The organism is Streptomyces fuscichromogenes, from assembly GCF_014645815.1.
Classification (GTDB): domain Bacteria; phylum Actinomycetota; class Actinomycetes; order Streptomycetales; family Streptomycetaceae; genus Streptomyces; species Streptomyces fuscichromogenes.
In genome coordinates this window covers 79,927-137,597 of the sequence record NZ_BMML01000026.1, presented here as the reverse complement: position 1 = coordinate 137,597, position 57,671 = coordinate 79,927, and the positions used below count along the sequence as shown (strand labels likewise).

Here is a 57,671-nt window from a genome sequence, read left to right as displayed (position 1 = left end):
GAGCTGGCGGCGGCGTTCGGTCCGGGCGTGTTCCGGTTCGAGCAGGCGGCGGTGGACCGGCAGGGCGTGCCGCCGATCGTGGCGCACATGCTGGTGGCGGCGGGGCTGCCGCTGGACATGGGGCCGTTCTTCTGGGCGCAGGCGCAGCCGGGCCGGCCGGTGCCGACGCTGGCGGAGCTGGCGCAGGAGCGCGGGTTGCAGCCGGCGCCGGACGCGGCGTCGTACCTCGTCATGGGGACCGACTTCGGCAAGGCGGTCTGTGTGCAGTACGGCACCGCGAACATCGTGGCCGTGCCGGTGGAGGCGGGGCCGGGCGGGGCGTCCGTGCCGCCGCAGTTCGTGAACACCGGGCTGCCGGAGTTCGCGCGCTGCCTGGCGCTGCTGGGCCGGATGTGGCGGCTCCGGTTCGGCCTGAACCAGGAGCAGGCGGGCCGCTGGACCGTCGACTTCCAGGCCCAGCTGGCCTCCCTGGACCCGGCGGCGCTGGGTTCGCCGGAGAGCTGGTGGTCGGTGCTGCTGGAACAGATGTGGGACGGCCTGCTCTAGCGACGCGGGGCGGGACGGCCGTACGGGGGCCGGTCGGGTCGGACGACCTGACCGGCCCCCACGCGCGCGTGCCCGGCTGTCGTACCCCGCGGGCATGATGGGCGGATGGACTTCGAGCCGTACCGGGGCGAGTTGGTGGCGTACTGCTATCGGATGCTGGGCTCGTTCCACGAGGCCGAGGACCTGGTGCAGGAGACCATGCTGCGGGCCTGGAAGGCGCGTGAGCGCTACGACCCCGCGCGGGCGTCGGTGCGGACCTGGCTGTACCGGATCGCGACGAACGCGTGCCTGACGGCGCTCCAGGGGCGGGCGCGGCGGCCGTTGCCGTCCGGGCTCGGGGCGCCCGGTGCCGATCCGGAGGCGCCGCTCACGCCGGCCCTCGACGTGCCGTGGCTGGAGCCGTTCCCGGACGCGCGCCACGACATGGAGGCGCGCGCGGATCTGCGGCTCGCGCTGGTGGCGGCGTGGCAGGTGCTGCCCGCGCGGCAGCGGGCCGTGCTGGTGCTGCGCGAGGTGCTGGAGTTCAGCGCCGCCGAGGTCGCCGACCAGCTGGAGACCTCGGTGGCGGCCGTGAACAGCGCGCTCCAGCGGGCGCGTGCCGCACTCGCGCGCGTGGCCGCCGTGGACGAGGTGAGCGAGCCGGACGACCCCGAGGTGCGGGAGACGGTGGGCCGGTACGTGCGGGCGTTCGAGGCGGCCGATGTGCCCGCGCTGGTACGGCTGCTCACCGACGACGCGACCCTGGAGATGCCGCCGGTTCCGCTGTGGTACCGGGGCCGGGGCGACTACGGCCTGTTCATGGACCGGGTGTTCCGGCTGCGCGGCACCGGCTGGCGTACCCGCTCGGGCACCGCGGGCGGGCAGCCCGCGCTCGTCGCGTACGCCCCGGAGCCCGGCGGCGGGCACCGGCTGCACAGTGTGCAGGTCCTGACGGTCTGCGGTGGCCGGGTCGCGCGCAACGTGGTGTTCACCGACCCGCGCGTGCTGACGGCGTTCGCGCCGGCCGAGGCGCCCGCGCCGCGCGCCTGCTGAGACGGCCGGGAGGAGAAGGTCCGCCGACGGCGATGAGTCCGCCCGGTGCCGCCGGTATGTACCGGTGACCATCGAGCGAAGGGACCACCGTCATGAGCGTTGTCGTCATCCAGTTCACCACCCTGGACGGGATCGTGTCCGACCCGGACGGCTCCGGGGGCACGCCGTACGGCGGCTGGATCTTCCGGTTCGGCCGGGAGGAGATCGCTGGGGACAGGTTCGGGCTGGGCCGCACCCTGGACGAGGGGGTCGTCCTGCTGGGACGGGCCACCTGGGAGGCCTTCTCGCACGTGTGGCCGGGGCGTGACGACCCCTTCTCCGCACGCCTGAACGCCGCACCGAAGCTGGTCGCCTCCCGCACCCTGTCCGACGTGTCCGCGTGGGCGAACTCCCGTCTCCTGGACGGCGATCTGCTGGACGCCGTCAGGACCGAGCGGCGGGACGTGGTCGTGATGGGCAGCATCGGGGTGGTGCACACCCTGGCGACGGCCGGCCTGGTCGACGAGTACCGGCTGCTGACCTTCCCCACCGTCCTCGGCGCCGGCCGGCCGCTCTTCCCGGCCGGCGGCCCGCCCGCCGAACTGGAGTGCCTGTCGGCGGAACACACGGGCGCGACGGTGCTGACCCGCTACCGCAGGGCGCGCGGCTGAGCTTTCACGCCCCCTGACGCGCCGGCGCTCCCCTCGTACGGCGTGCGGTGTTTCGAGCGCGATATGCGGAGTGTCGCGTTATGAACACTTACGTCCGATCCATCAAGATGTCCGCGAAATCATCATTTCGTGCGGGTCCGGCGGAGAGGGGTTCCAGGTGAGCAGCGCATCGGTGTCGCCGTACGACTTCGTGACCGTCCGGGGGCGTGGTTACCGCCCCGATCAGGTCGACACGTTCATGGTGGCGCTCTGCGAGGACCGGGACGCGGCGTGGGAGCGTGCCGCGCGGCTCACCGTGCTCGCCAAGGAGATGGAGGCGGAGTCCGAGCAGCTGCGCGCCGAGGTCGAGCAGCTTCCCCCGCAGACGTACGAGGCGCTCGGGGACCGCGCGCACCGGGTGTTCCGGCTGGTGGCGGAGGAGGCGAAGGCGCTGCGCGAGGGCGCCCGGCGCGCGCTGACGGAGGGGGTCGCGGAGGCGGCGGCCCGCGCCGACAGCGCGCGCTGCACGGTGCAGGAACAGGCCGACGCGCTCCGCGCGGACACCGAGGAACGCGCCCGCCAGTGTCTCCTCGCCGCGCGCGCCGAGGCGGACGACATCCGTATCGGCACCCGCCTGGAGGTGAAGGAGCGGCGGGGCGAGGCCCTCTCGGCGTTGCGCGAGGTGCGGCAGCGCACCATCGCGATGCTCGCCGAACAGGCCAAGGAGCACGCCGAACGCTGGGCCGAGGAGGAGCGTGAGGAGGCCGCGCGCGCCGCCGCGGTCGACGCGCACAACGCCGAGCGCATCGCCCGTGCCGAGGCCGCCCTGACGGAGGCGGAGCAGGCCCTGGTCGAGGCCGAGGGATCGGCGCGCCGCTCCGAGGAGGAGGCGCACGCGCGGGCCGGCGAGGTCCTCGCGGAGGCCCGGGTCCGTGAGGAGCACATCGCGCGGGAGACCGAGCGGGTGCTGCGCGAGCACGGCGAGACCTGGGACGACGTGCAGGCGCACATGGACCACATGCGGGACAGCCTCATGTCCCTGACGGGCCGCGCGGCGGCCGAATAGCCCACCACCCACGAGGATCCGCCCCACGAGGATCCGCCCCACGAGAATCCGCCCCACGAGGATCCGCCCCACCGGGATCCGCCCCATCAGGGTCCGCCCCGCCACCGCCTCGTACTGCCGCCGCTGCCCCGCGGCCCGGCGCCGGCCGGACCGGGGCGGACCGGACCGGGGCGGACCGGGGCGGACCGTCAGTCCTTGAGGACCGGGAAGCGTCGCGGGGCCACCGTCAGGAGCACCAGGAACGCCAGTGCCGCCGCGCACGCCGCCCCGAAGTACACCGCGTGGACCGCGTCCGCGACGGCGTGCCGGGTGGCCTCGGCGGCCGTTCCGTCGTCCAGCGCGCGCGTGACGGAGTCGAGGTCGCCCGAGCCGCCCAGCCGCGCCGCCAGCACCCCGTTGGCGACCGCGCCGAACACCGACGCACCGATCGTCTGGCCGCTCTGGCGGCAGAACAGCACCGACGCGGTCGTCGTGCCCCGCTCCTCCCAGCCCACCGTCGACTGCACGCCCACCAGCAGCGGCAGCTGGAACAGGCCCAGCGCGCCGCCCAGCAGGAGCATCAGCAGCGCCGGCTGCCAGGCCGACCCCGGGTAGGGCAGGAAGGGGAACGCGAACAGGACCAGCGCGGCGGCGCCGATGCCGAGCAGCGCGGTGTCGCGGAAGCCGATCCGCCGGTACACGTGCTGACTGAGGGCCGCGGAGACCGGCCAGCTCAGCGTCCACACCGACAGCACGAACCCGGCGGCCACCGGCGCGAGCCCGAGGACCGACTGCGCGTACGTCGGCAGGAACACCGTCGGCGCCACCATCAGCAGGCCGAGCGCGCCGAGCGCGAGGTTGACGGCCGCGATCGTACGGCGCCGCCACACCCACCCCGGGATGATCGGCTCCGCCGCCCGGCGCTCGATCCACACCACGAGTCCCGCCAGCGCGAACCCGGTGGCGAACAGCGCGCACGACGGCGCGGACCACCACGCCCACGCCACCCCGCCCTGCACGAGCGCCGTCAGCAGCACGCCCCCGCACGCGAAGACCGCCAGCGCACCCTCCCAGTCCACCCGCGGGGGCGTGCGCGGCGCGCGCTTCGGCTCGTGCAGGTGACGCACTATCAGCCAGAGCGCCGCCACCCCGATCGGCAGGTTGACGAGGAAGATCCACCGCCAGTCCGCGTACCCGGCCAGCACCCCGCCGAGCCCCGGACCGGCGACCGCCGACACCGCCCACACCGTGGACAGCTTCGCCTGGATCTTCGGCCGCTCCTCCAGCGGGTACAGGTCGGCCGCGACGGTCTGCACGGTGCCCTGCAGCGCCCCGCCGCCGACGCCCTGCACGATCCGGAACGCGATCAGCGCGCCCATGTTCCAGGCCCCCGCGCACAGCAGCGACCCCAGCAGGAACACCGCGGCGCCCGCGACCAGCACCGGCTTGCGGCCGAAGGTGTCGGAGAGCTTGCCGTACACCGGCAGCGTCACGGTGACGGCCAGCAGATAGCCGGAGAAGAGCCAGGAGAAGACCGAGAAACCGCCGAGGTCGCCGACGATCTGGGGTACGGCGGTGGAGACGACGGTGGAGTCGAGTGCCGCCAGCGCCATGGCGAGCATCAGGGCGGCCACCACGGCCCCCCGCCGGCCGGTCCCGGCCTCGCGCCCCGCCGCGCGTACCGCGGGTCTCGTGTTCTCCGTCGCCACGCCGGATCCCCTCCCGATGTGTTCCTCATGTATCTATCTCGCGTGCGACAGCTTCCCACCCGCCCCCGGACGGCGGGAGTGGGCGTCCACCTGGTGGGAGCCCGCGGCCGCCCCGGCGGCCGGGTGGAGACCGACCCCGAGAAGGACTCCACCCGTCGGTGGACATCCCCTAGGGGGTTCTCCGTACTACGGCTCGGGGCGGGTTCGTTCCGCCGGAGGACGAGACGGCACCCGGGCCGTCCTTAACCTGGCTTTACGCCGCCGGGGGTGGTTGACCGAACCGGCGGGGGTGGGGTTTACCCCCCGGAAAGACGGGGCTTCGCACCAGCGCGGGACAACCCCGTGCGAGGACAGACTCATCGTCGTACCAACCGCCCAGCGGCAAGGCGCAGGACCGCGCTGTCGATTCGCTGACCGACTTAGGAGACATACCGTGACATCGGCTGTGACCATTCCCAGGCACGGGGGTACTGGAGGGCGTACGGCCGTTGCCGCGCGGGCGCGGCAGGTCGTCAAGGCGTACGGGGCCGGGGAGACCCGGGTCGTCGCCCTGGACCATGTCGACGTGGACATAGCGCGGGGGCAGTTCACCGCGATCATGGGTCCTTCGGGGTCCGGGAAGTCCACCCTGATGCACTGCCTCGCCGGGCTCGACACCGTGACCAGCGGTCAGATCTACCTGGACGAGACCGAGATCACCGGCCTCAAGGACAAGAAGCTCACCCAGCTGCGCCGGGACCGGATCGGGTTCATCTTCCAGGCGTTCAACCTGCTGCCGACGCTGAACGCGCTGGAGAACATCACGCTCCCCATGGACATCGCCGGGCGGAAGCCCGACAAGGAGTGGCTGGGGCGGGTCGTCGACACCGTGGGCCTCGCGGACCGGCTCAAGCACCGTCCCACCCAGCTCTCGGGCGGCCAGCAGCAGCGGGTGGCCGTGGCGCGCGCCCTCGCAGCCCGCCCCGAGATCATCTTCGGGGACGAGCCGACCGGGAACCTCGACTCCCGCGCGGGCGCCGAGGTCCTCGGCTTCCTGCGCAGCTCGGTGGACGACCTGGGCCAGACGATCGTGATGGTCACGCACGACCCGGTCGCCGCCTCCTACGCGGACCGCGTGCTCTACCTCGCCGACGGCCGGATCGTCGACGAGATGTTCAAGCCGACCGCGGACACCGTCCTGGACCGCATGAAGGACTTCGACGCGCGGGGGCGTACGTCATGACCGTCATGAAGACCTCGATGCGCAACTTCTTCGCGCACAAGGGGCGCATGGCCCTGTCCGCGGTCGCCGTCCTGCTGTCGGTGGCGTTCGTGTGCGGCACGCTGGTGTTCACCGACACCATGAACACGACGTTCGACAAGCTGTTCGCGGCGACCTCCTCCGATGTGACGGTCAGCGCCAGGAGCGCCTCCGACACCGGCCAGACGACCTCCGACAACGGCAGGCCGCCGGTCATGCCGGCCGCCGTGGTCGGCAAGGTCCGCGCCACGACCGGCGTCAAGGCGGCGGAGGGGACGGTCTTCTCGACGTCCGTGACCGTCGTGGACGCCGAGAAGGACAGCCTGTCGCCGTCCAGCGGCGCCCCGACCATCGTCGGCAGCTGGAACTCCAACGACGCCCGCACCATGAAGATCACCTCCGGTGCGGCGCCGAAGAACGCCGGCCAGGTCATGGTGGACGCCGACACCGCCGACAAGCACCACCTGAAGCTGGGTGACGAGATCGCCGTGATCAGCGCGGTCGGCACGCACACCGCGAGGATCTCCGGCATCGCCGACTTCACCGTCACCAACCCCGGTGCCGCGATCTTCTACCTGGACACGGAGACCGCGCAGCGCACGCTCGTCGGGCAGACCGGCGTCTTCACCAACGTCAACGTGACGGCCGCGCCGGGGGTGACCGACGCGCAGCTGAAGAAGAACGTCGTCGGCGAACTCGGCACCGCCTACAAGGTGCAGACCGCCAAGGAGACCGCCGACGCCAACCAGAAGGACGTCGAGAGCCTCCTGGACGTCATGAAGTACGCGATGCTCGGCTTCGCCGGGATCGCCTTCCTGGTCGGCATCTTCCTGATCATCAACACCTTCTCGATGCTGGTCGCCCAGCGCACCCGCGAGATCGGCCTGATGCGGGCCATCGGCTCCAGCCGCCGCCAGGTCAACCGGTCGGTGCTCGTGGAGGCCCTGCTGCTCGGCTTCGTCGGCTCGGTCCTGGGCGTCGGCGCGGGCGTCGGCATCGCGGTCGGCCTGATGAAGCTGATGGGCTCCATGGGCATGCACCTGTCGACCAGCGATCTGACGGTCGCCTGGACCACCCCGGTGCTCGGCCTGATCCTCGGCGTCGTCGTCACCGTCCTCGCCGCCTACCTGCCCGCGCGCCGCGCCGGCAAGGTCTCCCCGATGGCCGCGCTGCGCGACGCGGGCGCCCCCGCCGACGCCAGGGCGGGCCGCATACGCGCCCTGATCGGCCTGGTGCTGACCGGTACCGGCGGCTACGGCCTCTACCTGGCCTCGACCAGCTCGAAGGCCACCCAGGGCTCGGCCTGGCTCGGCCTCGGCATCGTGCTCTCCCTCATCGGGTTCGTCGTCATCGGCCCGCTGCTCGCGGGCGGCGTCGTACGGGTCCTGGGCGCCGTCCTGCTGCGGATGTTCGGCCCGGTCGGACGCATGGCCGAACGCAACGCGCTGCGCAACCCGCGCCGCACCGGTGCCACCGGCGCCGCCCTGATGATCGGGCTCGCGCTGGTCGCCTGCCTCTCGGTGGTCGGCTCCTCCATGGTCGCCTCCGCCTCCGACCAACTTGACAAGACCGTCGGCACGGACTTCATCATCCAGTCCGACAGCGGCCAGCGGATCACCCCGCAGGCGGTCAGGGCGGTCAAGGACGTGCCGGGCCTGGCCCGCGTCACCGAGTACCGCACCACCACGGCCGACTACACCACCCCCGACGGCAGGACCCTCAAGGACACCGACATCACGGCGGCCGACCCGACGTACGCGACCGACCTGCGCACCAAGACCGTCGCGGGCGACCTCCAGGACGCCTACCTGCCGGACTCGATGTCCGTGCACGACAAGTTCGCCAAGGCGCACGACATCCACCTCGGCTCGAAGATCGCCGTCAGGTTCAAGGACGGCCGCACGGCCCACCTGACGGTCCGGGCGATCACCAGCAGCGACGTCGTCATCGACCAGGGCGCCAAGTACATCTCCATCGCCACCCTCGCCAAGTACGTGCCGGCGGCCAGGATGCCCCTCGACCAACTGGTCTTCGCCACCGCCAAGGACGGGCAGCAGGCCGCCGCGTACAAGTCGCTCAAGTCCGCGCTGCACGACTACCCGCAGTACACCGTGCGCGACCAGACCGACTACAAGAAGGCGCTCAAGGACCAGATCGGCCAGCTGCTGAACCTGATCTACGGCCTGCTCGCCCTGGCGATCATCGTCGCGGTCCTCGGGGTCGTGAACACGCTCGCCCTGTCGGTGGTCGAGCGGACCCGCGAGATCGGCCTGATGCGGGCGATCGGCCTCTCCCGCCGCCAGCTGCGCCGGATGATCCGCATGGAGTCCGTGGTGATCGCCCTCTTCGGCGCCCTGCTCGGCCTCGGACTGGGCATGGGCTGGGGCGCCACGGCCCAGCAGCTGCTCGCCCTGCAGGGCCTGAAGGTCCTGGAGATCCCCTGGCCGACGATCATCGGGGTCTTCATCGGCTCGGCCTTCGTGGGCCTGTTCGCCGCCCTGGTCCCGGCGTTCCGCGCGGGCCGCATGAACGTCCTGAAGGCGATCGCCACGGACTGATCCGACCGAAGAGGCCCCGCATGCGGGGGTTACCGAAGAAGCCACCGCATACGGGGGTTGCGGGGGAACGCCCGGCGCCGGGGAGTCCTGGGGGACTCTTCGGCGCCGGGCACGTCTTTGTCCTTCGTTCGTCTTTCGAGTCCGGCTTCTTTGCCCACCGAGTCGGGTGGTGGGTGGGCATAGGCTTCGGGGGTCCAGGGGGCGGAGCCCCCTGGTACGTCGGCGCAACGGGGGTTGTCCACAGCCCCGGCACACGCGCCCCCGTCGTCGTACGCTGGAGACCCCCCGGCCGCAGCCCGCGCCGGGCACTTCGCGTTGCCCGCCCCCCGACGAAAGCCGCCCCTGAATGAGCCTGCACGGTCTGCTCGACGCCGTCGTCAAGGACCCCGCCCTCGCGGAAGCGATCAAGGCGGCCGCGGACGGCAACCGCATGCACGTCGACCTGGTCGGCCCGCCCGCGGCCCGCCCCCTCGCGGTCGCCGCCCTGGCCCGCGAGGCCGGCCGCCCCGTGCTCGCGGTCACCGCCACCGGCCGCGAGGCCGAGGACCTGGCGTCCGCCCTGCGCACCCTGCTGCCCGCCGAGGGCGTCGCGGAGTACCCCTCCTGGGAGACGCTCCCGCACGAGCGGCTCAGCCCCCGCAGCGACACCGTCGGCCGCCGCCTCGCCGTCCTGCGCCGCCTCGCCCACCCCAGCTCCGACGACCCCGAGACGGGCCCCGTCTCCGTCGTCGTCGCGCCCGTACGATCCGTGCTCCAGCCGCAGGTCAAGGGCCTCGGCGACCTGGAGCCGGTGGCGCTGCGCACCGGGCACACCGCCGACCTGAACCACATCGTGGAAGCCCTCGCGGCCGCCGCCTACGCGCGCGTGGAGCTCGTCGAGAAGCGCGGCGAGTTCGCCGTCCGCGGCGGCATCCTGGACGTCTTCCCGCCCACCGAGGAACACCCCCTGCGCGTCGAGTTCTGGGGCGACGACGTCGAGGAGATCCGCTACTTCAAGGTCGCCGACCAGCGCTCCCTGGAGGTCGCCGAGCACGGCCTGTGGGCGCCGCCCTGCCGCGAGCTGCTGCTGACCGAGGACGTCCGCGCACGCGCGCGTGCCCTCGCCGAGGAGCACCCGGAGCTCGGCGAACTGCTCAACAAGATCGCCGAGGGGATCGCCGTCGAGGGCATGGAGTCCCTCGCCCCGGTCCTGGTCGACGACATGGAGCTGCTGCTCGACGTGCTGCCCAAGGGCGCGATGGCCGTCGTCTGCGACCCGGAGCGGGTGCGCACGCGCGCCGCCGACCTGGTGGCGACGAGCCAGGAGTTCCTCCAGGCGTCCTGGGCGGCCACCGCGGGCGGCGGCGAGGCACCCATCGACGTCGGCGCGGCCTCCCTGTGGTCGATCGCGGACGTCCGCGACCGCGCCCGCGAGCTGGACATGATGTGGTGGTCGGTGTCGCCGTTCGCCGCCGACGAGGAGCTGTCCGCCGACACCCTCAAGCTGGGCATGCACGCCCCCGAGACCTACCGCGGCGACACCGCGAAGGCCCTCGCCGACACCAAGGGCTGGCTGGCCGACGGCTGGCGCACGGTGTACGTCACCGAGGGCCACGGCCCCGCCTCCCGCACCGTCGAGGTGCTCGGCGGCGAGGGCATCGCGGCCCGCCTCGACGTCGACCTGGGCGAGCTCGGCCCCTCGGTCGTGCACGTGTCGTGCGGCTCGATCGACTACGGCTTCGTGGACCCGGCGCTCAGGCTCGCCGTCCTCACCGAGACCGACCTGTCCGGCCAGAAGGCGGCCGGCAAGGACGGCGCCCGGATGCCGGCCCGCCGCCGCAAGACCATCGACCCGCTCACCCTGGAGCCGGGCGACTACATCGTCCACGAACAGCACGGCGTCGGCCGCTACATCGAGATGGTGCAGCGCACCGTCCAGGGCGCCACCCGCGAGTACCTGGTGGTGGAGTACGCCCCCGCCAAGCGCGGCCAGCCCGGCGACCGGCTGTACATCCCGACCGACCAGCTGGAGCAGATCACCAAGTACGTCGGCGGCGAGGCGCCCACCCTGCACCGCCTCGGCGGCGCGGACTGGACGAAGACCAAGGCGCGCGCCAAGAAGGCCGTCAAGGAGATCGCCGCCGACCTGATCAAGCTCTACAGCGCGCGGATGGCCGCCCCCGGCCACGCCTTCGCGGGCGACTCGCCCTGGCAGCGCGAGCTGGAGGACGCCTTCCCGTACGCGGAGACCCCCGACCAGCTCACCACCATCGCCGAGGTCAAGGAGGACATGGAGAAGTCCGTCCCCATGGACCGCCTGGTCTGCGGCGACGTCGGCTACGGCAAGACCGAGATCGCGGTCCGCGCGGCCTTCAAGGCCGTCCAGGACGGCAAGCAGGTCGCCGTCCTCGTGCCCACCACCCTGCTGGTGCAGCAGCACTTCGGGACGTTCTCCGAGCGGTACTCGCAGTTCCCGGTGAGCGTGAAGGCGCTCTCCCGCTTCCAGACCGACACCGAGGCGAAGACGACCCTGGAGGGCCTCAGGGAGGGCGCCGTCGACGTCGTCATCGGCACCCACCGCCTCTTCTCCTCGGAGACCAAGTTCAAGGACCTCGGCCTGGTCATCGTCGACGAGGAGCAGCGCTTCGGCGTCGAGCACAAGGAGCAGCTGAAGAAGCTGCGCGCCAACGTCGACGTGCTGACCATGTCGGCCACCCCGATCCCGCGGACCCTGGAGATGGCGGTCACCGGCATCCGCGAGATGTCGACGATCACCACGCCGCCGGAGGAGCGGCACCCGGTGCTCACCTTCGTCGGGCCGTACGAGGAGAAGCAGATCGGCGCCGCCATCCGCCGCGAACTGCTGCGCGAGGGCCAGGTCTTCTACATCCACAACCGGGTGGAGTCCATCGACCGCGCGGCGGCCAGACTCCGCGAGATCGTCCCCGAGGCACGCATCGCGACCGCCCACGGCCAGATGTCGGAGTCGGCCCTCGAACAGGTCGTCGTCGACTTCTGGGAGAAGAAGTTCGACGTCCTCGTCTCGACCACGATCGTCGAGTCCGGCATCGACATCTCCAACGCCAACACGCTGATCGTCGAGCGCGGTGACACCTTCGGCCTCTCCCAGCTGCACCAGCTGCGCGGCCGGGTCGGGCGGGGCCGCGAGCGCGGATACGCGTACTTCCTCTACCCGCCGGAGAAGCCGCTCACCGAGACCGCCCACGAACGGCTCGCCACCATCGCCCAGCACACCGAGATGGGCGCCGGCATGTACGTGGCGATGAAGGACCTGGAGATCCGCGGCGCCGGAAACCTGCTCGGCGGCGAGCAGTCCGGGCACATCGCGGGCGTCGGCTTCGACCTCTACGTCCGCATGGTCGGCGAGGCGGTCGCGGACTACCGGCGGCAGCTGGAGACCGGCGGGATCGAGGAGGAGCCGCCGCTGGAGGTCAAGATCGAGCTGCCCGTCGACGCGCACGTCCCGCACGACTACGCGCCCGGCGAGCGGCTGCGCCTCCAGGCCTACCGCTCCATCGCCTCCGCCAACTCGGAGGACGACATCAGGGCGGTCCGCGAGGAACTCACCGACCGCTACGGCAAGTTGCCCGAGCCGGTGGAGAACCTGCTGCTCGTCGCCGGGCTGCGGATGCTCGCCCGCGCGTGCGGGGTCGGCGAGATCGTCCTCCAGGGCACCAACATCCGGTTCGCGCCGGTGGAGTTGCGGGAGTCGCAGGAGCTGCGCCTCAAGCGCCTGTACCCGGGGACGGTCATCAAGCCGGCCGTCCACCAGGTGCTGGTGCCCCGCCCGAAGACCGCGAAGGTCGGCGGCAAGCCGTTGGTCGGACGGGAACTGCTGGGCTGGGTCGGGGAGTTCCTCGCCTCGATCCTCGGATCCTGACGGCTGACGGCTGACGGCTGACGGCTGACGGCTGACGGCTGACGGCTGACGGGGGGCGCGGGGCGTGCGGATCGGTGAGCTGGCGCGGGCGACCGGATCCACACCGCGCGTCCTGCGCCACTACGAACAGGCCGGCCTGATCACCTCCGCCCGCGCAGCCAACGGCTACCGCGCGTACGACGCCCGTACCGTCGTACGCGTCCGCAACATCCGCCGGCTGCTGGCGGCGGGCCTCACCCTGGACGACGCGCTGGCCTTCCTGCCGTGCCTGGACGGCGAGGTCAGCGCCGACCGTGCCTCGGCTCGGGGCCTGCGGATCGCCCGGGACCGGCCGGCGGTCCTGGACGCTCGGATCGCGGCACAGACGGAGGTACGGGAGCGGCTGGCGGCGGCGCTGCGCGCGGCGGGCGAGCCGCGCCGGACGGACTGACCGGGCACCGTCCCGGGGTCAGGAGACGACCGCCCCGCCGTCCACCGGCAGCACCACGCCGGTCACGAACGACGCCTGCGGCGAGGCGAGCCGGACGATGGCCCAGGCGACCTCCTCGGGGTGGCCGATCCGGCCGAGCGGGGTGTGGTCGAGCTGCCACTTGCGGAGGGCGGCCCGCTGCTCGGGGGTTGTGAGCAGCTGGTGATCGGCGTCGTTTGAACGCGTTCTGGCGCGGATGAGTGAGTGTGCCGGGCGCTGGCGGGCGTGGTCCGGGCGGGGAACGGGAGTTCTTGCGTCGAATGGGTGACCTTCACGGGTGGTGGTCGTTGGGTGGGGTGACGGATTTCGGTGCCGGCTGTCCCTGCCCCTGGGCGAGAAGGGCAGCAGACATGCCCCGGGCGGCTACCGCTCGCGCAAGGAGTGGCATGCCAAGTCCCGGCGTCTGCACGTCCTCGAAGACCGGCTCCAGGCGGCGCGGGCCCACTGGCAGGCCGGCACCGTGCATGTGGTGCGCGGCGGGAAGCGACTGCTGGCCACCCGCCACCATCTTGACGCTGCCGGGCTCACCGAGGAGCAGTGGCGCACGCGGTGGCGGGCCGAACGGCGGTTCCTCCAGGCGGACGGTGAGTCCGGCAAGCGGTACGGCAACGAGACCCTCCGCGTCACTCCCGACGGCGAGGTCTCCCCCAGACTCCCCGCGCCGCTGGCGCATCTGGCGAACGCCCCGCACGGCCGGTACGTCCTGGCGGCCGCTGGTACCTGACCGCCTCCTGGACCCTCCCACCCGTCCGGGCGATCCCGCTGGAGGCCGCCCGCGCGAACGGCATGGCCGGTGTGGACACCAACGCCGACCACCTCGCCGCCTGGCGCCTGGACGAACACGGCAACCCGGTCGGCGCACCGCTCCGCTTCGGCTACGACCTCACCGGCACCGCCGACCACCGTGATGCCCAGGTGAGGCACGCACTGATCCGACTGCTGCACTGGGCCCGGCGTCACCGTCTTGCCATCGCCGTCGAGGACCTCGACTTCACCGCCGAGACCACCCGGGAGAAACACGGCCGCAGGAAGCGGTTCCGCAAGCTGATCTCCGGCCTGCCCGTGGCCAGACTGCGGGCCCGGCTGGTGTCGATGGCGGCCGAACTCGGTATCCCCGTCATCGCCGTCGACCCCGCCTACACCTCCCGGTGGGGCGCCCAGCACTGGCAGCAACCCCTCACCGGCAAGACTCGTAAGACCACTCGCCACGACGCAGCCGCCGTGGCGATCGGAAGGCGCGCCCTGGGACACCCGATCCGGCGACGGACGGCACCGCCCCGCACCCACCGGAGCGATGGGTGCAGGCATCGGACCGTCCAGGCCGGACCAGGCACCCCGGGGCGTGAGGCTGTGCCCGACAGCGGCCTCCGGCCGCGGGCCGCCCCCGCATCCCCGGACCACGGACACGATCCGTGCCGCCCGGACGCGGAGCGAACGCGGTCGACCAGAACGCCCAACACCGTCCGGGGCGTTCGGCTGAGCACGAATCCTGGCAACAGGACTCACCCCCGCTCAGTTTCTAGGAACGGTGTATCCGGAGTGGTCGGCGATCGGCGTCCCGATCGCGCCCGGGGCCACCGCGACCACCCGGATTCCGCGCGGTGCCAGCTCGACGGCCCAGCTGCGGGTGAGCACTTCGAGGGCGGCCTTTCCCGCCGCGTACAGGGAGTTGCCGGTCGGCCAGCCGCGCTGGCCGACCGCCGTCGTCACGTTCACCACGACACCCCGGCTCTCCTCCAGCGACGCGAGCGCGGCCTGGGTGAGCAGCACGGGAGCGACCAGGTTCGTCTCCAGCAGCGGCCGTACGGCTGCGCGGGTGTAGGTGCGCAGGGAGTCGGCGGTGACGACCGCCGCGTTGTGGACGAGCACGTCGAGGCGGCCGTGGCGCTCCCTGGTGGTCCGTACGACGGTGCCGGGCCCGTCCTCGGCGGTGATGTCCGCGGGCAGCGTGGTGATCCCGGGGTGCCCGTCGGCGGTTTCGGAGAGGGGCCCCGGGCGGCGGCCGACGGCGACCACGTGCGCGCCCTCGGCGGCGAACGCGCGCGCCGTGGCACGGCCGATACCGGTGCCGGCACCGGTGACGACGACGGTACGGGGGCCCTGGGGGCGGAGGTTCTCGCTCATGCCGGGATCGTCGGACCCTGACACCGGCGTCAAGGTCAGGCCCTTCGGCCGCGGCAAGGTGTGAGGTGCGGCATCGGGGGCATTCGGTCGCGGCGGGGAGTGAGCGGGCGCGAGGACGTACGGCCCTGGCTTCGCCCCGGCGTCAATCGGCCGCCGACATGGGCGAGTTATGGGTATGCGTACCTTTGTGCCCTATCTGGGCCGAACCGTACGGCAGTTACCTTGGGACCAGCAGAAATCCGCCCGTGCGGAGGCGGACAGGGCAAGAAAGAGGGGGCGCACGTGGCGCGTCTGAGGGACGGGGCGGTCATGGCCGTCGTCGTGATCTTCGCGGTGGCCGGCTGCAAGGACATGCAGGGCAAGGGGAGTTCGGGAGCCCAGGGCGCGGGAGGCGGTGGTGGGGCGGCCCTGACGGCAGCCGAATCGCTGACCGTCAAGGGCCGGGCGCCGAAGACCGGTTACTCCCGGGAGAGGTTCGGCTCCGCCTGGGCGGACACCGACTCCAACTCCTGTGACACCCGGGACGACATACTCAAGCGCGACCTCAAGGAGGTGAAGTTCACCGACGGCGACTGCAAGGTCTCCTACGGCGTGCTGGACCCGGACCCGTACTCGGGCAAGGAGATCACCTACAGGCGTGGCCGCAGCCTGGTCGACATCGACCACCTCGTCGCGCTCTCGGACGCCTGGCAGACGGGCGCCAAGTACTGGGACGCCGGCAAGCGGATAGCCCTGGCCAACGACCCGCTCAACCTCCTCGCGGTCGACGCGAGCGCCAACCGCGGCAAGGGCGACGGCGACACCGCCACCTGGCTGCCGCCCGACAAGTCCTACCGCTGCACCTATGTCGCCGCGCAGGTCGCCGTGAAGAAGAAGTACGGCCTGTGGGTCACCGCCGCCGAGAAGGCCGCCATGAAGAAGGTCCTCACCACCTGTGCGGGCCAGACCCTCCCCTCGGGCGGCAACCCGACCAAGGCGCCGTCCCGCTTCAAGGCACGCTGAAGCGACGCGCCCCTCCCGGGGCGCGGCCCCGCCGGCGCCCGGCCCGAACCGCCGGGCGCATCGGTGTCCCTCACGGGAACGGAGCGGCTTCCTCGCCAGGATCCTCGCCCGCTGCTTCGGCTGCTGCTTCGGCTGCCGCTTGGGCTACTTCTTCAGTGCCGACAGGATCGTCGTCGTCACCTTCCTCGCGGACGCGGCCCCGTCGTCGCTGCCCGCCGTGGACAGCACGGTGACCACGGAGCCGCCGGAACGGGCCGCGATCAGCGTGGTGCCGTTCTCCCAGGAGCCGCTCGTCAGCGTCATCGTGTAGGCCTCGTCGCCGAGTCCGGCCGTGGACGTGCCGGTGAGCTTCACCTTGGCGTGCGCGTCGGTGTCCGTGAACGTGGCGCACTCGGCGGCCACGGTCCGCAGCGCCTTCATCACGTCGGTCGCCGTGGTGCCCTGGAAGGCGTCTGTCTCCTGGTCCACTTCCTCGGTCTTGTTCGCGTAGCCGTTCTGCGCGAACGACACCCCGCCCTTGTAGCCGGAGACCTGGATCCAGGACGTGGTCTCCAGCCGGGTGCAGTCCGGCTTGCCCGCCTTCCGGCCGGCCGGGGAGAGGAACTCGCCGCCGCTGTCCGCGGAACCGTCGGACTCGAGGGTGAGCCCGGACGGGAAGGCCGAGGCGGGCGCCAGCACCTTCTTCAACTGCGTACCCGTGACCAGACCGGAGTTCGGATCCTTCGCCTTGGCCGGCCGGGCGCTCGCGCCGGTACCGGAGTCGGCGGTGGCGCCGGTGGATCCGGAGGAGCAGGCGGTCAGGGCCAGCGGGAGGGCCGCGACGGCCATCAGCATCATGGCACGGGACGGGAGACGCATCAGGAGTCCTTCTCGGGTGAGTTGGAGTGGTGGGTCAATAACAACAGAGCCTGTGAACCGAGTCAACACGGATCGCGCGATGCGCGGTGTGCACGCTCGTGAAGGGGTAGATCTTGTGTACGTCGGTATGCTCGGTGCACAGATGGCCACCGGGATACCTGGGACGAGGGGAGCGAGGCCGCGTGCAGGACAACGCCACGGAGGTGACCGCGGCCGGTATCGCCCGGCTCGCCGGAGTGGGCCGCGCCGCCGTCAGCAACTGGCGCCGCCGGCACGCCGACTTCCCCAGGCCGGTCGGCGGCACCGAGACCAGTCCGTCCTTCGCGCTCGCCGAGGTCGAGTCCTGGCTGCGCAAGCAGGGCAAACTCGCCGAGGTCCCGCTGCGCGAGCGGGTCTGGCAGCAACTCGTCGGACACCCCGAGGGCGCGCTGACGGCGCTGGTGCACGCCGGCTGCGCGCTGCTGCTGATCCACGAACGCCCCACCGTCTGGCTCGACGTGAGCGCCGGCTCGGACGAGCGCCTGGCCGCGATGCTGCCGGGCGCGCTGGAACCGGTGCTGACCGCGCGCCTCGGCGGGCCGGCTGAGCGCACGGTTCACAGCGGCCGGACCGTGGCCGCCACCGAGGCTGTGAACAGGCCCGGCGGCGCAGCGGGTGTGAACACCGCGGCGACCGCCCGCCCTGTGAACACCCCACCGACGACACCCGGCGCGACCGCCACCCCGGCCCCCGCCACCCCGGCCCCCGCCACCCGGGCCTCCGCCTCCCCGGCCCCTGCGCCCCCCGCCCCCGCCGCTTCCACCACCCCGGCCGTCCGCACCCCCACCGGCCCCCAACTCCTCCCGTCCGTCCCGCTCCTGCGCGGCGCCGCCGAGCTGGCCGCCGAGGCCGGGGCCCGGCAGGCCTTCGAGTTCCTGCTGGGCCGGCACCTGGACGCCAACCCCCGGCAGTACACGCTCACCCCGTCCGGCCTCGCCGGTCTCATGGCCGACCTGGCCGGTCCCGCCCGCACCGTGCTGGACCCGGCCTGCGGGACCGGCGCCCTGCTGCGGGCCGTGGACGTCCGCCCCGGACAGGAGCTGTACGCCCAGGACAGCGCCCCCGATCTCGCCGCGCTCACCGGGCTGCGGCTCGCGCTGCACTCCCGGGCCGGGGTGCACGGCGCGGCCGACGACACCCTGCGCGCCGACGCCTACCCGGAGTTGCGCGCCGACGCGGTGCTGTGCCACCCGCCGTTCAACGAGCGCAACTGGGGCCACGACGAGCTGGCGTACGACGCACGCTGGGAGTACGGGTTCCCCGCGCGCACCGAGTCGGAGCTGGCCTGGGTGCAGCACGCCCTGGCCCGGCTCGCCGACGGCGGCACCGCGGTCCTGCTGATGCCGCCGGCCGTCGCGTCCCGCCGTTCCGGGCGCCGGATCCGTGCCGACCTGCTGCGCCGGGGTGCGCTCAGGGCGCTCGTCGCGCTGCCGGTCGGGGCGGCGCCGCCGTACAGCATCCCGCTGCACCTGTGGGTGCTGCGCCGGCCCGACCGGACGCCGGCCACGCCCGAGGTGCTGCTCGTGGACACCGGGAGGTTCGCCGGGGACGGGCGGGGCGGGCCGGACTGGGCGGCGGTACGGGACGCTGTCCTGGACGCCTGGCGTGCCTTCGGGCGTGCCGGAGAGCCGGTGGAACGGCCGGGGCTGGCGCGTTCGGTGCCGGTCATCGAGCTCCTCGACGACGACGTGGACCTCGCGCCCGCCCGCCATCTGCCACCGGCCGCCGTGGCCGACGGCGCGGAACAGCTCACGGAGGTCCGCGAACGGTTCGGTGCCACCCTGCGCCTGACCGTCGACCTCACCCCGCCGCCGGCCGGCCAGGCGCCGCCCGCGCGGTGGCCGCTCACCACCGTCGGCGAACTCGCGCGCGCGGGCGCGCTGGTGCTGCGCACCGGCGGGAACGGCGGCCACGTGCGCGTGCCGGTGCTCACCGACCACGACGTCCTCGCCGCGGCGGCGCCCTCGGGCACGCTTCCCGAGAGCGACGAGGAGGCCGTGCTCACCGAGCCGGGCGACGTCGTCGTACCGGTGCTCGGCGGGGGCTCGGTGGCGCGCGTGGTCGACGGTGCGACGGCGGGCGCCGCCCTGGGGCGCAACCTCGTGCTCCTGCGCCCCGACCGCACGGCCATCGACCCGTGGTTCCTGGCCGGGTTCCTGCGGGGCACCGCCAACAACCGGCAGGCCAGCAGCTATGCCTCCACCGCGACCCGGCTGGACGTGCGCCGGCTCCAGCTGCCCCGGCTTCCCCTGACGGAACAGCGGCGCTACGGCGCGCGATTCCACGCACTGGACGAGTTCGAGCGGGCGCTGCGCCACGCGAACCGGCTCGGGGAGCACCTTGTCCGTGGGATGTACGACGGCCTCACCGACGGAACCGTCACGCCCGACTGATCCCCGGCCGCCCCCCGCCGACCCCCGACCAACCCCCCCGCCGCCCCCCGGCCGACCCCCGGCCGACCCCGGTCGGTCTCCGTTTGGTCCCCTATTGCCCCTTGATCGATCGCCGCCCGGCGCGTGCCCGCGGTCGGTCCGACAACGGTTCGGTACAACCCGGACCGGTTGTCCGTGCCGGGCCATATGCTCGAAGCGACCATCGCACGACCGATGTTGTCCGCGGGCGGACGGCGCCGGGCGGGTCCGTACGCCCATTTCCGGGGAACTTCAGGCAACACAGGAGCGCTCATGCAAGGCCAGGGCCATGCGCAGCCGGTGCAGCGGCCGCCGCACGAGGCGGTACTGGTCCTGTTGCGCGTGGTGTTCGTGGTGCTCGGGGTGTTCAGCGTCGGCTTCCTGGCATGGGCGATGCTGCTGCGGCTGGCCGTGGTGACCCGCAGGTCGGTCGACTTCGGCCTGCTGGTGGCGGTCGCGGCGGCCGACGTCCTCAGCCTCGTGCTGCTGGGCAGCGAACCCGGCGACGAGGTGCACACCGCCGGCGGCTACCTGGGGATCACCCTGCTGTTCGGCACGCTCCTGGCCACCGTCGTCTACTACCTCGTCGCCGACGTACGCCACTTCCAGCAGCGGCGCGAGGCGTACCGGGCGCAGGCGTACGGCTACCCGCCCGCCGCCTCCCCCTACGTCACGGGGACGACGCCCCTGGGCGCGCGGCCTCCGCACACCCCGCCCCCGCACACCGTGCCCCCGATGTCCCGGCCGCCGCTCGCGCAGCCTCCGATACCCGCGCCGCCCCAGCGTCCGGCACCTGCCCGGATCGACCAGGTGCGCGCCGAGCTCGACGAACTCAGCGACTACCTGCGCAAGCACGACGGCCACCACGACGGCCACCACGAGGGCGGACGGTGACCGTGGCGACAGGACGTGTCGTCGCCGGCCGCTACGAGCTGTCCACGCTCATCGGACAGGGCGGCATGGGCCAGGTGTGGACGGCGTACGACCAGCGGCTCGACCGGCGGGTGGCGGTGAAGCTGCTGCGCCCCGACAAGGTGGCCGGCGCGGAGGCGGAGGAGCTGCGCCGCCGGTTCCTGCGGGAGTGCCGGGTGACCGCACAGGTCGACCACCCCGGCCTGGTCACCGTGCACGACGCGGGCAGCGAGGGCGAGGAGCTCTTCCTCGTCATGCAGTACGTGGACGGTGCCGACCTCTCCGACCACCTCGCGGAGCACGACCCGTACCCGTGGCAGTGGGCGGTGGCGGTGGCCGCGCAGCTGTGCGCCGTGCTGAGCGCCGTGCACGCGGTGCCGATCGTCCACCGCGACCTCAAGCCGCGCAACGTGATGGTGAAGCAGGACGGCACGGTCACCGTCCTCGACCTGGGCGTGGCCTCCGTCATGGACACCGACACCACCCGCCTCACCCACACCGGCTCCCCGATCGGCTCGCCCGCCTACATGGCGCCCGAGCAGGCGATGGGCGGCGCGGTCGGCCCGTACACCGACCTGTACGCGCTCGGTGTGCTGCTGCACGAACTGCTCAGCGGGGAGGTGCCGTTCGCGGGTTCCACGGCGCTCGGCGTGCTGCACCGGCACCTGTACGAGCCGCCGGTGCCCGTGCGCCGGATCCGCGCCGAGGTGCCGGAGCCGCTGGAGAGCCTCGTGCTGCGCCTGCTCGCCAAGGACCCGCAGCACCGCCCGGCGTCCGCGCAGGAGGTCTACGAGGACCTGTCGGCGCTCCTGCCCGCGCGTGGGACGCCCTCCGGGGCGCCCCTGGACCCCACCCGCCCCTTCCTGCGCCCGCACGCTCCCTGGCCGGACCGCGCGCGGACGCCCGCGCCCCAGCCGGCCGCCCCGATCGCCGCCGTACCCGACAAACCCGATGTCGCCGCCGCCGTCGACGAGGTGAAGCGGCTGCTCGGTGAGGGGCGCATCACCCAGGCCGTCGACATCCTGGGCGCGATCCTGCCGGTCGCCGCCGACCGGCACGGCGAGCGTTCCACGGTCGTACGCACCCTGCGCAAGCAGTACGCGGCCACGCTGATGGACGACGGGCAGTACCGGCGCGCGCTGCCCGAACTGCGCCGGCTCGCCGAGGAACGCGCCGCCGAGGCGGGCCAGGCCGACCCGCAGGTCCTGCGTTTCCGCTACGAGACCGCCCAGTGCCTGGAACAGCTCGGCGAACCGGCGGCGGCGCTCGCCGAGTACCGTGCGCTGCTGCCGTACTACGAGAACCAGTACGTGGCCGGCGACCCGCAGCTCGCGCACGACGTACGCCGCCGGATCGGGCATCTGCTGCTCGCGCTCGGCGACCGGCCGGCCGCGCACGACACGCTCGCCCGGCTGCTGATGGACGTGGAGCGGCTGCACGGACCCGGCCACCCGATGGCGGCGGAGGTCAGGCGCACGTTGCAGTGGCTGGGGCAGGTGCGCGGCTAGCTTCCGCGCCGTGCATACTGCACCTACTTTTCGCACAACTTGCCGCACAGCAGAGACACAGGGGTGGGGTTCGGGCATGTCCGGTCATCGGCAGTCGAAGAAGCGTAGATACATCACCTGGGGCGTCGCGGGTGCCGCCGTCGTCGCCGGGGCCGGGATCGCCGCGCAGACCTCGATGGCGGCCACCACCTGGCCCGCCCAGAAGACGTTCACCGGCCGGGCGTTCGACACCTGCACCGCGCCCTCCCTGGCCGCGATGAAGGCCTGGAACACCGGCTTCTACGGCGCCGCCGCCGTCTACATCGGCGGCAAGAACCGCGGCTGCAACCAGCCCAACCTCACCGCCTCCTGGGTCACATCCGTCTCGGCGGCCGGCTGGAAGCTCATCCCGCTGTACGTCGGCTCCCAGCCGTCCTGCGGATCCGGCGGCTCCGTGAAGATCAGCGCGGCCACCGCCGCCTCCGTCGGCAAGTCCGAGGCGGACGACGCCGTGTCCAAGGCCGCCGCCCTCGGCATGAAGGCGGGCAGCCCGATCTACCTCGACATGGAGGCGTACGACACGACGAACACGGCGTGCAACAACGCCGTGCTGACGTATGTCCGCGCCTTCGACAAGGAACTGCGCGTGAAGACGTACCGCGCGGGCTACTACGGCTTCACCAGCTCCAGCGCCAAGGCGATCGCGAACGCCACGGACAAGACGGACCTGCCGGGCAACCTCTGGTACGCGCTGTGGGACAAGAAGAACACCACGACCACGGACTGGCCGTTCGGCTCGACCCAGTTCACCGGGCACAGCCGGGCCCACCAGTACATGGTGAACAGCAAGGAGACGCGCGGCGGTATCACGATCACCGTGGACCGCGACGCCTGGGACGCCCCGGTGGCGATCACGGGCTGAGCGGGCTCGGTACGGGGTTCGTACCGCAAACCCTTGCGGAGGGTGGTGCGGCGGTGCCGGATACGCGTGTGAATCGTTGGTCGAATGGGTTGGCCAGAGCTTGCCCACTGCCTACCATCGATCACCGCAAGACTTTGTGCACCGTCGCACAATCTCCTCGGGAGGCATCCTTGCACCGCCGCCGTCGCACCGCGCTCGTCCTGTCCGCCGCGATCGCCGCCGCGGCCCCCTTCCTCACCGCTTGCGGAAGCGACGCGCATCCGGGCGCGGCGGCCGTCGTGGGCGGCCAGCGGATCACCGTCTCGCAGCTGGAGAACCGCGTGAACGAGGTGCGCCGGGCCCAGCGCGCCGCGGTTCCGGACACGACGCAGTACCAGCAGGTCCTCGCCGCCACCAGCAGCCTCACCCGGGACACCCTGTACAACATGGTCCTCGACCGGGTGCTGCACCGGGCCGCCCAGGACGCGGGCGTCACTGTCAACCGCAAAGAGGTCGAGCAGGAGCGCTCCGTCCTCGAACAGCAGGCCGGCGGCTCCCAGGCGCTCCAGACCACCTGGCTGCAGAAGTACGGCATCGCCCCCGACCGCCTCGACGACAACCTCCGCTTCCAGGTGGAGGCCAAGAAGCTCGCCCAGGCACTCGGCACCGACCCCTCGCAGCCCGCCTTCTGGAAGGCCCTCTCCAGCGCCTCCGAGGAACTCCACGTCGACCTCAACCCCCGCTACGGCTCCTGGGACGTCCAGAAGAGCAGCCGCGTGGACGCCAAGACGCCATGGGTACGGGAGGTCACGGCGGCGGGGACGCAGGTGTCGGCGTAGCCCGGCCGAGGGCAGGGCGAGCCGTCGCGAGGCGCCACGAGCCGTCGCGAGCCGCCAGGATTCGTCGCGAGGTGCCGTGAGCGGTCATACGATCACTTGATCGTCCCTGCCCTGTGGACAGACCGCGAAGCCGACGGCGGCGGTGCGTTACGTTCGGAGCGTGAACACCACCAGGCCCGAACCCACCACTCCGTCGTCCGACACCGGCCGCGTCGTCCTGCTCACCACCAGCCACCGGGTCGCCCCGGGCCTGCTGTCCTGGCCCGCCTGGCAGGCGCTGCGGGCGGCGGACCGCGTGCTGTGCGCGGATGGCGCGCATCCGCAGCTGCCGTATCTGCGGGAGGCCGGGACAGCCGTGGACGAGGCCGCCCCCACCGCCCAGGAGCTGGTCGACGCCTGCGCCGGCGGCCGGACGGTGGTGGTCGTGGCGACCGGCGACGGCGAACCCGCCCTCACGGACGGCCTGGCCCGCCTGGCCGGCTCCGGCCGCGTCCGGATGCCCGAGCTGGAACTGCTCCCCGCCTCCTACGACCTGCCCGGCGCCCGTCTCCTCGACCTCGTCCAGGTCATGGACCGGATCCGGCTGGAGTGCCCCTGGTCGTCCCGGCAGACCCACCAGGGCCTCGCGAAGTACGGCATCGAGGAGGCGTACGAACTCGTCGAGGCCATCGAGGACGGCGACCGCGACGAACTGCGCGAGGAACTGGGCGACGTGCTCCTCCAGGTCGTCTTCCACGCGCGGATCGCCCAGGAGGACCCGGACGCCCCCTTCTCGATCGACGACGTGGCGGGAGGCATCGTCACCAAGCTCATCCACCGCCACCCGCATGTCTTCGGCGAGGAGACCGCGTCGACCCCGGAGGAGGTCAAGGAGCACTGGCTGCGCACGAAGGCGGTGGAGAAGCGGCGCGCGTCGGTGACCGACGGGATACCGCTCGCCCAGCCGGGTCTCGCCCTGGCGGCGAAGCTGGCCTCCCGGGTGCGGACGGCGGGGCTGGAGGTACCGCTGCCGCAGGCGCAGGGCATCGGCTACGAACTGCTCGCCCTGGCCGCCCGCGCCGAGGCGGAGGGCGTCGACCCGGAGTCGGCCCTACGGGCGGCGGCGCGGGCCTACCGGGACGCGATCAGGGCAGTGGAAGAGCGACTCTGATCAGAGGGCGGTGAACTGCACGGGGAGCTCGCGCAGCCCGCGCATGATGAGCCCACCCCGCCAGCGCAGGTCGGCGGGGTCTGCTGCGAGCCGGAGGTCGGGGAGGCGGTGCAGCAGCGTCTTCAGGGCTGTACGGCCTTCGAGACGGGCCAACGGCGCGCCGAGACAGTAGTGGATGCCGTGGCCGTATCCGAGGTGCTGGTTGTCTCCGCGGGCGAGGTCGAGTGTGTCGGGTTCCGAGAATCGCGCGGGGTCGCGGTCTGCGGCGGCAAGGACGACGAGTACGGGGTCACCGGTGGCAATACGCTGCCCGCCGATGGTGAGGGATTCGGTGGCGAAGCGCCAGGTGGCCAGCTCTACCGGTCCGTCGTAGCGGAGCAGCTCTTCGACCCCGGTGTCGAGCAGTCCGGTGTCACCGCGCTCGATCGACTTCTGGAGTCGGTCCCGCTGCGCGGGATTGCGCAGAAGCGCGTACATGCCGTTGCCGATGAGATTGATGGTGGTCTCGAAGCCCGCGAACAGAAGTACGAAGCACATCGCGGCGGCTTCGTTCTCGGTGAGGTGTTCGCCCTGGTCGGAGGCGCGGATGAGTCCTGAGATCAGGTCCTCGCCGAGGTCGCTGCGTTTGCGGTGGATGAGTTCGGCGAGGTAGGCGCGGATCTTCTTGACGGAACGAGCGACGCCGCCGCGCGGGCCTCCTCCGTGCCGGATCATCATCCCTGCCCATTCGCGGAACTTGTCCTGATCCTCGGATGGGACGCCGAGCAGGTCGCAGATCGCATAGATGGGCAGGGGGAAGGCGAAGTCGTGGATGAGGTCGGCCTTGCCCTGTGGTGCGAACCGGTCGATGAGATCGTCCGTCAACTCCTGTACGCGTGGCGCGAATTGCGCCACACGGCGGGGGGTGAACGCCTGGGAAACGAGGCGCCGCAGCCGGGTGTGGTCCGGTGGGTCGATATTGAGTAGATGCGTCATGAGGTTAGCGCTGCGCTCACCGGGAATGCCGGTCCTGCTCTTGCCGTGCGCTTCCTCGGCGTGATGGTCGGGGTTCTTCGAAAGCCGCCCGTCGGCGAGAGCCTGACGTGCGTCGGCGTAGCGGGTCACCAACCAGGCCTCCACCCCACTGGGGAGCTTTGTCCAGTGGACCGGGGAGTGCTCGCGCAGCCAGGCGTAGGCGGGGTACGGATCGGCTGCGAACTCCCAGGTGAAGAGTTCGGGGGCGGTGTTCGGGACGTTCACAGGGAAAACCGTAGCGGGAGTCGACCGGCGGGTGCCCTGCCACAGAAGCACCGTTCCTGGGCCTGATATGTGGAGGAAAAGACCCTCACGAGGGAGTTTCATCTATTTCCCGACGCTATGTGCTGCCGCGCGTTAAATTCCCGACAACGCAAGAGGTCCCAGAGCCGGCCAGGGCTCCGGGACCTTGCCAGCCGTGAAGGGGCTGACGTGGTCAACGCTACAGCTGTGTCCGAGTCCGCGGTCAATCGTGGGCCGGAACCGGTTCGTACTGTTCGAGCAGCTTTGATGTTGCGGGTCTCGACGCAGGAGCAGACGCAGGGATACGGACTCGATCTTCAGGAGCGGGCGGGATGCGCCTATGTCAGCGGTCGGCCCGGGTGGGTTCTCTCCCCTGGACTGATCTTCAGGGACGTGGGAGTTTCGGGGGCGATCATCGAGCGCCCTGCCATGCTGCGGTTGGAAGAGGCCGCTCGCCAGGGCCTCATCGATGTGATCGTGGTCCACAAGTTCGACCGCATCGGACGTACTGGTGCTGTGTTCTGGACCTGGATCTGGGCCATGGAAGACCTCGGCGTCAGCTTCGTCTCGGTCACCCAGGACATCGATACCACTACGGATTCCGGTCGACGGCAATTGCAGTTTCATGCCCTGATGGCCGAAGCCGAGCGGAACCTTTTCCGCGAGCGGACTCAGAGCGGGCGCCAGCGAGCTGCTCTCGAAGGGGGTTGGCCAGGGGGACCGCCACCGTGGGGGTACGCCATCGAGAAGACCGGCAGGCATGGGTCAAGGCTTGTCATCGCCGAGGCCGAGGCCCGCGTTGTCCTCAAGGCGGTGAGTCTCATCGTGGACGAGAAGAAGAACGTGTCCGAGACGGCCCGGGAACTCAACGCACACGGCTGTCTCTCACGCAGCGGTCGGCCGTGGACTGCTTCCAATGTTCACCGGCGCCTCAAGAGTTCCGCGCTTTTCGATGGGGAGGTCGTCTTTCGCAACCCGGCCAGAGGAGGGAAGAAAGGCACCAGGCTGGATGAGGAGGGGGTCCCGCTGCGCGGGGACAGCGTGACCATCCCGGTTCCCCGCATCCTTTCCGAAGAGCGGGCGAAAGCCCTCGCGAAGGCCCTCGGGGAGCTGGGCCACTCCTCGCATGCGGCCGCAGAGCACTACCCGCTGACCGGCCGCATCCGCGGCATGTGCGGACATGGCTATGTCGGCAGCTACCACAACTCTCAGGGAGCCCGGTACTACCGGTGCGGTGGCGGCAACAACGGCAGAGCGAAGGAGACGGGTTGCGCTGACCCCTGTCTGACCGCCGACGACGCCGAGGCGGCTGTCCGGAAGGAGGTCGTGAGGATCCTGTCCGGCCCGGAGTGGCCTGCCGGGGTGTCCTGGCACAGGCCGAACGCCTACCCCCGGGGACATGGGTAAGCAGCGTGAGCGAGTGACCGCCTTCGAGAACTCGCTCAGGGAGAGGGAGGCGGCCGTTGCCCGTGCCACAGTCGAACTGGCACGTATCCGTGACCTCGACCAGACGGTGAAGGAAGCGGCCCTGCGGCAGCTCGCGGAGGACGTGCGGGATGCCATGGCGCAGCTCGCCATGGGGAGGGAGGTGCTTGCCGAGCAGGAGAAGGCCCATCGAGCCGCCACGGCTGTCTCGGATCTCGTTCTGATGGCCAGAGCGGGGCTGTTGCAGGGCTTGGCGGCGGACCGGATGAGTGAAGTCATCCACCTTCTGGACATCACGGTGAGGCCGTTGGGAGAGGTGCGGAAGCGATCCGGGGTCTCATGCAAGGTGACCGAGTGGCACGTGCGGACCGGGACACCGGTTCCGGCGGAAGTGACCGAGTCGGTGTGGCCCGCCGTGGAGGAGCTGACGACCACTCACTTTCAACGCCGGCAGTTCGCGCGTGGGACGGTGGACGTCCGGACTCAGGTGAACGGAATTCTCTGCAGACTGCGCACCGGGTGCCTGTGGGCCGAACTGCCCGCGCGGTACGGGCCGTGGGCACTTGCCAAGGACAGGCAGAACACATGGTTCAAGAAGGGCTTCTGGCCAGTCCTCGTGAACCATCTGAACCTTCTCGGGGACAGTGTGCCGATCCGGCGCGAACCGTTCGTCCCGTCCTTCGAGGTCCTCGTGGGCGTCACTGGAGGGCTGAGCAGAACGTGAGAATCACTCAAGTCTGTGATCTTCACGTGATCTGCGCGGCATTAACTTGTGACAAGTGATCGTCTGCCGATACGTTCACCCATCAGCGCGGCGCCCCTGCGGGACCCGCCGCGCCGGTCATCGCTGTCGCTCGAAAGGTTTCCGCATGCTCTCCGGGAACGGTCGTCACCGTCGCCCCCGCCAGGCTCCGGCTCTTCTCGTCGCGGCCGGGGTGACCGGCTCCGCCATCGCCATCCCGCTCCTCGGCGCGGTGAGTGCCCACGCGGCCGACGGCTCCACCTGGGACCAGGTGGCCGAGTGCGAGAGCGGCGGCTCCTGGAGCGCCGACAACGGCACCGGCTACTACGGCGGCCTCCAGATGTCCCTGGACGACTGGAGCAAGTACGGGGGGCTGGACTACGCCGGTACGCCCGACCAGGCGAGCCGTTCGCAGCAGATCGCGGTCGCCGAGAAGATACTCGCCGACCAGGGCACCAAGCCCTGGCGGACCTGCGCGCTGCTCGCCGGGCTGTCGTCCGACGACGCCTCGGTGAACGTCGACACGGGCCTCGGTGACTCGGGCGACTCGTCCGGTTCCGCCGACTCCTCGGACTCGTCCTCCGGGCTGTCGGACTCGTCGTCGTCCTCCTCCGACTCCGACTCCGGATCCGCCTCGGACTCCGGGAGCGATTCCGCGACTCCCTCGCCGAGCGCGACCGACGACTCCAAGACGGACACCCCCAGCAAATCCACCAAGACGGACAAGTCGGAATCGTCCGGCTCCGACTCCGGCTCGGGTGCCTCGAAGGCGAGCGAGAGTCCCGTCGTCCCCAAGGCTGACGACTCGGACAATTCCGGGCAGACCGAAGGTTCTTGGAGCCTCGTCGACACGGGGGCCGTCAGCGGTGGCGGCAAGCACCGCGGTGGCTCGGCGAACGAGAACGAGACGAAGAGTCAGGGCGCCACCGCCTCCGGCCGGCACGCCTCCCCCGACAGCGGCACCTATACCGTCCGCGTCGGCGACACCCTCGCCTCGATCGCCGACTCCCTTGACCTCGACGGCGGATGGCGCGCGCTCTATGCCGCGAACAAGGCGGACATCGGCGCCGACCCGAACGACATCACCGCCGGTCAGACCCTGAAACTCGGTAGCTAAACGGACGAAAGGCGGCGGGAGTTGGCGTACTCGACTGCCCCGCTTGGGAATTAAATGTCCGTTTTGGTGAAAGTGTGGGATGAGTCTCAGAAGCCCTGATCATCTTTGAAATTCACCTGATCGCCTGTTTACGGTCAAGGCCGCTCGTCACCACGAGCCCCGGCCGTCGCAACGCCGAGTCCTGCCAGCGGCCGTCCGGGAACAGTCGTCGCGTCATGCGCCGTAGGCAGGAGCGGGGGACCCAAGGTAAGTGCCGGGACCGGTGGTCGAGACCGCCGATCCGGCTCGGGGTGAAGCCGCGCACCGACACACGGTGCGCGGCCGGGCAACTCAACCGGCCCGAACCCGACAGCTCACCTCGCAGGCGTCGGTGAGGGGATCGATCCATGCTGTTCTCCGGCAAGGGCAAGCACCGTCGTCCGTCCAAGGCCGTCCGCGCCATCGCTGTCGCCGGTGTCACCGGCGTCGCCGTCGCCGCTCCGCTGATGGCGGCCGGCAGCGCTTCCGCCGCCACCGCCTCCGAGTGGGACGCCGTCGCCCAGTGCGAGTCCGGCGGCAACTGGGCCATCAACACCGGCAACGGCTACTACGGCGGTCTCCAGTTCTCCGCCTCCACCTGGGCCGCGTACGGCGGCACGCAGTACGCCGCGCAGGCCAACCAGGCCACCAAGGCGCAGCAGATCACGATCGCCGAGAAGGTCCTCGGCGCGCAGGGCAAGGGCGCCTGGCCGGTCTGCGGCACGGGCCTGTCCGGCGCCGCCTACACCGGCAGCGCCGGCACCTCGTCGAGCGGCACCGGCACCAGCACCCGCTCGACGGACACCCAGGCCGCCTCCCGCTCCGCCGAGCGCCCGGCCGCCAAGAAGACCGTCACCACCCCGACCGGCAAGAAGGTCAAGAAGGGCGACGGCGAGTACAAGGTCGTCAAGGGCGACACCCTCAGCTCGATCGCCGAGAAGCACAAGGTCAAGGGCGGCTGGCAGGCGCTGTTCAAGCTGAACAAGGACATCGTCGACGACGCCGACTTCATCTACCCGGGCCAGCAGCTGCACTTGAAGTAGTACGCCGCGCGGTCGCCGTAAGTACTAAGCGGCGCCCAGCTGAACCACAGCTCCCACACAACCGTGGTCCTCATAGTGGAGACCACGTGAGGGTCACCCCCCGTCCCCCACGGGCCCCCGCTCCGGTGCGTTTTCCCCCGTACGCACCGGGGCGGGGTTTCTCTTTGCGGTGTCGCGGCCCCCTTCTTGACCCGCTCTTCTCCCGTTCTTCATCGGGACCCCCTTTGTTCCGCGCGTGAACAATGAGTACCGTCTGTGTGTCCACGGGCCGGTCGGTCGTGCCGGCCGACGGGCCCGGGACGGTTAGGCTCTAGTCGCAAGGCTGAGCAAGGGCCGACGAGGCCCGCGTGCGCCCCGCACAACCAGCGTCACATCCCAAGAAGGAGATGCTCGTGCCGTCCATCGACGTCGTCGTAGCCCGGGAAATCCTGGACTCCCGAGGCAACCCCACGGTCGAGGTCGAGGTCGGCCTCGACGACGGCAGCACGGGTCGTGCCGCCGTCCCGTCCGGCGCCTCCACCGGTGCCTTCGAGGCCATCGAGCTCCGTGACGGCGACCCCAACCGCTACCTGGGCAAGGGTGTCGAGAAGGCCGTCCTCGCCGTCATCGAGCAGATCGGCCCGGAGCTCGTCGGCTACGACGCCACCGAGCAGCGCCTGATCGACCAGGCCATGTTCGACCTGGACGCCACCGACAACAAGGGCTCGCTCGGCGCCAACGCCATCCTCGGCGTCTCCCTCGCCGTCGCGCACGCCGCCTCCGAGGCGTCCGACCTCCCGCTCTTCCGCTACCTGGGCGGCCCGAACGCGCACCTGCTGCCGGTGCCGATGATGAACATCCTCAACGGCGGTTCGCACGCGGACTCCAACGTCGACATCCAGGAGTTCATGATCGCCCCGATCGGCGCGGAGTCCTTCTCCGAGGCGCTGCGCTGGGGTGCCGAGGTCTACCACACCCTCAAGAAGGTCCTGAAGTCGAAGGGCCTGGCCACCGGCCTCGGCGACGAGGGCGGCTTCGCGCCGAACCTGGAGTCCAACCGCGCCGCCCTCGACCTCATCCTCGAGGCGATCAAGCAGGCCGGTTACGTCCCGGGCGAGCAGATCGCGCTCGCGCTCGACGTCGCCGCGTCCGAGTTCTACAAGGACGGCAAGTACGAGTTCGAGGGCAAGTCCCGCTCGGCCGCCGAGATGACCGAGTACTACGAGGAGCTCGTCGCCGCGTATCCGCTGGTCTCCATCGAGGACCCGCTGTTCGAGGACGACTGGGCCGGCTGGAAGGTCCTCACCGACAAGCTCGGCGACAAGGTGCAGATCGTCGGCGACGACCTGTTCGTCACCAACCCGGAGCGCCTGGCCCGCGGCATCGAGGAGGGCACCGCCAACGCCCTGCTGGTCAAGGTGAACCAGATCGGTTCGCTCACCGAGACCCTGGACGCCGTCGAGCTCGCCCAGCGCAACGGCTTCAAGTGCATGATGTCGCACCGCTCCGGCGAGACCGAGGACGTCACCATCGCCGACCTCGCCGTCGCCACCAACTGCGGCCAGATCAAGACCGGCGCCCCGGCCCGCTCCGAGCGCGTCGCCAAGTACAACCAGCTGCTGCGCATCGAGGAGATCCTCGACGACGCGGCGGTGTACGCCGGCCGCTCCGCGTTCCCGCGTTTCAAGGGCTGACCCTTACGGAGCCAAGCCGCAGCCAGTCGTACGTACGTCCCCGTACCCGGTCCCGTACCGTGTCCGGGGACGTACGCACGTATCAGGGTGACCAGGGTGACCAGGGAGGCGGGGACATGGCCGTGAAGGACCGGGACCGGTTCTCCACCGCGACCAGGCTCAAGCTGCTCGGCGAGCAGACGGCGGCCCGGGTCTACCGCTCCCAGACCCGGCGCCAGGCCCGCCGCTCCCGGCTCACCGGCCGCGCCGCGCTGCTGGCGATCGTGCTCTGCACGATGATCGTCGCGCTCGCCTACCCGATGCGGCAGTACGTCTCCCAGCGCGCCGAGATCTCCGACCTGGAGCGCCAGCAGCAGCAGGCCCTGCAGCGGGTCGGGCAGCTGCGGGACCTCAAGGCGCGGTGGCAGGACGACTCCTACGCCGAGCAGCAGATCCGGCAGCGGCTGCACTACGTGATGCCGGGGGAGACCGGGTACATCGTGATCGACCCCGGTACCGCCAAGCAGGCGCACGCCTACCTCGGGGCGGCCGACCGGCCCTGGTACGCGAACGTCTGGGACGGCGTCGACAAGTCCGACGCGTCCGACCAGTGAACCGACAGAAAGCCACACAGAACACAGTCATGGAAACGGCTCCTCCTTCCACCCCGCGTACCGAGCCCACCGACGCGGACGTCGAGGCCTTCAAGCAGCAGCTCGGGCGGCCGCCGCGCGGACTGCGGGCGATCGCGCACCGGTGCCCGTGCGGGCAGCCGGACGTCGTGGAGACCGCGCCGCGGCTGCCGGACGGGACCCCGTTCCCGACGCTGTACTACCTGACGTGCCCCAAGGCCGCGTCCGCCATCGGCACCCTTGAGGCCAACGGCGTGATGAAGGAGATGACCGCCAGGCTGGAGAGCGATCCGGAACTGGCGGCGGCGTACCGGGCCGCGCACGAGGACTACATCCGGCGCCGGGACGAGATCGAGGAGCTGACGGGCTTTCCGAGCGCGGGCGGGATGCCGGACCGGGTGAAGTGCCTGCATGTGCTGGTGGCCCACTCGCTGGCGGCGGGGCCGGGTGTGAACCCCCTCGGCGACGAGGCGATCGCCATGCTGCCGCAGTGGTGGGCCAAGGGGGCGTGTGTGGTCACCGGCGAGTGACGCACCCCCAGGGGGCTCCGCCCCCTGGCCCCCCGAAACCCTCGCCCACCCACCACCCGACTCGGTCGGTTGAATGGGTACCGACCCGACTCGACCAGGTGAGCGGACATCGATCCGGCTCGGTCGGTCGGGCGGGTGTCGATCCGGCTCGGTCGGTCGGGCGTCGGCCTGGCTCGGGCGGTCGGGCGGACATCGATCCGTCTCGGTCGGTCGCTTGGGCGTCGGCCTGGCTCGGTCGGGCGGGCAGGTGAAGGTGCTGTTCCGGTCCGGTCGAGTTGGTCGGAGCCGTCGGGTCGGTAGATTGCCCGGTTGCCGCCGTCGTCCCGGCTCGGCCGGCCGAGAAGTCACCAACAGACAAGGAACCCACCGCCATGACCCGCGTCGCCGCCATCGATTGCGGTACCAACTCCATCCGGCTGCTCGTCGCCGACGCGGACCCGGAGACCGGGGAACTCGTCGATCTGGACCGGCGGATGGTGATCGTGCGGCTCGGGCAGGGGGTGGACCGCACCGGGCGGCTGGCGCCGGAGGCGCTGCAGCGGACCTTCGCGGCCTGCCGGGAGTACGCGGCGGTCATCAAGGAGTACGGGGCGGAGCGGCTGCGGTTCGTTGCCACCTCCGCGTCCCGTGACGCCGAGAACCGGGACGAGTTCGTGCGCGGGGTGCTAGACATCCTCGGCGTCGAGCCCGAGGTCATCAGCGGTGACCAGGAGGCGGAGTTCTCCTTCACCGGTGCCACCAGGGAGCTGAGCGGCCGTGACGACCTCGCCAAGCCGTTTCTCGTCGTGGACATCGGCGGCGGTTCGACCGAGTTCGTCGTCGGGGACGAGCACGTGCGGGCCGCCCGGTCCGTGGATGTCGGCTGCGTGCGGATGACCGAGCGGCACCTGGTGCACGAGGGACACGTCAGCGACCCGCCCACCGAGGCCGAGACCGCCTCCATGCGGGCCGACATCGAACGCGCCCTCGACCTCGCCGAGGAGACCGTGCCGCTGCGCGAGGCGCACACCCTGGTCGGTCTCGCCGGGTCCGTCACCACCCTCTCCGCCATCCACCAGGACCTGCCGGAGTACGACTCCGCCGCCATCCACCACTCCCGCATCCCCTACGCCCGGGTCCGGGAGATCACCGAGTGGCTGCTGCGCTCGACGCACGCCGAGCGGGCGGCGGTGCCCTCCATGCACCCCGGGCGCGTGGACGTCATCGGGGCCGGTGCCCTCGTGCTCCGGTCGATCATGGAGCGGGTGGGCGCGACCGAGGTCGTGGTGAGCGAGCACGACATCCTCGACGGCATCGCCTGGTCCATCGCCTGAGCCCGTTCAGGACTCCTCGCCCGAGCCTGTTCAGGGCCCCCGCCCGAGCCTGTTCGACGCCCTCTGCTGAGCAGCTCAGGTCCACGGATGAGCGGGTTTTCGGGCAGTGACACGCCGTGCCACGACACCCCGCCGGGAAACTTCGTGAAGTTCTTCACAAGGAATTCGACGCAGGTGAGGGGTCCGGCGCGGGATCTTGGGCCGTTCGGGGGCTCAACGGGCCCGAGCGCATGCTCAGGAGAGCGTCGGGAGGGTGTTCCGGGAGGTGCGCACGAGGGTGACACGGGGGTCCTGGCGGTACCCCCGGAAGCCTGGAGCAGCAGCTCACGCGGCATTGACAACGGGTCGTATCGGAAGCGGGTTCCCGTCGGTGACCATGACCTGCGTCACGTGAGCGGCGGAGTGTAGCACGGGCCCTGTGGAAGCTTGTGAAGGGGCGCACGAGCGGCCCCCCTGGGGCGGGTGGATACTCGATGCCATGAGCACCACGGAGCGTCCCAGGATCCTCGTAGTAGGCGGTGGGTACGTAGGCCTGTACGCAGCTCGGCGCATCCTCAAGAAGATGCGCTACGGCGAGGCGACCGTCACGGTCGTCGACCCCCGGTCGTACATGACCTACCAGCCCTTCCTCCCCGAAGCCGCCGCCGGCAGCATCTCCCCTCGGCATGTCGTCGTCCCGCTGCGACGCGTGCTGCCGAAGGCGGAGGTCCTCACCGGCCGGGTCACCACCATCGACCAGGACCGCAAGGTCGCCACGATCGCGCCGCTCGTCGGCGAGTCGTACGAGCTGCCCTTCGACTACCTGGTGATCGCGCTCGGCGCGGTCTCCCGCACCTTCCCGATCCCCGGCCTCGCCGAGCAGGGCATCGGCATGAAGGGCATCGAGGAGTCCATCGGGCTGCGCAACCACGTCCTGGAGCAGCTCGACAAGGCCGACTCCACGACCGACGAGGAGATCCGCCGCAAGGCGCTCACCTTCGTCTTCGTCGGCGGTGGCTTCGCGGGTGCGGAGACCATCGGCGAGGTCGAGGACATGGCCCGCGACGCGGCCAAGTACTACAAGAACGTGTCCCGTGAGGACATGCGCTTCATCCTCGTCGACGCCGCCGACAAGATCCTTCCCGAGGTCGGCCCCAAGCTCGGCGTGTACGGCAAGGAGCACCTGGAGAGCCGCGGTGTGGAGATCTACCTCTCCACCTCGATGGACTCCTGCGTGGGCGGTCACGTCGTGCTGAAGAACGGCCTGGAGGTCGACTCCGACACGATCGTGTGGACCGCCGGCGTCAAGCCGAACCCGGCGCTGGCCCGCTTCGGTCTCCCGCTCGGCCCGCGCGGCCACGTGGACACCGCCCCGACCCTCCAGGTCCAGGGCACCGACTACATCTGGGCCGCGGGCGACAACGCCCAGGTGCCGGACGTCGCCGCCCGCAAGGCCGGCGTCGAGAACGCCTGGTGCCCGCCGAACGCGCAGCACGCGCTCCGGCAGGCCAAGGTCCTCGGCGACAACGTGGTCTCCGGCATGCGGGGCTTCCCGCAGAAGGAGTACAGCCACGCCAACAAGGGCGCGGTCGCCGGTCTGGGTCTGCACAAGGGCGTCGCGATGATCGTCCTGGGCAAGACGAAGATCAAGGTCAAGGGCCGTCTGGCCTGGTACATGCACCGCGGCTACCACGGTCTGGCCATGCCGACCTGGAACCGCAAGATCCGTATCTTCGCCGACTGGACGCTCGGCATGTTCCTCAAGCGCGAGGTCGTGTCCCTGGGTGCCATGGAGAATCCCCGCGAGGAGTTCTACGAGGCCGCCAAGCCGGCGCCGGTCGCCGCGGCGAAGGCCGACAAGACCGAGGCCAAGGCTTCCTGAACCCGGCCACCGGCCACCGAACCGACCGAGGGACCTCCCGCCATCCGTGGTGCGGGAGGTCCCTCGTCGTTTCCGGACCCGGGCCCGGGTCCGGGGCGGGCCGGGCCGGGGGGGGGCGCGGAAGGGTGTGTGGTCGGTACATCTTTTTTGCCCAGTCGTAACTCCTTTGCGGGACTGCGCTGCTGCCTTCACGGTGTTTACGTGGTAACCGGCATCCGGGATCTACGTCTTGGAGGTGTGCGCCATGGCCGACGCCGCGTCGCGGCTGAGGAGAGTTGCCGAGCAGGTACTGGGAGCCCCGCTCCCGGTCCGCCTGCGGGCCTGGGACGGATCACAGGACGGGCCGCCGGACGCGCCGACGCTCGTCGTGCGCAACCGCCGGGCCCTTCGCCACATGCTGTTCAAGCCGGGGGAACTGGGCATGGCCCGCGCCTGGGTCGCCGGCGACCTGGACATCGAGGGCGACCTCTACAGCGCCCTCGCGGGGCTGTCCGGCCTGATCTGGGAGCGCGGGGAGGGCGGCCGTACGGTCCTCCAGGCCCTGCGCGACCCCGCCGTACGGGCCGCCGTGGGCGAGCTGCTGAAGCTCGCCGGGCCGCCCCTGCCGCCCGCCCCGCCCCGAGAGGAGACCCGCAGACGGCGGCACCTGCACACCCGCCGCACCGACCGGCAGGCCATCAGCCACCACTACGACGTGGGCAACGACTTCTACGAGCTCGTCCTCGGGCCGTCGATGGTCTACTCGTGCGCATACTGGGGGACCATCGACGATGCGGCCACCCTGGAGGGCGCCCAGCGCGACAAGCTCGAACTCGTCTGCGCGAAGCTCGGCCTGACCCCCGGACAGCGGCTTCTCGACGTCGGCTGCGGCTGGGGTTCCCTGGCGATCCACGCGGCCCGGGAGCACGGCGTGAGCGTCGTCGGGGTCACCCTCTCCCAGGAGCAGGCCGCGTACGCCCGTAAACGGGTCGCGGACGAGGGTCTGACGGACCGGGTGGAGATCAGGGTCCAGGACTACCGGGACGTCAGGGACGGGCCGTACGACGCGATCTCGTCGATCGGCATGGCGGAGCACGTGGGCGCCGACCGGTACCTGGAGTACGCGCGGGAGCTGTACGGGCTCCTGAGGCCCGGCGGGCGGCTCCTCAACCACCAGATCGCGCGGCGGCCGCAGCGCGACGAGTCGGCGTACGACCTGGACGAGTTCATCGACGCCTACGTCTTCCCGGACGGCGAGCTCGCCCCGGTCGGCACCACCGTCACGCAGCTGGAGCGGGCCGGGTTCGAGGTGCGGGACGTGGAGTCGATCCGCGAGCACTACGCCCGCACCCTGCGGCAGTGGGTGGCCAACCTGGAGGCCGGATGGCCGCGGGCCGTGCGGCTGACCACCCCCGGCCGGGCCCGCGTCTGGCGGCTGTACATGGCCGCCTCCGCGCTCGGCTTCGAGCACAACCGGATCGGCGTCAACCAGGTGCTGGCCGTCCGGACCCCGGAGACGGGCGCCTCCGGGCTGCCGCTGCGCACCCGCACCTGGAACTGACCGCACCCGAAAGGGGCCCCACAGCGGGCGTGGGGCCCCTTCGCCGTACCTGCCGCCGACTGCCGACTGCCGACTGCCGACTGCCGACTGCCGACTGCCGATCGCCGACTGCCGATCGCTACTCGGACTTGATCGCCGCCAGCACGTTCAGCTTCGCCGCGCGCCGGGCCGGCCACAGGGCCGCCAGGACGCCGACCGTGCCGGCCAGCAGCAGGAAGACCGCCATCCGGGCCCACGGCAGCACCAGCTCGTACGTCGGCATCTTCGCGCCGACCAGCTGACCGGCCGCCCATCCGAAGAACACGCCCAGGCCGATGCCCAGCACCCCGCCGAACAGGGAGATGACCAGGGACTCCAGGCGGACCATCCGCTTGACCGCCTTGCGGTCCAGGCCGATCGCGCGGAGCATGCCGATCTCCTGGGAGCGTTCGAACACCGACATGGCCAGGGTGTTGATGACCCCGAGGACCGCGACGATCACCGCCATCGCGAGCAGCCCGTAGACCATGTTCAGGATCAGCGTGAACGCCTGGGCGATGGAGTTCGACAGGTCCTGCTTGTCCTGGACCTTGATCGCCGGGTTGGAGCCGAGGGCCTTCTCCAGCCGGTCCTTGGTCGCGCTCGACGCGCCGTCCGCCGTCTTGACCATGACCTGCATGTCGGCGGGATCGCTCTGGTGCGGGGTGAGGGCGGCGCTGTCGAGCATGATCCCGCGGATGAGCTGGTTGCCCTCGTAGACCGCGGCGACCGTCAGCCGCTGCGCCTTGCCGTCCTCGTAGTGCACGGTGAAGGCCGAACCGGCCTTCCAGCCGTGCGACTTGGCGGTGTCGTCGTCCACCACGACGTCGGAGCCGGCGACCCTGAAGGTGCCGCTGTCCACCGTGAGGTCGGTCAGCTTCCCGATCGCCGAGCCGTTGACGCCGGTCAGGAACTCGGTCTTGCCGTCGATACGGGAGGGCGAGTTGCTCAGCGGGCTGGAGGCGGTGACACCGTCGGTCGCCGCGACCTTCTTCGCGACGTCGGGGGAGAGCGCGTTGCCGTTGGCCATCGAGACGACGTAGTCCGCCCGGATCGCCGCGCTCGCCATCCTGTCGATGGACTTCTGCAGGCTGCCCGCCATCACCGTCATGCCGGTGATCAGGGTCAGACCGATCATCAGCGCGGACGCGGTGGCCGCGGTACGGCGCGGGTTGCGCACCGAGTTCTGGCGGGCGAGCTTGCCGGCGACGCCGAACCCGCGCAGCAGCGGGGCCGCGGCCGCGATCAGCGGACGGGACAGCAGCGGCGTGAGCACGAAGACGCCGATGATGAGGAGGACGGCGCCCAGGCCCATCGGTGCCTGGCCGTCCGAGCCGCTCATCGTCGTGGCCGCCACGATCACCGTCGCGCCCGCCGCCGAGAACAGGGCGCCGATCGTGTTGCGCAGCACCAGCGACCTGGTGGTCGGGGCGGAGTGCAGGGCGCTCATCGCGGCGACCGGCGGGATCCTCGCGGCCCGGCGGCCGGGCAGCCAGGCGGCCAGCATGGTGATGACGACGCCGACCGCGAGCGCGGCCGCGACCGTGCCGGGGGTGATGACCAGCGGGCCGTCCGGGACGGTCGCGCCGAGCGAGCCCAGCAGCGAGCGCAGTCCGGCGCCGATGCCGATACCGGCGACCAGACCGGTCACCCCGGCCACCGCGCCGACCACGAACGCCTCGATCAGCACCGAGCGGGTGACCTGGCGGCGGGAGGCGCCCACCGCCCGCAGCAGCGCGAGCTCCTTGGTGCGCTGGGCGACCAGCATGGTGAAGGTGTTGGCGATGATGAACGTGCCGACGAACAGCGCGATGCCGGCGAACACCAGCAGGCCCTGGCGCAGGCCGCTCATGCTGCTGGAGATCTGCTCCGCCTGGTCGTCGGCGAGCTTCTGGCCCGTGGTGGTCTCCACGAGCTTCTTCGGCAGGGCCGCGTCCAGCTGGGACTTGAGGGCGGCCTGGCCGGTGCCCGCCTTCGCGGTCACGTCGATCTCGTCGTACGCGCCCTTCTTGCCGAACAGCTGCTGCGCGGTCGCCGTGTCGAACAGGGCGAGGCTGCCGCCGGCCGTGACGTTGCCGTCGTCGGTGGTGAAGATGCCGGCGATGGTCGGTTCGAGGACCGGACCGTCCACCGAGATGCGCACGGTGTCGCCGACCTGGTAGCCGGCCCGCTCGGCGGTCCTGGAGTCGATCAGGACCTCGTTCCTCCCGCTGGGCGCGTGGCCGCTGACGAGCGGGTAGCGGGCGTCCTTGGTGCCCCAGTAGTTGCCGCCCTCGGACTGCCAGCCGCCGCCGATCAGCTTGCCGTCCTTGTCGGCGATGGCGGTGAAGCCGGAGACGACGCCGGTGGCGGAGGCGGCCCCGGGGACCTTCGCGGCCTTGTCGAGCACGGCCTGGGTGAGGTCGGGCACCTTGCCGACCTGATCGCCCTTGGAGTCCTGGTACCTGGCCTGGACGGCGACGTCGACGCCCTCGAAGCCCTTGGCGGAGCTGTTCTGGTAGGCGTCCGAGATGGTGTTGGTGAAGACCAGGGTGCCGGAGACGAACGCGACGCCGAGCATGACGGCGAGCACGGTCATCAGCAGCCGGGCCTTGTGCGCGAGTACGTTGCGCAGGGCGGTGCGGAACATCAGCTGGTACGGCCCTTCGCGTCGAACTGCTTCATGAAGTCGAGGACCGTCTCGGCCGTGGGCCGGTACATCTCGTCGACGATCCGGCCGTCGGCGAGGAAGACGACGCGGTCCGCGTACGAGGCGGCCACCGGGTCGTGGGTGACCATGACGACGGTCTGGCCCAGCTCGCGCACCGAGTTGCGCAGGAAGCCCAGCACCTCGGCGCCGGAGCGGGAGTCGAGGTTGCCGGTCGGCTCGTCGCCGAAGATGATCTCCGGGCGGGAGGCGAGGGCGCGGGCCACGGCGACGCGCTGCTGCTGGCCGCCGGAGAGCTGCGAGGGGCGGTGGCCGAGGCGGTCCCGGAGGCCGACCATCTGGATCACGCTGTCCAGCCACTGCTTGTCCGGCTTCCGCCCCGCGATGTCCATCGGGAGCGTGATGTTCTCCAGGGCGGTCAGCGTCGGCAGCAGGTTGAACGCCTGGAAGATGAAGCCGATCTTGTCCCGGCGCAACTTGGTCAGCTGCTTGTCCTTGAGGGAGCCCAGCTCGGTGTCGCCGATCCGGACGGAACCGGAGGAGAAGGTGTCGAGGCCGGCCACGCAGTGCATCAGCGTGGACTTGCCGGAGCCGGACGGCCCCATGATCGCGGTGAACTCGGCCTGCCGGAACTCGACGGTGACCCGGTCCAGGGCGACCACCTGGGTCTCGCCCTGGCCGTAGATCTTCGAGAGGTCCGTGGCGCGTGCGGCCACGGAGGTGGTCCGCCGGTCGGCGATAGGTGTGGTGGACACGGAAGGGTGCTCCTGTCGGGACGACGGCGTCATGGGGACCGCACCATCGTCTCGGCCGTTCGGGCCCGTGTAGTCAGCCGCAGTTCCGGTTCCGGGGGGCGACTCGGGGCGGACCGCGGGGGCGCGGAGTCATACCTGGGGATGACGGCGGACCCTGAGGCCGACTATCCGGAATCACAGACTCCCGATCGTCGAGAACAGGTGGAGCCCCCTTGTTCGGACGGTGAAATTCCGTCATTCCACGTACGCGCCGACCCACCGCGCGTAACGCTACTGGCAAGTGCGGATGGCTAGTTCCGGGGGCTGATGCTCCCTCAGACCTCAATAAAATAAGACAACATCGGGTCGCCCGTCCGCTGTTCGGGGGACGCCTCCCGATAGGCTCGGAACCTCGTAGCGGAGCCCATGGCCTGCCCGGATGGTGGAATGCAGACACGGCGAGCTTAAACCTCGCTGCCCCTCGCGGGCGTACCGGTTCAAGTCCGGTTCCGGGCACTTCCCGCACCACGGCCGACCCGACGGAGCGGCCGGGTCGGCGCCGTCACATCCTCGGCCCGGCCCGCTCCCGGGGGAATCCGGCCGACCAGGCGACCGGCCGTGGGCCGAGCACGGCCGTCACCACGAAACCGGCCGCCAGGACCACCCAGCCCGGCGGACACATGGCCACCGCCCAGCCCGGCCGACCCGTGGCCACCGCCCAGCCCGGCACCGCGGGGCCCGCCAACGCCTCCCCGATCGCCGCGCCCGCCCGTCCGCCCGGAGCGCGCAGCAGATCTCCGTGACGCAGAGCGCGGCCAGCGCCCTGCGTAAGGCCGGCTCCCTCCGGACTCCGCCCCCGGACGAGTCCTGACGAGTCCTGGGGCTCACCCCTCGTAGACGGTCAGGACCGCGCCGTCGATCTCGATCCGGCGGCCGGCGCGCATGCCGTTGTGGCGCAGGGTGCGCATGCACTCCTCGAAGAGGGCGAGTTCGCCCGGATCCAGGATGGCGGCGGCCAGGTCCAGCAGTTCGGTGACCGACGCGTCGGTGAGCACCTCGGGCAGTTCCCCGGACAGCAGGACGACGGACTCGCCGTCGGGTTTCCGGACCACGGCCGTCGCCGGTCCGCCGTGCACGAACAACACATGTCCCCCTGAGAGCCCGTGGTCGTGCGGCTCTCGCGTCCCGGGCAACGAGAGACTAACCCTGGATCTTGACGCTTTCGTGCGGAGTTGGATTATTTTTCCGACTTGACGGAAGAACGTCCGGGTGCGGTCCGGCGTTGGTCACTTCTCCCCGGTGGGCCCGGCGGGCCCGGCGGGTCTCGCGGGTCTGGCGGGCTTCGCGGGGCCGGAGGAACGGTCCAGCAGGGACTCCACGAGCGCGGTGACATGCCGGCGGTCGTCCGCCGACAGTTTCTGGACACTCGCGATGAGCAGCGCGACGTCGGGGTCGGCGGTGCCGTTCGGTTCCGCGGCCGGCGAGGTGTCGTACACGTGGATCCCGCAGGCCTCGGCGGCGGCGCGGCGGATCGCCTCCAGCGGCAGCTCCAGGCCCTTGGCCAGGCCTTCCAGGGTGGTCGCCTGGGGCATCCGGACCACGCGTTCGGTGGTGGCCAGGTGGTGCACGGTGGAGCGGGGGATGCCACCGCGGCGTGCCACGTCGCCGTAGGACCAGCCCTTGCGGTCGAGGTGCTCACGGATCAACTGTTGCAGCGCGTTGGTCACTGACCGTCACTTCCTGCTCGCCACCTGCGGAGTCCGCCATGTCGCGGCCGATTCTACGGGCGGGTCCGCGATAGGCCGAGAGGGTGATTTGCGGAAGGGGTTGCGCGAGGGGTTCCGCAGGGCCTAGTGTCCAATCTCGTTGGACAGAACGTCCGACCAGATTGGACAGAGTCCGGGGGGAACCTGACTCGGTCCGATCGGAAATGTCTATCCCTGAGGGGGAACAGATCATGATGGACGCCCACGAGCTGGAGAACGAGTCCGCCGAGCTGCTGCCGGGCCGTGAGGCCCTCGGCCGTCTGAAGTTCGGCTTCGGCAAGACGGTCAACGTCACCAAGCACATCGCGAACATCGACGCGTCCAACCAGTCCGCCGCGCTGAACGACCACTCGTCGTGGTCGGTGGCCGACTCCGGCGCCGGTCAGACCATCAGCGTCCACCAGTAGTAACGCCCTGGCGCACGGCGCCGGCGCCGAGATCGACCCCAACCTCATCGCACACGAAACGAAGGGACATCCGTCATGAGCATGGACATGAACGAGCTGGAGAACGAGTCCGCCGAGCTGCTGCCGGGCCGTGAGGCCCTCGGCCGTCTGAAGTTCAGCTTCGGCAAGACGGTCAACGTCACCAAGCACATCGCGAACATCGACGCGTCCAACCAGTCCGCCGCGCTGAACGACCACTCCGCCTGGTCGTCCGCCGAGTCGTCGGCCGCGCAGACCATCAGCGTCACCCAGTAGTACCCCGGGGCGCCGCCGCCGTCGCCCCGGCGGCGGCGCCCCCGGCTGTCGGGGGGAAACACCGGGCGGAACACCATGGGGACTCGGGGGGAGACCACATATGACGGTTCTCGGAGACGGGGCCGCCGCGCTGTACGAAACGGGCCCGGTGCCCGGACCCGGCGGCTGGCCGGTGACCTACGAGCAGGTGGCGACGGGCAACCTGCCGGTGGTCGAACAGCCGTCGCCGGTCCCGAGGCTGAGCGCGGGACTGCGGTTGCACGGCGAGTACCAGGGGTCGGGTTTCACCGAACCCAAGTACATCGCCCGTCGGGGGGACGGGCAGGTCGTGCAGCTGTCCAGGCTGCTGTACCTGGTGGCGTCGTCGGTCGACGGCGTGCGCGACGCCGAGGCCATCGCGCACCGGGTCAGCGCCCGCTTCGGGCGCGAGGTCAGCGGGGAGAACATCCGCTACCTCGTCGAGAAGAAGCTGGAACCGCTGGGTGTCACGGTCCCGGAGGGCCAGGAGGACGACGAGGTCGACGCCCCGCGCTCCGACCTGCTGCTCGCCCTCAAGGGCCACCGGGTCATCTTCAACGAGCGGCGTACGGCGAAGATCGCACGGTCGCTTGCGTGGCTGCACCGGCCGGTCGCGGTCGCGCTGGTGCTCGGCTCGGCCGTCGCCATGGACGTCTGGCTGTTCGGGTTCTTCGGGGCGATCGAGCCCGTCCTGGAGGTGCTCGACCAGCCGGTCCTGATCCTCGTCGTCTTCGTGCTCACCGTGGCCTCCCTCGTCTTCCACGAGTTCGGACACGCCTCCGCGTGCAGATACGGAGGTGCCCGCCCCGGCTGCATCGGGTGCGGGCTCTTCCTCATCTGGCCGTCGATGTACACCGACGTCACCGACGTCTACCGGATCGGGCGGGGCGGCCGGCTCCGCACCGACCTGGGCGGCGTCTACTTCAACGTCGTCTTCATGCTGGCCATGGCCGGTGCCTACTTCGCCACCGGGGCACAGTTCTTCCTGGCCACGGTGTATCTCGGGCACTTCGAGATCATGGAACAGCTGATGCCGGCCGTACGGCTGGACGGCTACTACATCCTCGGCGACCTGGCCGGGGTCCCGGACCTGTACGGCAAGATCAAGCCGATCCTGCTGGGCCTGGTACCGGGGCCGAGGGGGGACCGGGCCCGCGAGGAGGTCGCCGGGCTGAAGAAGTCGGCGCGGGCGATCGTCGCCACCTGGGTGCTCACGATGGTCCCGCTGATCATCGGCGAACTCGGGTACGCGCTGTGGAACCTGCCGCGCATCCTCACCACGATGATCCGCTCGCTGACCGAGCAACTGGTCGGCACCGGCGCCGCGTTCGTGGACGGGAAGATCGTCGAGGGGCTGGTCGGGACGATCGGCTGCGTGATGCTGCTGTGCCCGATGGCCGGTGTCGTCTACCTGTCCGTGAAGATCGGCGGCCGGATCGTCCGGGCCGCCAAGCGCGCCACCGCGGACCGGCCGAGGCTGAGGCTCGTGATCTGCGCCCTCGCCCTCGCCGGACTCACCGGACTCAGCTACGCCTGGATGTCCGGGGTGACCCCGAAGCCGCTGCCCAAGCAGCCGCCGATCGCACCGATCCTGCAGCCGGGGGTGCCGACCGAGGAACCGCCGCCGGCCCGGCAGGCCTCGACCCCGGACCGGCCGACGGACTCCGGTGCGCCCTCGGACACGGTGCCCGGCGGGCCGTCCGGCTCGGCCGGGGCGAGCGCCGTGCCCTCGGCCGGACAGACGTCGCGCGGTGCGTCCGCCTCGGCGTCGCCGTCCGCCTCCGCGTCGGCCAGCCCCGGGCGGGGCGCCACCAGGTCACCGGCGCCCGCCAGCGGGGGACCGGTCACCGAGCCGGTGTCCTCGCCGCCGGAGAGCGTGCCGGCGTCCCCGACGCCCACCCCTTCGGAGAGCGTCCCGGTGTCCCCGACACCCAGCCCGTCCCCGCCGCCGGCCAGCGACTCGGCGACCCCGGCCCCGGCCACGTCCTGACGGGCGGCCGACGGGCGCCCGACGGGCGGCACCACCACTTACCGCAGCAGTACAGGAGCACAGGAGAACTCCATGAGCAGTCATCGGAAAACACGCGTCACCGCAGGTCCGCTCACCCGGCGGGCGGTCCGGATCGGCCTGTTCGCCGCCGGGGTCGCCGGCGCGGCCACCGCCGTGCCCGCGCAGGCGGCCACCTTCGCCCCGCACGCCGCGGTCGTCTCCGACCACGTCTTCAGCCACGCCGACCGCGCGCACCACACCCAGGCCAAGGACTCCTTCACGGTCCGCCAGTTCGGCACGGTGAACGCCACCGCCGTACGCAACCAGGCCAACGCCGTCTCGGCCGGCTGCTCGGCGGACGACCACTGCCGCTCGGTGGCCCTCTCCTTCCAGATCGTCACGGTCGCCGGGAACGAGCGCACCCACCTGAACGCGGTGAACCTCAGCGACGCGGCCAACAAGGAGTGCACGGGCTGTCAGACCCTCGCCGGGGCCTACCAGTTCGTGGTCTCCACGCCGACCGAGCTGCGCTTCGACAGGGCCACCCAGGACAAGCTCGCCGACATCCACCGCCGGCTCGACGCGCTGACCCGCTCCACCCTGCCCGCCGCCGACCTGCGCACGCGGGCCGACGGGCTCGCCGCCGAGGTCACCGCCGTCCTGCACGACGCGGTCGCGAGCGCCCCGAAGGGCGACCCGCAGAAGGACGTCACCCTGCACCGTCACCTGGACGGCTGGCCGGGCCACTGACCCCTTCCGCCGTCCTCTGAACCGGCCGCCGGGCCCGCGACCGTCTCCCGCGGGCCCGGCGGCCTGCCATGTCCCGCCTCCATTGACAGGGGATACGACCGGACGGACACTCGGGGGAACTTGGTGAAGTAAATTTCACCAGGCGAACATACCTCGATCTGAGGCGCCCCCCGCTCGGGATCCCGGGCGCTGACGCCCGTCCACGGAAGGGAACGACCGATGCGCACCACCGTCGGCATCATCGGAGCCGGACCCGCCGGGCTCCTCCTCGCACGGCTGCTGCACAACGCCGGCATCGACTCGGTCGTCCTGGAGAGCCGTGACCGCTCCTACGTCGAGCACCGCCAGCGCGCCGGGATCCTGGAGCAGGGCACGGTGGACGTGCTGCGCGCGGCCGGCGCCGGGGAGCGCATGGACCGCGAGGGACTGCGCCACGACGGCATCGAGCTGCGCTTCGCGAGGCAGCGCCACCGAGTCGACTTCCCCGGCCTCACCGGCGGCCGGTCCGTGACGGTCTACGCCCAGACCGAGGTCTGCAAGGACCTCATCGCCCTCCAGCTCAAGGAGGGCGGCCCGCTGCTCTTCGAGGCGGAGGCGCTGGCGGTGGAGGACGCCGAGAGCGAGCGGCCCCGGGTGCGGTTCCGGCACGAGGGCCGGGAGGACGTCCTGGAGTGCGACCACGTCGTCGGCTGCGACGGCTTCTGGGGCGTCGCCCGCACCGCGTTCCCCGAGTCCCTCGCCCGGGTCTTCGAACGCACCTACCCCTACGCCTGGCTGGGCGTCCTCGCCGACGTCGCCCCCTCGCACGACGAACTGGTCTACGCCCGCCACGACCGCGGCTTCGCCCTTCTGTCCATGCGCTCCCCGTCCGTCTCCCGCCTCTACCTCCAGGTCCCGGCGGACACGGACGCCGAGGACTGGACCGACGAGGCGGTCTGGGACGAGCTGGAGCGGCGCTTCGAGACCGCCGACGACTGGCGCCTGGAGCGCGGCCCGATCACCCAGAAGTCGGTCACGCCCATGCGGTCGTACGTCCACGAGCCCATGCGGCACGGCCGGCTCTTCCTCGCCGGGGACGCCGCCCACATCGTGCCGCCGACCGGCGCCAAGGGGCTGAACCTGGCGGTGGGTGACGTCGTGACCTTCGCCCGCGCCCTGGTCCACGAGCGGGAGACGGGCTCACCGGAACTGCTCGACGCCTACTCGGCGACCTGCCTGCGCCGGGTCTGGCAGGCCGAGCGGTTCTCGTACGACATGACGAGCATGCTCCACCCCGGCCCCGGCGACAGCCCCTTCGACGCCCGGCTCCAGCTGGCCAGGCTCGGCCGGATCGCCTCCTCCCGGGCGGCCGAGACCGACCTCGCGGAGGCCTACACCGGCTTCCCCTGGGAATGAAACCCGCCGTGGCCGGGAATCAGGGCTCCGCGTAGCGTGTTGCGCAGCACGGCGAGGGAAAGATCCTCCGCAGGTAGTAGGGTCAATCTTTTGCCAATCCATTACTCTTGACGCCAAGGCCACGCAGGGTGGCCATGGAGGAGTGAAATGAGGAGCAGCAACCCGGTCTTCTCGCGACGGGGCTTCAGCCGCGACAACGGCTACGCGGGCTTCAACACCGCGCCGCAGGCCGGGTACGCACAGGGCAACCCGTACGCGCAGAACCCGTACGCGAACAACCCCTATGCCCAGCAGGACCTCCAGCAGGGCGCTCCGCCGCAGGCCCCGGCCGCCACCGGCCGGATGACCATGGACGACGTCATCACGCGCTCCGCGATGACGCTCGGCACGGTCGCCGTCGGCGCGGTCCTCGCCTGGGCGCTGCTGCCGGTCACCACGACCAGCTACGGCCTGGCCGTGGGCTCCGCGATCATCGCGTTCGTCCTGGCCATGATCCAGAGCTTCAAGCGCACCCCGGTGCCCGCGCTGATCCTGGGATACGCCGCCTTCGAGGGCGTCTTCCTCGGCGTCATCAGCGAGATGTACAACAGCCAGTGGAGCGGCGCCCCGTTCCAGGCGGTGCTCGGCACCATGGCGGTCTCGGCCGCGACGCTGCTGGTCTACCGGGCCGGCTGGATCCGCGTCACCGCCCGCTACGCCCGCATCGGCATGGCCATCGCCATCGCCTTCGTGCTGGTCATGGCGGTCAACCTGCTGCTGGTCGCGTTCGGCGTCGCCGAGAACGGCGGACTGCGCAGCTTCGGCCCGCTCGGCGCGATCGTCGGCATCATCGCGATCCTGCTCGGCGCGTTCTTCCTGACCCTCGACTTCAAGCAGATCGAGGACGGCATCGCCTACGGCGCCCCGAAGAACGAGGCATGGCTGGCCGCGTTCGGTCTCACCATGACGCTGGTGTGGATCTACATCGAGATGCTGCGTCTGGTGGCGATCTTCAGCAGCAACGACTAGCCGCCAGGCCGGAGAAGAGTCCGAGCCGACAAGGGCCCCGGGGCCGTCGCCCCGGGGCCCTTCGCCGTCTGTGTGTGCGTGCGCGCCTAGAGAAGTTTGCGCGCGGCCCTCCTCAGGTCGTACTCATGGATCAACGCCTTCGCGTGGCCGTACGCGAGGTTGTGCTCGTGGCGGAGCCAGCTGACCTTCTCCTCGAAACAGAAGAGGGACGGGCCTTCGTCGACGGTACGCAGCCAGTCGGACACTTCACGACCGGTGCAGTGGGGGATGCGGGCGAGCAGGTTGCGATGGGTCTCCATGGAGAAGACTTGGGACATCGGCGCCTCCGGTGCGCAAAGGGGGTTGTAGCCGGTCCTTCACGTCACGGTGCCTGAGTGTTGGCGTGTTGGCAACAGTCGTGACAGGACAGCCCGTGGCAGGCGTTACGCTCACGGCGTGGTTGATACGACGCCTCTGACCCGTGCCGTGGAGCACTTCGCCGACAAGCTGAGGGCGGCGCCGCAGAGCCGGTTGCAGCGGGGCGCCGCCGCGGAGGCGCTGGGCCTGGCAAGGGAGTTGGCCCGCTGGTCGCAGGCGGTGGAGGAGCCGGGTGCGGCGAGCCGCGAGATGCCGGACGCCGGGATGTTCGCGGTCGCCGACCAGATCACGGTGGCCGGGAACGATCTGGCGGTGGTGCTGAAGAACGACGCCGAGGTGGGGGATGCGGTGCGCTTGGTGGAGGAGGCGCAGAAGAGGGCGGGTGTCTGAGGAGCGTCGGCGGGTGCGGCACCGTCGTGGCCGGTCGCGCAGTTCCCCGCGCCCCTGAAAGCATAAAGAAGGGGCGCCTCGATGAGCGCCCCGCAAGGGGCGCGGGGAACTGCGCGACCAGCCCCCACGCACCCGCACCCGACCACGCATCGCCGCCTCAGAGCGACGCTATGACCCGGTCCGCCAGGATGTACACGTTCTCCTCGCCGCACGCGAACGTCAGCGTGTACGCGCCGGAGATGCCCGACCCGCCCAGCAGGTACGGCGTCTCACCGGCGCCCAGGGCGGCGGCCAGCCGTTCCGCGGTCTCCCGGTGCCCCGGCGTCATGCACAGGGTCGTGCCGTCGGCGAAGACGTAGACGTCCAGCGTGCCCAGCGGGCCGGGACGGACGTCGGAGAGCTCGACCTGCGACTCGGCCAGCTGCTCCAGCGTCGCGACCGTGCGCTCGTGGTCGTTCACCACCGGCGACTGCACCGGCACGAAGTCCGGGTGGGACGGGTGGCGTCGGCGGGCCGCGGCCAGTTCCGGGGACTCCCCGGTGAACTCGTCGGTCTCCGCCGCCGGCTCGGCGACCGGCTCCAGACCCACGAAGTCCGTCTGCCGGGGCAGGAACGGCTCGCCGTCCGCCAGCCCCAGCAGCGACGGCGCGTCGGAGGCGTCACGCGCCTCCTGCGCGGCCCAGAAGGCGCGCGCCTCGGCCAGCTCCCGCTCCCGCTCCTCGGCCAGTGCCTCCGCCACGGCGGCGCGTATCTCCTCGGCGGCCGCGTGGCTGCGGGCCGCCGGCAGGAGCGCGCGCATCGTCGCGGCCTGGTTCTGGGCGAGCTGGGTGTGCAGCTCGGCGACCTGACGGCGCAGCTTCAGAACGGTGCGCAGGACAGCGACGCCCACGGCGCCCGTGGCGGCCGTGGTGAGCAGCAAGGCGATCGGCATGGCGCTCACTGACGTACTCCCGGTTCAAAGTCGACCCCCGACTTCCTACATCAGCTTGAAGGGTGGACTATCAAGCTGTCAGTGCGTAACGTCACGAAAAGGACAGGACTTTGACCCTGGGGTTTACCGGGACGGCGGCTCTGACCTGCGGCGATACCTCCACGGAGGGAGATAGGTCACATCCTGGGGGAGATTGGATCACAAATCGGCCCGGTGTTCGGGGTTTTCTCGAACACCGGGCCGTGGTGTCACGGTGGGTTCCGTGACGGTCACTCAGAGGTTCAGCTGAGGCGCTCGATGACCATCGCCATGCCCTGGCCGCCGCCGACGCACATCGTCTCCAGGCCGAACTGTTTGTCGTGGAACTGGAGGGAGTTGATGAGCGTGCCGGTGATGCGGGCGCCGGTCATGCCGAAGGGGTGGCCGACGGCGATGGCGCCGCCGTTCACGTTCAGCTTCTCCAGCGGGATGCCCAGGTCGCGGTAGGAGGGGATCACCTGGGCGGCGAACGCCTCGTTGATCTCGACCAGGTCGATGTCGTCGATGGTGAGGCCGGCGCGGCCCAGGGCCTGCTTGCTCGCCTCCACCGGGCCGAGGCCCATGATCTCGGGGGAGAGACCGGTGACGCCCGTCGACACGATGCGGGCGAGCGGGGTGAGGCCGAGTTCGCGGGCCTTGGTGTCGCTCATGACGACGACCGCGGCGGCGCCGTCGTTCAGCGGGCAGCAGTTGCCTGCGGTGACCAGGCCGTCGGGGCGGAAGACCGGCTTCAGACCGGCGACGCCCTCCAGGGTGACGCCGGCGCGCGGGCCGTCGTCCTTGCTGACGACCGTGCCGTCGGGGAGGGTGACCGGGGTGATCTCGCGCTCCCAGAAGCCGTTCTTGATGGCTTCCTCGGCGAGGTTCTGCGAGCGGACGCCGAACTCGTCCATGTCCTGGCGGGTGACGCCCTTGATGCGGGCCAGGTTCTCCGCGGTCTGGCCCATCGCGATGTACGGGTCGGGGAGCAGGCCGTCCTCGCGCGGGTCGTGCCAGGTCGAGCCCTCGGACGCGGCGGTGGCGGCGGTGCGGGCCTGGGCCTCGTCGAAGAGCGGGTTGGTGGTGCCCGGGAGGCCGTCCGAGCTGCCCTTGGCGTAGCGGGAGACCATCTCGACACCGGCCGAGATGAAGACGTCGCCCTCGCCGGCCTTGATGGCGTGCAGGGCCATCCGGCTGGTCTGCAGGGACGAGGAACAGTACCGGGTGATCGTGGTGCCGGGCAGGTGGTCCATGCCCATCTGCACGGCGACGATCCGGCCGAGGTTGTAGCCCTGCTCGCCGCCGGGCAGGCCGCAGCCGAGCATCAGGTCGTCGATGTCCCTCGGGTCCAGCTCGGGGACCTTGGCGAGGGCGGCCTGGATGATCGTGGCGGTGAGGTCGTCGGGGCGCAGGTCCTTCAGGGAGCCCTTGACGGCGCGGCCGATCGGGGAACGGGCGGTCGAGACGATGACGGCTTCGGGCATCACGGCTCCATTGGCGTACGAAGGTTGGCAGGGCCGCTTCGGAAGTTACCTGTACGTATGTCATCGGTCACCGGTGTCGGGGTGTGACACTGACCGCACTTTCTAAGCGCTTGCTTTTCGGGGCGCCGGGGGTGAGGACGCTCACCGGCGCTTGCGGGGTGCCGCTGCGCCCACCCGTGCCGCCCTGCGGCACGCCTGCCCGCAGCTGGGTGGCTGTGAAGCGCCCCGTAAGGGGCGCGGGGAACTGCGCGATCAGCCCCCACGCACCCGCACGGACCTCCTGGCCCCGGCCGTGCCCAGCTCACCGTCTCCCTACTCGGTCGTGCCGGCCCTCGACCTCGCCTCCTCGGAAGCCGGGTCGGCTGGGAGGGTGGGCGGTTCCACGTGCTGGCGCCGGCGGCGTTTCAGCAGGGCCCACGGCCCCCGCGGACCCGTCGGCATCGCCGCCGTGACCTCCGTGCCGGGCTCGGCCGCCGCCTCCGCCGCCGCTCGGGCGACCGGCAGGAAGCCCTCGCGACGGGTGACGTCGGGGCGTTCCTCCTCCGCCGGCCACAGACCGAGGGCCGCGCAGACCGTGGGAAGGACCGCCATGGCCGCCGTGGCATAGCCCTCGGCCGAGGGGTGGTAGTTGTCGGGGCCGAACAGCTCGCGCGGGTTCGCGGCGAACTCGGGGCCCAGCAGGTCGCCCAGCGACACCGTGCGGCCGCCCTGTTCCACCGTCCCGATCGTCTGGGCCGCCGCCAGCTGCCGGGACGCCCGCCGGGCCAGCCAGCGCAACGGCTGCCGTACCGGCTCGATCGTGCCGAGGTCGGGACAGGTGCCGACGACGACCTCGGCGCCCGCCGTGCGCAGGCGGCGGACGGCCGCCGAGAGGTGACGCACCGAACGGGTCGGCGGCATCCGGCGGGTGACGTCGTTGGCGCCGACCATGATCACGCAGACGTCGGGGACCGGCGCGGCCGTGCCCAGCACCAGGGCGACCTGGCGGTCCAGGTCGTCGGACTGGGCGCCCGGGAGGGCCACGTTGCGGAACTCCACCGGGCGTTCCGCGACCGCGGCGAGGCCGGACGCCAGCAGCGCGCCCGGTGTCTGGGCGGCGCGGTGCACGCCCTGGCCGGCCGCCGTGGAGTCACCGAGCATCGTCAGGCGCAGCGGCGGCTCACCAGCGGCGGAGGCGGACGCGCCGTAGCCGTCGCCGTAACGGCCGTCCGCCACCGGCACCCGGCCGCCGCTGTTGCCGTTGTGCACCGCCGTCCTGGCCATCCGCACCTCGGCCAGCACCAGGCCCACGGCGGCCGCGCCGACCAGCCCGACCCCGCCGCCGCCGTACGCCGCCCCGGCCGCGATCCGCCGGGCCACCCGCGCCCTCGACATGTTCGTCATGCGTCGCCGCCACCTCCTCGTTGCCGCTCACCCACTCCTTGCCCCGTACAGCCCGTGCGTCAATCTCAACGGGGAGTGAACCTCGGAAGCGGGGCCTTAGGCTGGCGTCACCACTAGGACCACACCTTTTGCAAGCAACCGGAGACAACGGTGCGATTCCACGACTCGATGATCAGCCTCGTCGGCAACACCCCGCTGGTGAGACTCAACAGCGTCACCCAGGGCATCCAGGCCACCGTGCTCGCCAAGGTCGAGTACTTCAACCCGGGCGGGTCCGTGAAGGACCGCATCGCGCTGCGGATGATCGAGGCCGCGGAGAAGAGCGGGGAGCTGCAGCCGGGCGGGACGATCGTGGAGCCGACCAGCGGGAACACCGGCGTGGGGCTGGCGATCGTGGCCCAGCAGAAGGGGTACAAGTGCATCTTCGTGTGCCCCGACAAGGTGAGCACCGACAAGATCAACGTACTGCGGGCGTACGGCGCCGAGGTCGTGGTCTGCCCGACCGCCGTCGACCCGGAGCACCCGGACTCGTACTACAACGTCTCCGACCGGCTGGTCCGCGAGACCCCCGGCGCCTGGAAGCCGGACCAGTACTCCAACCCCAACAACCCCCTTTCGCACTATCACTCGACCGGCCCCGAGCTGTGGGAGCAGACGGAGGGGAAGATCACCCATTTCGTCGCCGGCGTGGGCACCGGCGGCACCATCTCCGGCACCGGGCGCTACCTGAAGGACGCCAGTGACGGCCGGGTGCAGGTCGTCGGCGCCGACCCGGAAGGGTCCGTGTACTCCGGCGGATCCGGGCGGCCCTACCTCGTCGAGGGTGTGGGCGAGGACTTCTGGCCCACCGCCTACGACCGGACCGTCGCCGACGAGATCGTCGCCGTGTCCGACAAGGACTCCTTCCAGATGACCCGGCGGCTGGCGAAGGAGGAGGGACTGCTCGTCGGCGGCTCCTGCGGGATGGCGGTCGTGGCCGCCCTGCGGGTGGCCGAGCGGCTCGGCCCGGACGACGTGGTCGTCGTACTCCTGCCGGACAGCGGCCGCGGCTACCTCAGCAAGATCTTCAACGACGAGTGGATGGCCGACTACGGCTTCCTGGAGGACGAGGGCCCGAGCGCCCGCGTCGGCGACGTGCTCAGCGACAAGGCCGGCGCCACCATCCCCTCCCTCGTCCACATGCACCCGGACGAAACCGTCGGGCAGGCCATCGAGGTGCTGCGCGAGTACGGCGTCTCCCAGATGCCCGTCGTCAAGCCGGGCGCCGGCCACCCGGACGTGATGGCCGCCGAGGTCGTCGGCTCGGTCGTCGAACGCGAGCTGCTCGACGCGCTGTTCAACAAGCGGGCCTCCCTGGAGGACCCGCTGGAGAAGCACATGTGCGCCCCGCTGCCCCAGGTCGGCTCCGGCGAACCGGTCGGGGACCTGATGACGGTGCTGGGCTCGGCCGACGCCGCGATCGTCCTCGTCGAGGGCAAGCCCACCGGCGTGATCAGCCGGCAGGACCTGCTGGCGTTTCTCGCCAAGGGCGGCAAGCAGTAGCGAACGTCCGGTGAACGGCCCGTGACACGGCGGAACTTGCCGTTTCCCATCCAAGTGGTGGACTTCGCGGAAGTGGTACGAGCGTGTCACGTGCACGCAGCACACGCTTAACACGGGTCCGGCAGATTAGTGGGTGTCGGCAGGGCGGGAGCGGCTCCCCGCCCCGGCCGACACCGAACGTCCAAGGACCTCCGGAGCGGCTCCCGGACCTCCATGGACGCCCGGACGTGAGACCCGGCCCTGACCCGGTCCATGTCCCTCGCGGGGACCGCCGTCGTCCCGCCCCTCGGTAAAACGGGGGTGCGGCGGTCCCCGCGCCCCTTTTTGCGCCTGAACCGGCGCCGCTCTCGCGGACCTGGTTGCTCGCCGTCGTGGTCGCTCAATTGTTGGTTGCGGCCGTCGTCGCTTTCCAACTGCCCAGCAATGTGAGCCGTTCCGCCGTCTCCGAGCCCGGTTCCGGGGTGTACGCCACGATCGTCTGGTCCGGGTCCGCCGGGACCGTGAGGGTCTCGTAGGGCAGGGTGAGCAGGCCCGCCACCGGGTGCTGGATGCGCTTCGTGCCGTACGCACACTCCTTGACCTCGTGGTCCGCCCACAGCCGGCGGAAGTCCGCGCTCTTCAGCGAGAGTTCGCCGATCAGCATGGCCATCCGGGGGTCGTCGGGGTGGCGCCCCGCGTCGATGCGCAGGTTGGCGACGGTCTGGGCGGCGACGGCGGCCCAGTCGGGGTAGAAGCCCGGGGCGGCCGGGTCGAGGAAGACCTGGCGCGGGATGTTCCGCTCGGCCGGGGCCAGGGCACTGAACCCGTTCACCGCGTCGCCGAGCGCGTTCCAGGCCAGCACGTCCATCCTGCGGCCCAGCACGAACGCGGGCGTCCGCTCCATGCCGTCCAGCAGCAGCTGTACGCCGGGGCGGACGCGGGGGCGGGCCGGGCGCGCGGTGTTGCCCTTCTTCTGCGGGCGGGCCACCGTCAGCAGGTAGGCGTGCTCGGTCTCGTCCAGGCGCAGCACACGGGCGACGGCGTCGAGCACCGCGTCCGAGACGCTCGGACCCCGACCCTGCTCCAGGCGGATGTAGTAGTCGACGCTGACCCCCGCCAGCTGCGCCACCTCCTCGCGGCGCAGGCCCGGCACGCGGCGCCGTCCGTGCGAGGGCAGCCCCACCTCCTCGGGCCGGATGCGGGCACGGCGCGAGCGCAGGAAGTCTCCGAGTTCCCCGTCCATGGGTTCGATCGTAGGGGAGTCGTGCCCGCCCAGCCTGGTTCTGCCAGACCCAGGAAAAGCCCAGCCCTGGGTAGGCCGCCCGGTCCCGGCGAGTGTGGAGACACGCCACCGGGGCGGTCCCGGCGGCACTCACCAGGGAGTACCTCATGTCGTACGACAACCTGTCCGGCCGTACCGCCGTCGTCACCGGCGCCGCCAGCGGGATCGGGGCGGCCGTCGCCCTGCGGCTCGCCGGGTCGGGCGCCCGGGTGGCGCTGCTCGCCCGGCGCGCGGACCGGCTGGAGACGGTGGTGGCGAAGATCCGGGCGAACGGCGGGGAGGCCCTCGCCGTCGTCGCCGACGTCACCGACGACGCGTCCGTGCGGGCCGCGGCCGACGCCGTGCACGCGGCCTACGGAAGTGTCGACCTCGTCGTCAACAACGCCGGCGTCATGCTGCCCAACCCCGTGGACGACGGCCGTATCGACGAGTGGCAGCGCATGCTCGACACCAACGTGACGGGTGTGCTGCGGGTGCTGCGGGCCTTCACCGGGGACCTGGTGGCGGCCGCGGCCGAGGGCCGCAGCGCCGACCTCGTCAACGTGTCGTCCATCGGCGCGCACGTCGTCTTCCCGACCTTCGCGGTGTACGGCGCCACCAAGGCCGCCGTCACCTTCCTCTCGCAGGCCCTGCGCGCCGAGTTCGGGCCGCGGGACGTGCGGGTCACCAACGTCGAGCCGGGTCTGACGGACACCGAACTCGGCACCCACATCGACGGCGAGGAACTGCGCGAGCAGGTGGCGGGCATGTTCGAGGGGATGGGCGCACTGGCCGCCGAGGACCTCGCCGACCTGGTCGCCTACGTGGCGAGCCGTCCCCGGCACGTCAACCTGCGGCAGGTCGTCGTCCAGCCGACCCGGCAGGTGTGACCCGGCCCGGTCCGGCCCCGGGTCAGTCCTCGTGGCCGCGGTCGCCCCGCTGGAACAGGCCGGGGTTGAGGCGGACGGCCTGGGTCATGTTGACGCCGACGATGCCGACCCAGGTGACGACCACGCCCGTCATGCCGCCGAACGCGCCGCTGATCGCCGAGAGCGGGATCGCCAGCACCAGCGACACGATGCCGAAGCCGAAGCGCTCGCCCCAGGAGTCGGAGCCCTTCGGCCTGCGTGCCCCGCGGGCCGCCTGCATCTGCTGCTCGGCCAGGCCCCGGCGCAGCCGGCGCTCCACCGCGTTGTCGATCCGCTGGTCGATCTTCTCCAGGAAGGAGTCGACCAGTTCCGACTCGTACTCCGGCCCCAGGTCCCTGCGCACGTGCAGGGTGGCGGCGAGGTCCTTCTTCAGGTCGGTGTCATGAGCGTCCGTCATGACGTCCACCGT

At 71.3% G+C, this 57,671-nt stretch carries 48 protein-coding genes, 1 tRNA gene, 3 pseudogenes and 1 riboswitch (1 of these 53 running past the window's edge); of the genes and pseudogenes, 36 read left to right on the top strand and 16 right to left on the bottom strand.

Going from position 1 to position 57,671, the window contains the following annotated elements; genetic code table 11:
• The 4 genes from IEZ11_RS40495 to IEZ11_RS40480 form a co-directional block, all read left to right on the top strand.
• A protein-coding gene (locus IEZ11_RS40495) for an SUKH-4 family immunity protein (RefSeq protein ID WP_189268038.1) crosses the window boundary here: on the top strand, positions 1-546 show its end. 2,232 nt of this gene lie to the left of the window's left edge; the window shows 546 of its 2,778 coding nt (coding positions 2,233-2,778); its start codon lies beyond the left edge, outside the window; its stop codon occupies positions 544-546.
• A 105-nt stretch (positions 547-651) separates the two neighbouring features.
• Entirely contained in the window at positions 652-1,578 is a 927-nt protein-coding gene (locus IEZ11_RS40490; protein ID WP_189268037.1) for an RNA polymerase subunit sigma-70, read from the top strand.
• 92 nt (positions 1,579-1,670) lie between these two features.
• Positions 1,671-2,228, top strand: a complete 558-nt coding sequence (locus IEZ11_RS40485) for a dihydrofolate reductase family protein (protein ID WP_189268036.1) — start codon at positions 1,671-1,673, stop codon at positions 2,226-2,228.
• Positions 2,229-2,385: 157 nt separating this feature from the next.
• Positions 2,386-3,273 carry a coiled-coil domain-containing protein gene (locus IEZ11_RS40480; protein ID WP_229713660.1) on the top strand — a complete coding sequence of 296 codons (888 nt, stop codon included), beginning with the start codon at positions 2,386-2,388 and terminating at the stop codon, positions 3,271-3,273.
• A gap of 188 nt (positions 3,274-3,461) precedes the next feature.
• On the opposite strand, the gene IEZ11_RS40475 is transcribed toward IEZ11_RS40480, so the two are convergent.
• On the bottom strand, positions 3,462-4,961 hold the full coding sequence (locus IEZ11_RS40475) for an MFS transporter (RefSeq protein WP_189268035.1): 1,500 nt from the start codon (positions 4,959-4,961) through the stop codon (positions 3,462-3,464).
• 433 nt (positions 4,962-5,394) lie between these two features.
• On the opposite strand from IEZ11_RS40475, the gene IEZ11_RS40470 reads away from it, so the two are divergent.
• From IEZ11_RS40470 to IEZ11_RS40455, 4 genes are all read left to right on the top strand, one after another.
• The gene (locus IEZ11_RS40470; protein WP_189268034.1) at positions 5,395-6,183 is read left to right on the top strand and encodes an ABC transporter ATP-binding protein; all 789 of its coding nucleotides are present in this window, start codon (positions 5,395-5,397) and stop codon (positions 6,181-6,183) included.
• Positions 6,180-8,759 (top strand): ABC transporter permease, encoded by a 2,580-nt coding sequence (locus tag IEZ11_RS40465; protein WP_189268033.1) that lies wholly within the window; start codon positions 6,180-6,182, stop codon positions 8,757-8,759. The genes IEZ11_RS40470 and IEZ11_RS40465 overlap by 4 nt, the downstream gene beginning before the upstream one ends.
• A 346-nt stretch (positions 8,760-9,105) precedes the next feature.
• The gene (mfd, locus tag IEZ11_RS40460) at positions 9,106-12,639 is read left to right on the top strand and encodes a transcription-repair coupling factor (RefSeq protein WP_189268032.1); all 3,534 of its coding nucleotides are present in this window, start codon (positions 9,106-9,108) and stop codon (positions 12,637-12,639) included.
• Positions 12,640-12,703: 64 nt separating this feature from the next.
• The gene (locus tag IEZ11_RS40455; RefSeq protein ID WP_189268031.1) at positions 12,704-13,069 is read left to right on the top strand and encodes a MerR family transcriptional regulator; all 366 of its coding nucleotides are present in this window, start codon (positions 12,704-12,706) and stop codon (positions 13,067-13,069) included.
• 18 nt (positions 13,070-13,087) lie between these two features.
• Here the strand turns inward: IEZ11_RS40455 and IEZ11_RS40450 are convergent.
• Positions 13,088-13,273 (bottom strand): annotated as a pseudogene (locus tag IEZ11_RS40450) (SDR family oxidoreductase); the annotation flags it as partial.
• Between the two features lie 148 nt (positions 13,274-13,421).
• Between IEZ11_RS40450 and IEZ11_RS40445 the strand changes: the two are divergent.
• Positions 13,422-14,631 (top strand): annotated as a pseudogene (locus IEZ11_RS40445) (IS200/IS605 family accessory protein TnpB-related protein); the annotation flags it as partial.
• Positions 14,632-14,635: 4 nt separating this feature from the next.
• Here IEZ11_RS40445 and IEZ11_RS40440 read toward each other — a convergent pair.
• Positions 14,636-15,232: pseudogene (locus tag IEZ11_RS40440) on the bottom strand (SDR family NAD(P)-dependent oxidoreductase); the annotation flags it as partial.
• 309 nt (positions 15,233-15,541) lie between these two features.
• On the opposite strand from IEZ11_RS40440, the gene IEZ11_RS40435 reads away from it, so the two are divergent.
• Positions 15,542-16,234, top strand: coding sequence for an HNH endonuclease family protein (locus tag IEZ11_RS40435; RefSeq protein WP_189268061.1), 693 nt, complete (start codon positions 15,542-15,544; stop codon positions 16,232-16,234).
• 144 nt (positions 16,235-16,378) lie between these two features.
• Here the strand turns inward: IEZ11_RS40435 and IEZ11_RS40430 are convergent, their stop codons facing one another.
• Complete coding sequence (locus tag IEZ11_RS40430) at positions 16,379-17,092, bottom strand: hypothetical protein (RefSeq protein WP_189268029.1); 714 nt, start codon at positions 17,090-17,092, stop codon at positions 16,379-16,381.
• Positions 17,093-17,274: 182 nt separating this feature from the next.
• Here IEZ11_RS40430 and IEZ11_RS40425 point away from each other — a divergent pair, with 182 nt between their 5' ends.
• The 6 genes from IEZ11_RS40425 (at position 17,275) to IEZ11_RS40400 (ending at position 24,831) form a co-directional block, all read left to right on the top strand.
• Positions 17,275-19,524: an N-6 DNA methylase gene (locus tag IEZ11_RS40425; protein ID WP_189268028.1), complete on the top strand. Its 2,250-nt coding sequence runs from the start codon at positions 17,275-17,277 to the stop codon at positions 19,522-19,524.
• A gap of 291 nt (positions 19,525-19,815) precedes the next feature.
• On the top strand, positions 19,816-20,436 hold the full coding sequence (locus tag IEZ11_RS40420; RefSeq protein ID WP_189268027.1) for a hypothetical protein: 621 nt from the start codon (positions 19,816-19,818) through the stop codon (positions 20,434-20,436).
• A gap of 38 nt (positions 20,437-20,474) precedes the next feature.
• Positions 20,475-21,962: a serine/threonine-protein kinase gene (locus IEZ11_RS40415; protein ID WP_268239954.1), complete on the top strand. Its 1,488-nt coding sequence runs from the start codon at positions 20,475-20,477 to the stop codon at positions 21,960-21,962.
• Positions 21,963-22,038: 76 nt separating this feature from the next.
• Positions 22,039-22,863, top strand: coding sequence for a glycoside hydrolase domain-containing protein (locus IEZ11_RS40410; RefSeq protein WP_189268025.1), 825 nt, complete (start codon positions 22,039-22,041; stop codon positions 22,861-22,863).
• Between the two features lie 170 nt (positions 22,864-23,033).
• Entirely contained in the window at positions 23,034-23,681 is a 648-nt protein-coding gene (locus IEZ11_RS40405) for a SurA N-terminal domain-containing protein (RefSeq protein ID WP_189268024.1), read from the top strand.
• A 160-nt stretch (positions 23,682-23,841) separates the two neighbouring features.
• Entirely contained in the window at positions 23,842-24,831 is a 990-nt protein-coding gene (locus tag IEZ11_RS40400) for a nucleoside triphosphate pyrophosphohydrolase (protein WP_189268023.1), read from the top strand.
• Here the strand turns inward: IEZ11_RS40400 and IEZ11_RS40395 are convergent, their stop codons facing one another.
• The gene (locus IEZ11_RS40395; RefSeq protein ID WP_229713659.1) at positions 24,832-26,070 is read right to left on the bottom strand and encodes a cytochrome P450 family protein; all 1,239 of its coding nucleotides are present in this window, start codon (positions 26,068-26,070) and stop codon (positions 24,832-24,834) included. It abuts the gene before it with no gap.
• 225 nt (positions 26,071-26,295) lie between these two features.
• Here IEZ11_RS40395 and IEZ11_RS40390 point away from each other — a divergent pair, with 225 nt between their 5' ends.
• From IEZ11_RS40390 to IEZ11_RS40345, 10 genes are all read left to right on the top strand, one after another.
• Entirely contained in the window at positions 26,296-27,495 is a 1,200-nt protein-coding gene (locus IEZ11_RS40390; protein WP_189268021.1) for a recombinase family protein, read from the top strand.
• Between the two features lie 13 nt (positions 27,496-27,508).
• Complete coding sequence (locus tag IEZ11_RS40385) at positions 27,509-28,237, top strand: transposase (RefSeq protein WP_189268020.1); 729 nt, start codon at positions 27,509-27,511, stop codon at positions 28,235-28,237.
• A 145-nt stretch (positions 28,238-28,382) separates the two neighbouring features.
• Entirely contained in the window at positions 28,383-29,372 is a 990-nt protein-coding gene (locus IEZ11_RS40380; protein ID WP_189268019.1) for a LysM peptidoglycan-binding domain-containing protein, read from the top strand.
• Positions 29,373-29,580: 208 nt separating this feature from the next.
• Positions 29,581-29,754: riboswitch (cyclic di-AMP (ydaO/yuaA leader) on the top strand.
• Positions 29,755-29,758: 4 nt separating this feature from the next.
• Positions 29,759-30,433 carry a LysM peptidoglycan-binding domain-containing protein gene (locus tag IEZ11_RS40375; protein ID WP_189268018.1) on the top strand — a complete coding sequence of 225 codons (675 nt, stop codon included), beginning with the start codon at positions 29,759-29,761 and terminating at the stop codon, positions 30,431-30,433.
• A gap of 386 nt (positions 30,434-30,819) precedes the next feature.
• Positions 30,820-32,106: a phosphopyruvate hydratase gene (gene eno / locus IEZ11_RS40370; RefSeq protein ID WP_089102262.1), complete on the top strand. Its 1,287-nt coding sequence runs from the start codon at positions 30,820-30,822 to the stop codon at positions 32,104-32,106.
• A 116-nt stretch (positions 32,107-32,222) separates the two neighbouring features.
• Positions 32,223-32,699 (top strand): FtsB family cell division protein, encoded by a 477-nt coding sequence (locus tag IEZ11_RS40365; RefSeq protein WP_189268017.1) that lies wholly within the window; start codon positions 32,223-32,225, stop codon positions 32,697-32,699.
• A 29-nt stretch (positions 32,700-32,728) separates the two neighbouring features.
• Complete coding sequence (locus tag IEZ11_RS40360) at positions 32,729-33,247, top strand: DUF501 domain-containing protein (protein ID WP_189268016.1); 519 nt, start codon at positions 32,729-32,731, stop codon at positions 33,245-33,247.
• A gap of 371 nt (positions 33,248-33,618) precedes the next feature.
• Complete coding sequence (locus tag IEZ11_RS40355) at positions 33,619-34,560, top strand: Ppx/GppA phosphatase family protein (RefSeq protein WP_189268015.1); 942 nt, start codon at positions 33,619-33,621, stop codon at positions 34,558-34,560.
• A 478-nt stretch (positions 34,561-35,038) separates the two neighbouring features.
• On the top strand, positions 35,039-36,421 hold the full coding sequence (locus IEZ11_RS40350; RefSeq protein ID WP_189268014.1) for an NAD(P)/FAD-dependent oxidoreductase: 1,383 nt from the start codon (positions 35,039-35,041) through the stop codon (positions 36,419-36,421).
• A 244-nt stretch (positions 36,422-36,665) separates the two neighbouring features.
• Positions 36,666-37,961, top strand: coding sequence for a class I SAM-dependent methyltransferase (locus IEZ11_RS40345; protein ID WP_189268013.1), 1,296 nt, complete (start codon positions 36,666-36,668; stop codon positions 37,959-37,961).
• Between the two features lie 118 nt (positions 37,962-38,079).
• On the opposite strand, the gene IEZ11_RS40340 is transcribed toward IEZ11_RS40345, so the two are convergent.
• Positions 38,080-40,608, bottom strand: a complete 2,529-nt coding sequence (locus IEZ11_RS40340) for an ABC transporter permease (protein ID WP_189268012.1) — start codon at positions 40,606-40,608, stop codon at positions 38,080-38,082.
• Positions 40,608-41,381: an ABC transporter ATP-binding protein gene (locus IEZ11_RS40335; protein WP_189268011.1), complete on the bottom strand. Its 774-nt coding sequence runs from the start codon at positions 41,379-41,381 to the stop codon at positions 40,608-40,610. Before IEZ11_RS40335 ends, IEZ11_RS40340 begins: the two co-directional genes overlap by 1 nt.
• Positions 41,382-41,793: 412 nt before the next feature.
• On the opposite strand from IEZ11_RS40335, the gene IEZ11_RS40330 reads away from it, so the two are divergent.
• Positions 41,794-41,876: transfer RNA gene (locus IEZ11_RS40330), tRNA-Leu, on the top strand.
• Between the two features lie 46 nt (positions 41,877-41,922).
• Here the strand turns inward: IEZ11_RS40330 and IEZ11_RS40325 are convergent.
• The 3 genes from IEZ11_RS40325 to IEZ11_RS40315 form a co-directional block, all read right to left on the bottom strand.
• On the bottom strand, positions 41,923-42,105 hold the full coding sequence (locus IEZ11_RS40325) for a hypothetical protein (RefSeq protein WP_189268010.1): 183 nt from the start codon (positions 42,103-42,105) through the stop codon (positions 41,923-41,925).
• Between the two features lie 139 nt (positions 42,106-42,244).
• Positions 42,245-42,505: a hypothetical protein gene (locus IEZ11_RS40320; RefSeq protein WP_229713658.1), complete on the bottom strand. Its 261-nt coding sequence runs from the start codon at positions 42,503-42,505 to the stop codon at positions 42,245-42,247.
• A 141-nt stretch (positions 42,506-42,646) separates the two neighbouring features.
• Positions 42,647-43,087, bottom strand: coding sequence for a helix-turn-helix domain-containing protein (locus tag IEZ11_RS40315; protein WP_189268009.1), 441 nt, complete (start codon positions 43,085-43,087; stop codon positions 42,647-42,649).
• A 230-nt stretch (positions 43,088-43,317) separates the two neighbouring features.
• On the opposite strand from IEZ11_RS40315, the gene IEZ11_RS40310 reads away from it, so the two are divergent.
• From IEZ11_RS40310 to IEZ11_RS40285, 6 genes are all read left to right on the top strand, one after another.
• Positions 43,318-43,533, top strand: coding sequence for a hypothetical protein (locus tag IEZ11_RS40310; protein WP_189268008.1), 216 nt, complete (start codon positions 43,318-43,320; stop codon positions 43,531-43,533).
• A 75-nt stretch (positions 43,534-43,608) separates the two neighbouring features.
• Positions 43,609-43,827, top strand: coding sequence for a hypothetical protein (locus IEZ11_RS40305; RefSeq protein WP_189268007.1), 219 nt, complete (start codon positions 43,609-43,611; stop codon positions 43,825-43,827).
• A gap of 100 nt (positions 43,828-43,927) precedes the next feature.
• The gene (locus tag IEZ11_RS40300) at positions 43,928-45,835 is read left to right on the top strand and encodes a hypothetical protein (RefSeq protein ID WP_189268006.1); all 1,908 of its coding nucleotides are present in this window, start codon (positions 43,928-43,930) and stop codon (positions 45,833-45,835) included.
• Positions 45,836-45,907: 72 nt separating this feature from the next.
• A complete protein-coding gene (locus IEZ11_RS40295; protein WP_189268005.1) occupies positions 45,908-46,585 on the top strand; it encodes a hypothetical protein in 678 nt (225 codons plus the stop codon).
• Between the two features lie 219 nt (positions 46,586-46,804).
• A complete protein-coding gene (locus tag IEZ11_RS40290; RefSeq protein ID WP_189268004.1) occupies positions 46,805-47,980 on the top strand; it encodes a 4-hydroxybenzoate 3-monooxygenase in 1,176 nt (391 codons plus the stop codon).
• Positions 47,981-48,127: 147 nt separating this feature from the next.
• Positions 48,128-48,988, top strand: a complete 861-nt coding sequence (locus IEZ11_RS40285) for a Bax inhibitor-1/YccA family protein (RefSeq protein ID WP_189268003.1) — start codon at positions 48,128-48,130, stop codon at positions 48,986-48,988.
• An 86-nt stretch (positions 48,989-49,074) separates the two neighbouring features.
• Here IEZ11_RS40285 and IEZ11_RS40280 read toward each other — a convergent pair whose 3' ends face one another.
• A complete protein-coding gene (locus IEZ11_RS40280; protein WP_189268002.1) occupies positions 49,075-49,305 on the bottom strand; it encodes a DUF4287 domain-containing protein in 231 nt (76 codons plus the stop codon).
• A 118-nt stretch (positions 49,306-49,423) separates the two neighbouring features.
• On the opposite strand from IEZ11_RS40280, the gene IEZ11_RS40275 reads away from it, so the two are divergent.
• Positions 49,424-49,735: a hypothetical protein gene (locus tag IEZ11_RS40275; protein WP_189268001.1), complete on the top strand. Its 312-nt coding sequence runs from the start codon at positions 49,424-49,426 to the stop codon at positions 49,733-49,735.
• A gap of 157 nt (positions 49,736-49,892) precedes the next feature.
• On the opposite strand, the gene IEZ11_RS40270 is transcribed toward IEZ11_RS40275, so the two are convergent.
• The 3 genes from IEZ11_RS40270 to IEZ11_RS40260 form a co-directional block, all read right to left on the bottom strand.
• The gene (locus IEZ11_RS40270; RefSeq protein ID WP_189268000.1) at positions 49,893-50,675 is read right to left on the bottom strand and encodes a hypothetical protein; all 783 of its coding nucleotides are present in this window, start codon (positions 50,673-50,675) and stop codon (positions 49,893-49,895) included.
• Between the two features lie 272 nt (positions 50,676-50,947).
• Complete coding sequence (locus IEZ11_RS40265; protein WP_189267999.1) at positions 50,948-52,168, bottom strand: acetyl-CoA C-acetyltransferase; 1,221 nt, start codon at positions 52,166-52,168, stop codon at positions 50,948-50,950.
• 312 nt (positions 52,169-52,480) lie between these two features.
• On the bottom strand, positions 52,481-53,551 hold the full coding sequence (locus IEZ11_RS40260; RefSeq protein WP_189267998.1) for an SGNH/GDSL hydrolase family protein: 1,071 nt from the start codon (positions 53,549-53,551) through the stop codon (positions 52,481-52,483).
• 150 nt (positions 53,552-53,701) lie between these two features.
• Between IEZ11_RS40260 and IEZ11_RS40255 the strand changes: the two genes are divergently transcribed.
• A complete protein-coding gene (locus IEZ11_RS40255; protein ID WP_189267997.1) occupies positions 53,702-55,093 on the top strand; it encodes a cystathionine beta-synthase in 1,392 nt (463 codons plus the stop codon).
• Between the two features lie 379 nt (positions 55,094-55,472).
• On the opposite strand, the gene IEZ11_RS40250 is transcribed toward IEZ11_RS40255, so the two are convergent.
• Entirely contained in the window at positions 55,473-56,315 is an 843-nt protein-coding gene (locus IEZ11_RS40250) for a helix-turn-helix transcriptional regulator (RefSeq protein ID WP_189267996.1), read from the bottom strand.
• A 146-nt stretch (positions 56,316-56,461) separates the two neighbouring features.
• Between IEZ11_RS40250 and IEZ11_RS40245 the strand changes: the two genes are divergently transcribed.
• Positions 56,462-57,223 (top strand): SDR family oxidoreductase, encoded by a 762-nt coding sequence (locus IEZ11_RS40245; RefSeq protein ID WP_189267995.1) that lies wholly within the window; start codon positions 56,462-56,464, stop codon positions 57,221-57,223.
• Between the two features lie 22 nt (positions 57,224-57,245).
• On the opposite strand, the gene IEZ11_RS40240 is transcribed toward IEZ11_RS40245, so the two are convergent.
• Positions 57,246-57,659, bottom strand: coding sequence for a hypothetical protein (locus IEZ11_RS40240; protein WP_189267994.1), 414 nt, complete (start codon positions 57,657-57,659; stop codon positions 57,246-57,248).
• Positions 57,660-57,671: the final 12 nt, after the last annotated feature.

Bases quoted from the DNA above. Each gene is read 5' to 3' on its own strand.
- IEZ11_RS40310 (WP_189268008.1), top strand. From the start codon at position 43,318: ATGATGGACGCCCACGAGCTGGAGAACGAGTCCGCCGAGCTGCTGCCG.
- IEZ11_RS40435 (WP_189268061.1), top strand. From the start codon at position 15,542: ATGGCCGTCGTCGTGATCTTCGCGGTGGCCGGCTGCAAGGACATGCAG.
- IEZ11_RS40420 (WP_189268027.1), top strand. From the start codon at position 19,816: ATGCAAGGCCAGGGCCATGCGCAGCCGGTGCAGCGGCCGCCGCACGAG.
- IEZ11_RS40365 (WP_189268017.1), top strand. From the start codon at position 32,223: ATGGCCGTGAAGGACCGGGACCGGTTCTCCACCGCGACCAGGCTCAAG.
- IEZ11_RS40290 (WP_189268004.1), top strand. From the start codon at position 46,805: ATGCGCACCACCGTCGGCATCATCGGAGCCGGACCCGCCGGGCTCCTC.
- IEZ11_RS40430 (WP_189268029.1), bottom strand. From the start codon at position 17,092: ATGCGTCTCCCGTCCCGTGCCATGATGCTGATGGCCGTCGCGGCCCTC.
- IEZ11_RS40410 (WP_189268025.1), top strand. From the start codon at position 22,039: ATGTCCGGTCATCGGCAGTCGAAGAAGCGTAGATACATCACCTGGGGC.
- IEZ11_RS40340 (WP_189268012.1), bottom strand. From the start codon at position 40,608: ATGTTCCGCACCGCCCTGCGCAACGTACTCGCGCACAAGGCCCGGCTG.
- IEZ11_RS40240 (WP_189267994.1), bottom strand. From the start codon at position 57,659: ATGACGGACGCTCATGACACCGACCTGAAGAAGGACCTCGCCGCCACC.
- IEZ11_RS40350 (WP_189268014.1), top strand. From the start codon at position 35,039: ATGAGCACCACGGAGCGTCCCAGGATCCTCGTAGTAGGCGGTGGGTAC.
- mfd (WP_189268032.1), top strand. From the start codon at position 9,106: ATGAGCCTGCACGGTCTGCTCGACGCCGTCGTCAAGGACCCCGCCCTC.
- IEZ11_RS40485 (WP_189268036.1), top strand. From the start codon at position 1,671: ATGAGCGTTGTCGTCATCCAGTTCACCACCCTGGACGGGATCGTGTCC.
- IEZ11_RS40265 (WP_189267999.1), bottom strand. From the start codon at position 52,168: ATGCCCGAAGCCGTCATCGTCTCGACCGCCCGTTCCCCGATCGGCCGC.
- IEZ11_RS40345 (WP_189268013.1), top strand. From the start codon at position 36,666: ATGGCCGACGCCGCGTCGCGGCTGAGGAGAGTTGCCGAGCAGGTACTG.
- IEZ11_RS40300 (WP_189268006.1), top strand. From the start codon at position 43,928: ATGACGGTTCTCGGAGACGGGGCCGCCGCGCTGTACGAAACGGGCCCG.
- IEZ11_RS40295 (WP_189268005.1), top strand. From the start codon at position 45,908: ATGAGCAGTCATCGGAAAACACGCGTCACCGCAGGTCCGCTCACCCGG.
- IEZ11_RS40375 (WP_189268018.1), top strand. From the start codon at position 29,759: ATGCTGTTCTCCGGCAAGGGCAAGCACCGTCGTCCGTCCAAGGCCGTC.
- IEZ11_RS40490 (WP_189268037.1), top strand. From the start codon at position 652: ATGGACTTCGAGCCGTACCGGGGCGAGTTGGTGGCGTACTGCTATCGG.
- eno (WP_089102262.1), top strand. From the start codon at position 30,820: ATGCTCGTGCCGTCCATCGACGTCGTCGTAGCCCGGGAAATCCTGGAC.
- IEZ11_RS40355 (WP_189268015.1), top strand. From the start codon at position 33,619: ATGACCCGCGTCGCCGCCATCGATTGCGGTACCAACTCCATCCGGCTG.
- IEZ11_RS40360 (WP_189268016.1), top strand. From the start codon at position 32,729: ATGGAAACGGCTCCTCCTTCCACCCCGCGTACCGAGCCCACCGACGCG.
- IEZ11_RS40245 (WP_189267995.1), top strand. From the start codon at position 56,462: ATGTCGTACGACAACCTGTCCGGCCGTACCGCCGTCGTCACCGGCGCC.
- IEZ11_RS40305 (WP_189268007.1), top strand. From the start codon at position 43,609: ATGAGCATGGACATGAACGAGCTGGAGAACGAGTCCGCCGAGCTGCTG.
- IEZ11_RS40250 (WP_189267996.1), bottom strand. From the start codon at position 56,315: ATGGACGGGGAACTCGGAGACTTCCTGCGCTCGCGCCGTGCCCGCATC.
- IEZ11_RS40280 (WP_189268002.1), bottom strand. From the start codon at position 49,305: ATGTCCCAAGTCTTCTCCATGGAGACCCATCGCAACCTGCTCGCCCGC.
- IEZ11_RS40380 (WP_189268019.1), top strand. From the start codon at position 28,383: ATGCTCTCCGGGAACGGTCGTCACCGTCGCCCCCGCCAGGCTCCGGCT.
- IEZ11_RS40465 (WP_189268033.1), top strand. From the start codon at position 6,180: ATGACCGTCATGAAGACCTCGATGCGCAACTTCTTCGCGCACAAGGGG.
- IEZ11_RS40260 (WP_189267998.1), bottom strand. From the start codon at position 53,551: ATGACGAACATGTCGAGGGCGCGGGTGGCCCGGCGGATCGCGGCCGGG.
- IEZ11_RS40285 (WP_189268003.1), top strand. From the start codon at position 48,128: ATGAGGAGCAGCAACCCGGTCTTCTCGCGACGGGGCTTCAGCCGCGAC.